The 56555-nt window shown below is 69.5% G+C and carries 49 protein-coding genes (2 of these 49 cut by a window edge); 25 read left to right on the top strand and 24 right to left on the bottom strand.

Going from position 1 to position 56555, the window contains the following annotated elements; translation table 11 throughout:
- The 3 genes in view from AC3ZJJ_RS16715 to AC3ZJJ_RS16705 are tightly spaced (at most 12 nt apart) and all read left to right on the top strand, a layout consistent with a single transcriptional unit that may run on beyond the window.
- Window positions 1-1090, top strand: partial view of an aldehyde dehydrogenase gene (locus AC3ZJJ_RS16715; protein ID WP_489892945.1) — the 3' portion only. The gene continues 392 nt to the left of window position 1, outside the view; only the last 1090 of its 1482 coding nucleotides appear in the window; its start codon lies off the left edge, out of view; its stop codon occupies window positions 1088-1090.
- Between the two features lie 12 nt (window positions 1091-1102).
- A complete protein-coding gene (locus tag AC3ZJJ_RS16710; RefSeq protein WP_489892944.1) occupies window positions 1103-1360 on the top strand; it encodes a tautomerase family protein in 258 nt (85 codons plus the stop codon).
- On the top strand, window positions 1360-2427 hold the full coding sequence (locus tag AC3ZJJ_RS16705; RefSeq protein WP_489892943.1) for an LLM class flavin-dependent oxidoreductase: 1068 nt from the start codon (window positions 1360-1362) through the stop codon (window positions 2425-2427). Before AC3ZJJ_RS16710 ends, AC3ZJJ_RS16705 begins: the two co-directional genes overlap by 1 nt.
- 140 nt (window positions 2428-2567) lie before the next feature.
- On the opposite strand, the gene AC3ZJJ_RS16700 is transcribed toward AC3ZJJ_RS16705, so the two are convergent.
- The 7 genes from AC3ZJJ_RS16700 to AC3ZJJ_RS16670 all read right to left on the bottom strand — a co-directional run bounded on the left by AC3ZJJ_RS16700 (window position 2568) and on the right by AC3ZJJ_RS16670 (window position 15467).
- A complete protein-coding gene (locus tag AC3ZJJ_RS16700; RefSeq protein WP_489892942.1) occupies window positions 2568-7793 on the bottom strand; it encodes a peroxidase family protein in 5226 nt (1741 codons plus the stop codon).
- Window positions 7794-7944: 151 nt separating this feature from the next.
- Window positions 7945-8454 (bottom strand): signal peptidase I, encoded by a 510-nt coding sequence (gene lepB, locus AC3ZJJ_RS16695; RefSeq protein ID WP_489892941.1) that lies wholly within the window; start codon window positions 8452-8454, stop codon window positions 7945-7947.
- Window positions 8439-10046 carry a multicopper oxidase family protein gene (locus tag AC3ZJJ_RS16690; protein WP_489892940.1) on the bottom strand — a complete coding sequence of 536 codons (1608 nt, stop codon included), beginning with the start codon at window positions 10044-10046 and terminating at the stop codon, window positions 8439-8441. Before AC3ZJJ_RS16690 ends, lepB begins: the two co-directional genes overlap by 16 nt.
- Window positions 10047-10188: 142 nt before the next feature.
- Window positions 10189-11523 (bottom strand): sensor histidine kinase, encoded by a 1335-nt coding sequence (locus AC3ZJJ_RS16685; RefSeq protein WP_489892939.1) that lies wholly within the window; start codon window positions 11521-11523, stop codon window positions 10189-10191.
- Window positions 11516-12190, bottom strand: a complete 675-nt coding sequence (locus tag AC3ZJJ_RS16680) for a response regulator (RefSeq protein WP_489892938.1) — start codon at window positions 12188-12190, stop codon at window positions 11516-11518. The genes AC3ZJJ_RS16685 and AC3ZJJ_RS16680 overlap by 8 nt, the downstream gene beginning before the upstream one ends.
- Before the next feature lie 149 nt (window positions 12191-12339).
- Entirely contained in the window at window positions 12340-13311 is a 972-nt protein-coding gene (locus AC3ZJJ_RS16675; protein ID WP_489892937.1) for an AfsR/SARP family transcriptional regulator, read from the bottom strand.
- 170 nt (window positions 13312-13481) lie between these two features.
- Complete coding sequence (locus AC3ZJJ_RS16670) at window positions 13482-15467, bottom strand: hypothetical protein (RefSeq protein ID WP_489892936.1); 1986 nt, start codon at window positions 15465-15467, stop codon at window positions 13482-13484.
- 187 nt (window positions 15468-15654) lie between these two features.
- On the opposite strand from AC3ZJJ_RS16670, the gene AC3ZJJ_RS16665 reads away from it, so the two are divergent.
- From AC3ZJJ_RS16665 to AC3ZJJ_RS16655, 3 genes are all read left to right on the top strand, one after another.
- The gene (locus tag AC3ZJJ_RS16665; RefSeq protein ID WP_489892935.1) at window positions 15655-15948 is read left to right on the top strand and encodes a hypothetical protein; all 294 of its coding nucleotides are present in this window, start codon (window positions 15655-15657) and stop codon (window positions 15946-15948) included.
- 78 nt (window positions 15949-16026) lie between these two features.
- Window positions 16027-16587, top strand: coding sequence for a hypothetical protein (locus tag AC3ZJJ_RS16660; protein ID WP_489892934.1), 561 nt, complete (start codon window positions 16027-16029; stop codon window positions 16585-16587).
- A 153-nt stretch (window positions 16588-16740) separates the two neighbouring features.
- Window positions 16741-17160, top strand: coding sequence for a sensor histidine kinase (locus tag AC3ZJJ_RS16655; protein ID WP_489895883.1), 420 nt, complete (start codon window positions 16741-16743; stop codon window positions 17158-17160).
- Here the strand turns inward: AC3ZJJ_RS16655 and AC3ZJJ_RS16650 are convergent.
- From AC3ZJJ_RS16650 to efeU, 5 genes are all read right to left on the bottom strand, one after another.
- Complete coding sequence (locus AC3ZJJ_RS16650; RefSeq protein WP_489892933.1) at window positions 17063-17740, bottom strand: response regulator; 678 nt, start codon at window positions 17738-17740, stop codon at window positions 17063-17065. The two genes, AC3ZJJ_RS16655 and AC3ZJJ_RS16650, sit on opposite strands and share 98 nt — an antisense overlap.
- A 143-nt stretch (window positions 17741-17883) precedes the next feature.
- On the bottom strand, window positions 17884-18858 hold the full coding sequence (locus tag AC3ZJJ_RS16645; protein WP_489892932.1) for an AfsR/SARP family transcriptional regulator: 975 nt from the start codon (window positions 18856-18858) through the stop codon (window positions 17884-17886).
- Window positions 18859-19226: 368 nt separating this feature from the next.
- Window positions 19227-20543 (bottom strand): iron uptake transporter deferrochelatase/peroxidase subunit, encoded by a 1317-nt coding sequence (gene efeB / locus AC3ZJJ_RS16640; RefSeq protein ID WP_489892931.1) that lies wholly within the window; start codon window positions 20541-20543, stop codon window positions 19227-19229.
- 2 nt (window positions 20544-20545) lie between these two features.
- Complete coding sequence (efeO, locus tag AC3ZJJ_RS16635; RefSeq protein WP_489892930.1) at window positions 20546-21700, bottom strand: iron uptake system protein EfeO; 1155 nt, start codon at window positions 21698-21700, stop codon at window positions 20546-20548.
- 98 nt (window positions 21701-21798) lie between these two features.
- Window positions 21799-22650: an iron uptake transporter permease EfeU gene (gene efeU / locus AC3ZJJ_RS16630; RefSeq protein ID WP_489892929.1), complete on the bottom strand. Its 852-nt coding sequence runs from the start codon at window positions 22648-22650 to the stop codon at window positions 21799-21801.
- 111 nt (window positions 22651-22761) lie between these two features.
- On the opposite strand from efeU, the gene AC3ZJJ_RS16625 reads away from it, so the two are divergent.
- From AC3ZJJ_RS16625 to AC3ZJJ_RS16615, 3 genes are read left to right on the top strand one after another with little or no spacing between them, the layout of a single operon-like run.
- Window positions 22762-23613 (top strand): ABC transporter ATP-binding protein, encoded by an 852-nt coding sequence (locus tag AC3ZJJ_RS16625; RefSeq protein WP_489892928.1) that lies wholly within the window; start codon window positions 22762-22764, stop codon window positions 23611-23613.
- 5 nt (window positions 23614-23618) lie between these two features.
- On the top strand, window positions 23619-24581 hold the full coding sequence (locus tag AC3ZJJ_RS16620; protein ID WP_489892927.1) for an ABC transporter substrate-binding protein: 963 nt from the start codon (window positions 23619-23621) through the stop codon (window positions 24579-24581).
- A gap of 52 nt (window positions 24582-24633) precedes the next feature.
- Window positions 24634-26742, top strand: a complete 2109-nt coding sequence (locus tag AC3ZJJ_RS16615; protein ID WP_489892926.1) for an iron ABC transporter permease — start codon at window positions 24634-24636, stop codon at window positions 26740-26742.
- Window positions 26743-26778: 36 nt separating this feature from the next.
- Here AC3ZJJ_RS16615 and AC3ZJJ_RS16610 read toward each other — a convergent pair whose 3' ends face one another.
- Window positions 26779-27576, bottom strand: coding sequence for an oxygenase MpaB family protein (locus tag AC3ZJJ_RS16610; RefSeq protein ID WP_489892925.1), 798 nt, complete (start codon window positions 27574-27576; stop codon window positions 26779-26781).
- 63 nt (window positions 27577-27639) lie between these two features.
- Here AC3ZJJ_RS16610 and AC3ZJJ_RS16605 point away from each other — a divergent pair, with 63 nt between their 5' ends.
- Window positions 27640-28128 carry a septum formation family protein gene (locus AC3ZJJ_RS16605; protein WP_489892923.1) on the top strand — a complete coding sequence of 163 codons (489 nt, stop codon included), beginning with the start codon at window positions 27640-27642 and terminating at the stop codon, window positions 28126-28128.
- A 14-nt stretch (window positions 28129-28142) separates the two neighbouring features.
- On the opposite strand, the gene rlmN is transcribed toward AC3ZJJ_RS16605, so the two are convergent.
- The 4 genes from rlmN to ectA all read right to left on the bottom strand — a co-directional run bounded on the left by rlmN (window position 28143) and on the right by ectA (window position 32016).
- Complete coding sequence (gene rlmN / locus AC3ZJJ_RS16600; protein ID WP_489892922.1) at window positions 28143-29510, bottom strand: dual-specificity RNA methyltransferase RlmN; 1368 nt, start codon at window positions 29508-29510, stop codon at window positions 28143-28145.
- Window positions 29511-29634: 124 nt separating this feature from the next.
- Window positions 29635-30033: an ectoine synthase gene (locus tag AC3ZJJ_RS16595; protein WP_489892920.1), complete on the bottom strand. Its 399-nt coding sequence runs from the start codon at window positions 30031-30033 to the stop codon at window positions 29635-29637.
- A gap of 73 nt (window positions 30034-30106) precedes the next feature.
- On the bottom strand, window positions 30107-31375 hold the full coding sequence (ectB, locus tag AC3ZJJ_RS16590) for a diaminobutyrate--2-oxoglutarate transaminase (RefSeq protein ID WP_489892919.1): 1269 nt from the start codon (window positions 31373-31375) through the stop codon (window positions 30107-30109).
- Window positions 31376-31548: 173 nt separating this feature from the next.
- Entirely contained in the window at window positions 31549-32016 is a 468-nt protein-coding gene (gene ectA, locus AC3ZJJ_RS16585; protein ID WP_489892918.1) for a diaminobutyrate acetyltransferase, read from the bottom strand.
- A gap of 479 nt (window positions 32017-32495) precedes the next feature.
- Between ectA and AC3ZJJ_RS16580 the strand changes: the two genes are divergently transcribed.
- Entirely contained in the window at window positions 32496-33239 is a 744-nt protein-coding gene (locus AC3ZJJ_RS16580; RefSeq protein ID WP_489892917.1) for a GntR family transcriptional regulator, read from the top strand.
- Between the two features lie 5 nt (window positions 33240-33244).
- Here the strand turns inward: AC3ZJJ_RS16580 and AC3ZJJ_RS16575 are convergent, their stop codons facing one another.
- Together AC3ZJJ_RS16575 and AC3ZJJ_RS16570 are read right to left on the bottom strand one after the other, a co-directional pair.
- Entirely contained in the window at window positions 33245-33973 is a 729-nt protein-coding gene (locus AC3ZJJ_RS16575) for an SCO1664 family protein (RefSeq protein ID WP_489892916.1), read from the bottom strand.
- Between the two features lie 9 nt (window positions 33974-33982).
- Entirely contained in the window at window positions 33983-34627 is a 645-nt protein-coding gene (locus AC3ZJJ_RS16570) for a histidine phosphatase family protein (RefSeq protein ID WP_489892915.1), read from the bottom strand.
- A 101-nt stretch (window positions 34628-34728) separates the two neighbouring features.
- On the opposite strand from AC3ZJJ_RS16570, the gene AC3ZJJ_RS16565 reads away from it, so the two are divergent.
- The 7 genes from AC3ZJJ_RS16565 (at window position 34729) to AC3ZJJ_RS16535 (ending at window position 43056) form a co-directional block, all read left to right on the top strand.
- On the top strand, window positions 34729-36141 hold the full coding sequence (locus AC3ZJJ_RS16565) for a sigma 54-interacting transcriptional regulator (RefSeq protein ID WP_489892914.1): 1413 nt from the start codon (window positions 34729-34731) through the stop codon (window positions 36139-36141).
- Window positions 36142-36218: 77 nt separating this feature from the next.
- A complete protein-coding gene (locus AC3ZJJ_RS16560) occupies window positions 36219-38210 on the top strand; it encodes a vWA domain-containing protein (protein ID WP_489895881.1) in 1992 nt (663 codons plus the stop codon).
- Between the two features lie 306 nt (window positions 38211-38516).
- Window positions 38517-39506 (top strand): phosphotriesterase family protein, encoded by a 990-nt coding sequence (locus tag AC3ZJJ_RS16555; protein ID WP_489892913.1) that lies wholly within the window; start codon window positions 38517-38519, stop codon window positions 39504-39506.
- A gap of 44 nt (window positions 39507-39550) precedes the next feature.
- Window positions 39551-40513 carry a phosphotriesterase family protein gene (locus tag AC3ZJJ_RS16550; RefSeq protein WP_489892912.1) on the top strand — a complete coding sequence of 321 codons (963 nt, stop codon included), beginning with the start codon at window positions 39551-39553 and terminating at the stop codon, window positions 40511-40513.
- Between the two features lie 68 nt (window positions 40514-40581).
- Window positions 40582-41691, top strand: coding sequence for an FAD-dependent oxidoreductase (locus AC3ZJJ_RS16545; RefSeq protein WP_489892911.1), 1110 nt, complete (start codon window positions 40582-40584; stop codon window positions 41689-41691).
- A gap of 13 nt (window positions 41692-41704) precedes the next feature.
- Window positions 41705-42628, top strand: a complete 924-nt coding sequence (locus tag AC3ZJJ_RS16540) for an alpha/beta hydrolase (RefSeq protein ID WP_489892910.1) — start codon at window positions 41705-41707, stop codon at window positions 42626-42628.
- Window positions 42629-42819: 191 nt separating this feature from the next.
- Window positions 42820-43056, top strand: coding sequence for a hypothetical protein (locus AC3ZJJ_RS16535; protein ID WP_489892909.1), 237 nt, complete (start codon window positions 42820-42822; stop codon window positions 43054-43056).
- Between the two features lie 383 nt (window positions 43057-43439).
- Here the strand turns inward: AC3ZJJ_RS16535 and AC3ZJJ_RS16530 are convergent, their stop codons facing one another.
- Window positions 43440-43655 (bottom strand): Rv0909 family putative TA system antitoxin, encoded by a 216-nt coding sequence (locus tag AC3ZJJ_RS16530; RefSeq protein WP_489892908.1) that lies wholly within the window; start codon window positions 43653-43655, stop codon window positions 43440-43442.
- A 332-nt stretch (window positions 43656-43987) separates the two neighbouring features.
- Here AC3ZJJ_RS16530 and AC3ZJJ_RS16525 point away from each other — a divergent pair, with 332 nt between their 5' ends.
- Window positions 43988-44194: a hypothetical protein gene (locus AC3ZJJ_RS16525; RefSeq protein ID WP_489892907.1), complete on the top strand. Its 207-nt coding sequence runs from the start codon at window positions 43988-43990 to the stop codon at window positions 44192-44194.
- Window positions 44195-44257: 63 nt separating this feature from the next.
- Here AC3ZJJ_RS16525 and AC3ZJJ_RS16520 read toward each other — a convergent pair whose 3' ends face one another.
- Together AC3ZJJ_RS16520 and AC3ZJJ_RS16515 are read right to left on the bottom strand one after the other, a co-directional pair.
- A complete protein-coding gene (locus AC3ZJJ_RS16520; RefSeq protein WP_489892906.1) occupies window positions 44258-45601 on the bottom strand; it encodes a GntP family permease in 1344 nt (447 codons plus the stop codon).
- Window positions 45602-46018: 417 nt separating this feature from the next.
- Entirely contained in the window at window positions 46019-46867 is an 849-nt protein-coding gene (locus AC3ZJJ_RS16515; RefSeq protein ID WP_489892905.1) for a hypothetical protein, read from the bottom strand.
- Between the two features lie 650 nt (window positions 46868-47517).
- On the opposite strand from AC3ZJJ_RS16515, the gene AC3ZJJ_RS16510 reads away from it, so the two are divergent.
- The gene (locus AC3ZJJ_RS16510) at window positions 47518-48720 is read left to right on the top strand and encodes an IS110 family RNA-guided transposase (protein ID WP_489892904.1); all 1203 of its coding nucleotides are present in this window, start codon (window positions 47518-47520) and stop codon (window positions 48718-48720) included.
- 54 nt (window positions 48721-48774) lie between these two features.
- On the opposite strand, the gene AC3ZJJ_RS16505 is transcribed toward AC3ZJJ_RS16510, so the two are convergent.
- Window positions 48775-49818: a Y-family DNA polymerase gene (locus tag AC3ZJJ_RS16505; protein WP_489892903.1), complete on the bottom strand. Its 1044-nt coding sequence runs from the start codon at window positions 49816-49818 to the stop codon at window positions 48775-48777.
- Between the two features lie 153 nt (window positions 49819-49971).
- On the bottom strand, window positions 49972-50649 hold the full coding sequence (locus AC3ZJJ_RS16500) for a GntR family transcriptional regulator (RefSeq protein ID WP_489892902.1): 678 nt from the start codon (window positions 50647-50649) through the stop codon (window positions 49972-49974).
- Window positions 50650-50770: 121 nt separating this feature from the next.
- Here AC3ZJJ_RS16500 and purU point away from each other — a divergent pair, with 121 nt between their 5' ends.
- The 5 genes from purU to AC3ZJJ_RS16475 all read left to right on the top strand — a co-directional run.
- Window positions 50771-51685, top strand: a complete 915-nt coding sequence (purU, locus tag AC3ZJJ_RS16495) for a formyltetrahydrofolate deformylase (protein WP_489892901.1) — start codon at window positions 50771-50773, stop codon at window positions 51683-51685.
- Window positions 51686-51739: 54 nt separating this feature from the next.
- Window positions 51740-54232: a GcvT family protein gene (locus AC3ZJJ_RS16490; RefSeq protein WP_489892900.1), complete on the top strand. Its 2493-nt coding sequence runs from the start codon at window positions 51740-51742 to the stop codon at window positions 54230-54232.
- A gap of 126 nt (window positions 54233-54358) precedes the next feature.
- Window positions 54359-54985: a cyclodeaminase/cyclohydrolase family protein gene (locus AC3ZJJ_RS16485; RefSeq protein WP_489892899.1), complete on the top strand. Its 627-nt coding sequence runs from the start codon at window positions 54359-54361 to the stop codon at window positions 54983-54985.
- Window positions 54982-55857, top strand: coding sequence for a bifunctional 5,10-methylenetetrahydrofolate dehydrogenase/5,10-methenyltetrahydrofolate cyclohydrolase (locus AC3ZJJ_RS16480; RefSeq protein ID WP_489892898.1), 876 nt, complete (start codon window positions 54982-54984; stop codon window positions 55855-55857). The genes AC3ZJJ_RS16485 and AC3ZJJ_RS16480 overlap by 4 nt, the downstream gene beginning before the upstream one ends.
- 64 nt (window positions 55858-55921) lie before the next feature.
- Window positions 55922-56555 carry the 5' end (the start) of an FdhF/YdeP family oxidoreductase gene (locus tag AC3ZJJ_RS16475; RefSeq protein WP_489892897.1) on the top strand. 1694 nt of this gene lie beyond the right edge of the window, so 634 of the gene's 2328 nt are visible here — the first part of the coding sequence; the start codon lies at window positions 55922-55924; its stop codon lies beyond the right edge, outside the window.

Genomic DNA, 56555 nt, shown 5'->3' with positions numbered 1-56555 from the left:
GGCACTGATGCTCAACTACACGCAGCGCGAGCCGCTCGGGGTCGTGGGAGCCATCACGCCCTGGAACTCGCCGCTCACCCTGACGACGTCGAAGCTCGCCCCGGCCCTCGCCGCGGGCAACACGCTGGTCATCAAGCCTTCCGAGTACACCTCGCGCACCGTGCTCCGCCTGGCCGAGCTGGCCGTCGAGGCCGGCTTCCCCGACGGCGTGATCAACGTGGTCACCGGCTACGGCAAGGAGGCCGGGGCGCCCCTAGTGGCGCACCGCGGCATCGCCAAGATCTCCTTCACCGGCTCCACGGCGACCGGCTCGGCGATCGCCGCCTCCGCGGCCTCCCGCTTCATCGGCTGCACGCTGGAGCTCGGGGGCAAGAGCCCGAACATCGTGTTCGGGGACGCGAACGTCGGCAACGCGGCCATGGGCGTCATCGCTGGCATCTTCGCCGCCTCGGGCCAGACCTGCATCGCCGGCAGCAGGGTGTTCGCGCACCGCTCGGTGTACGACGAGCTGCTCGAGAAGGTCGCGGACCGCGCGCGGAGCATCATCATCGGCGACCCCATGCTGGACTCCACCGAGATGGGGCCCCTGGCCTTCGGCGACCAGCAGGAGAAGGTCAACTCGTACGTCGAGCTCGGCGTCTCCGAGGGCGCCACCGTGCTCACGGGCGGCGGCCGCCCGGCCGTCGACCTGCCCGGCTACTTCTACGCCCCCACCGTCCTGACCGACGTGAACAACTCCATGCGGGTGACCCGCGAGGAGATCTTCGGCCCGGTCGCGGCGGTCATGCCGTTCGACACCGAGGACGAGGTGTTGGCCCTGGCCAACGACACCGAGTACGGCCTGGCCGCCGGCGTCTGGACGCAGAACCTCGCCCGCGCGCACCGCATGGCCCGGCGCCTGGACGCCGGCACCGTCTGGGTCAACACCTACCGGGCAATGTCCCCCATGTCCCCGCGCCAGGGTTTCAAGAGCAGCGGCGTGGGCATCGAGCACGGCCTGGAGTCCATGCACGAATACACGCGGCTGAAGAGCGTGTGGATCAACACGGACGAGGACCCGGTCGCGGATCCCTTCGTGATGCGCGGCTAGGAGGACACCGCCATGCCACTCATCGACGTCTCCATCGCCGCGGGCCGCAGCCCGGAACAGCTGCGCGCGCTCGTCTCGGCGCTCCACCGGGCCGCCGAGGACACCGTCGGCGCCCTCCCCGAAAACACCACCGTCATCATCCGCGAGGTCCCGCCGACCCACTGGTCCAAGGCGGACCTGACCATCGCCGAACGCACCGCGGCAGCCCGCCCTGCCGCATCCACCCCCGCAGCGTCGGCCGAGACCGCCGCAGAACGAAGGAGCCACTAATGCGTTTTTCCCTCTTCGTACACATGGAGCGCTGGGACGAGAGCGTCTCCCACCGCGAATGCTTCGAGAACCTGACGGAGCTCGCGCTCATCGCGGAGGCGGGGGGCTTCGGCACCGTCTGGATCGGTGAGCACCACTCGATGGAGTACACCATCTCTCCCAGTCCCATGCCCCAGCTCGCGTACCTCGCGGCGCGAACGTCGACCATCCGCCTGGGCGCCGGGACGATCATCGCCCCGTTCTGGAACCCCCTCCGTGTCGCCGGCGAGACGGCGCTCCTGGACGTCATCAGCAACGGCCGGGCGGAGGTGGGCCTGGCGCGGGGCGCCTACCAGTTCGAGTTCGACCGCCTGCTGGAGGGCATGCCGGCGGTCGACGGCGGCAAGCACCTGCGCGAGATGGTGCCGGCCGTGCGCGCGCTGTGGGAGGGCGACTACGCGCACGACGGCGAGGTCTGGCAATTCCCCACCTCGACGAGCGTCCCCAAGCCCGTCCAGAAGCCGACCCCGCCGATGTGGGTCGCGGCTCGGGACCCCTCGTCGCACGATTTCGCGGTCGCCAACGGGTGCAACGTGATGGTGACGCCGCTGATGAAGGGCGACGAGGAGGTCGCGGACCTCGCGGGCAAGTTCGACGCGGCCGTTGCGAACAACCCCGGCGTCCCCCGCCCGGAACTGATGGTGCTCCGCCACACGCACGTCCACCCCGTGGACGAGCCCGAGGGATGGCGCCGCCCGGCCGAGGGCATCCAGAAGTTCTACAGGACCTTCGATGCCTGGTTCGGAAACAAGACCACACCGAAGAACGGCTTCCTCGAGCCCAGCCCGGTGGAGAAGTTCGCGGAACGGCCCGAATTCGCGCCGGAGTCGCTCCACAAGACGGCGATGATCGGGACGCCCGCGGACATCATCGAGCGCCTGCGCCACTACGAGGCACTCGGCGTGGACGAGTTCAGCCTTTGGTCGGACAACACCTTGACCCATGAGGAGAAGAAGCGCTCCCTGGAGCTCTTCATCGAGCACGTCGTTCCGGCTTTCCAGGAACAGCCGGCGGCCCATGCCCGCTGAGTTCCGCCGCCGGCCGTCCGGGGCAACGCGCCCCGGACGGCCCTGGCACGCACGCCGGAGGCCCGGCCAACCGGGGTTGGCCGGGCCTCCGGCGGCCGGCGCTGGCTGCGCCGGACCGTGGTGTTCCGGAAGGTGCCCCGCTAAAGCGCCGAGCCGGTGGTGAACGTCCACGAACGGGCGACCAGCGGGTTGCCGGCGGCGTCGCGGATGCCCGCGGCGGTGCCCACGGTGACCCGGTACTGGGTCAGCGATCCGAGCGTCACCGAAGGGTTGACGGTCATCACGCGCGTGGTGGCGTTGTAGCTGACCACCGCACCGATCGTCGCGCCGCTGTTGACGTTCGTGAGCCGCACGGTGGTCCCGGAGACGCCCGTGACCGGCTCGCTGAACGTCGCCGTCGCGTTGCCGGTCCTGCGGACCCCGGTGCTGCCCGACGTCACGGTGAACGTCGGCGCCGGCCCGGTCGTGAAGGACCAGGTGGTCGCCGCCAGCGCGTTGCCGGCCGCGTCGCGGATGCCCGCGGTCATCGACACCGTGTACGTCCGGTCCGCCGCCAGGGTGGCCGACGGGTTGAGGGTCGCGACCCGGGTGGTGGCGTTGTACGTCACCGTCGCGGGCACCGTCGTTGTGCCCGAGCGGAGGACGAACGTGGTCCCCGAGACGCCGGTGACACCTTCGCTGAAGGTCGCCAGGACGTTCGTCGCCGGGCTCGCGGACTGCCCGCCGGCGGCCGGCGTCCGGGACGTCACCGTGGGGGCGACGAACTCCGTGCGCGGTGTGGCCGCGGCGCTCCGCGCCGAGACCGGGCCGGTTCCCACGGAATTCACGGCCGCGACGTCGAACGTGTAGGCCGTGCCGTTGGTCAGGCCGGTCACCAGGACCGACGTCGCCGTGGCGGCCGCCGTCTGCGTCCTGACCAGCGTGGTGCCCGCGAAGGCGCGCACCCGGTAGCCGGTCACCGGGGCCGCGTTGGCCACGGGGAGCGGGGCCAGCCAGCGGACGGTCGCCGAGGCGTTCGCCGCCGTGACGGTGCCGATGCGGGCCGCCCCCTGGAGCACCGCGGGCGGGGCCGGAGTCACCACCGTGTCGGCGAAGACGATGCGCTCGATGTTGCGAAGCGTATCGACGCCGTCGGCCCCACCGTTGTGGTTCACCGTGGTGACGGAGCCCGGCGAGCCGAGTGTCCCGTTGCCGCCCGTGGTGGTGATCGTGTAGTTGGCCCTCACGTCGGAGAAGACGGCGGAGTCCGTGGTCCCCGCGGCCTGCGCCGCGGTCGGGACGACGAGTTCGCGGACGATGGCCAGGTTGCCCGGATCCACGATGCCGGCCGCAACGTCCGCGGCGAGCGTCTTCGTGTTGCCCGCCTGGTACGGCCGCTCCATGAGCTCGGTGGTTCCGATCTCCGTTCCGGCGCTGTTGCGGACGCTGATGCGGACCTTCAGGGAGCGGTCGCCGTCGATGACGTCGTTCGCTCCGCGGCCCTCGAGCACGTCGCTTCCGAGCCCGCCGAGCAGGATGTTGCCCGCGCCCCACACCGGTCCCTCGAGGGGGCAGGCGCCGGGCGCCGAGGCCGCCTCGACCGGGGCGAGGGGCGTGGTCGGCGCCGGGAGGATGGCCCCCAGCCCCGCGATCCTGTCAATTCCCGCCTGGTCCAGGGCGTCGCAGCCGGTGAAGCCGCCGCCGCCCTGCGCGCTCGGGACCACGTCGTCGCCGCGGATGGTGTCGTTGAAGGCCGAACCGGAGCTCGCCTCGGTCTCCTGCCAGCGGTCGCGGTTCACGACGGCCGGGAGGTTGAGCCCCACCAGGTTGCGGTTGATGTTCATGTCGTCGTCCGCGCCGACGGTGTCGTACTGGTGGTTGGCCCAGTCGAACCCGCCAGCCGAGGCGTAGCGGTCCACGGCCGAGTTGGAGGACATGATGTCGTCCCCGCCCTCGGCGTCGTAGTCGTTCTCGCCGACCTGACCGACGAAGACGTCGTTGCCGGGCTTGGTCTGCGCGGGATCGTCGAAGAACGGCGCGCCGTGGTCGCCGATCAGGAGGTCCTGGCCGGTTCCGCCCTGGATCCAGTCGTCGCCGCCGCCGCCGAAGACCGCGTCCGCGCCGTCGCCGGCCTGAACGAAGTCGCTGCCCTCGCCGGCGAACGTCTCGTTGTCGTTGGCGCCGGCGTTGGTGAAGTCCTGCCCGTCGCCCGACATCACGATGTCGTCGCCGATGCCCGTGTTGACGTAGTCGTCGCCCGGGCCGCCCTTGGACACGTCGGCGCCCGCGAGGTCGGTCATGCGGTCGTCGCCGTTGCCGCCGAGCGCGATGTCGTCGCCGCCCTGGCCTTCCATGACGTCGTTGCCCTCGCCGCCCCAGAAGGTGTCGTTGTCGTTGCCGCCGGTAACCCGGTCGACTGCGGCGGTGCCGTTGTAGACCGACTGGCCGTTGATGCCCGAGGGATCGACGGTGTTCTTCTCCTTGTACTGGATGGTCCCGTCGGGCTTGCGGAGCAGCACCGCCGTTTCGTCGCACTCCGACGCCGGGTCGTCGGCGACCACGGGCCCGCCGGAGGCGAGGTACCCCTCCGGCGTGCCGGCGAGGTTGGAAAGCTGGAACTTGCAGTCGGAGGTGGCGAACACGTCGGCCTTCAGCGTGTGGGTCCCGTCCGTGTTGCGCATAATCATCTCGGCGAAGCTGTTGCCCTCGAGCTGCGCGCGCAGGTTCATGCCGGGCGTGCGGGCCAGGTAGTAGAACCGGTCGCCGTTCTGGAGGTCCGTCATCTGGTTCTCAAAGACGTAGTTGAACGTGCTGCCGAGCAGTCCGCCGAAGAGGTTGGTCTTCTCCGCCAGGCCGCCGATCCAGAGGTCCACCTTATTGAGGCCCGACTCCTGGTTGGCGTAGGCGCCGGCGCTGTTCATGAAGTCCAGCGCCTCCGGCGTCGGCGAAACCCCGGCGCCCGGGTCCACGATGGCCTTGGCGGCCGCCCGCTTGCCGGCGGCCGTGGTGGCCGACGTGATGGTCGGGTAGGTGCCGTAGGAGGCCACGAAGTTGATGAGCGACTCCGGGTGCTTGAGGTTCTGCCCGAAGTCCGCCCAGCTTGTGTACGGGGCCAGTTGGCCGTCGCCCGTGGCGTCGTGGATCTGGCGGCGCAGCTCGTTCAGCGGCGGGATGCCGGCCTCGCGGGCCCTGCTCAGGTTCAGCGTCGCGAGGTCCAGCGGCAGGCCCAGCAGGTTGTTGCGGAGCGTGTCCGTCATGAACTCGTCCAGCTCGTTGCCGGTCTGGTCGCTCATGCCCATCACGATGCTGCCCGCGGCCCGTTCCGAGGTCAGTTGGCCGGCGGCTCCGCCGTCCGTGTAGGACGGCGGATTGAGGAATCCGTCGAGCAGCGAGATGGAGTTGTCGCCACCGTCCACGTTGGTGCGGGAGATGGTCTCCGTCAGCATGGAGTGACCGAACCGGTACACGGCGTGGGCGAACTCGGCCTTGACGGCCGCGTTCAGGTCGGAGTGGTAGACGCGGAAGGGCTGGATCGCGGGCTGCACCTTGCGGCCGAACTCCTCGAAGACCAGGTGCTGGTACTCCATCTCCGTGACGAAGCGGGCGGCCTGGAACAGGCGTTCGCCGTTCCACCCCGCCGCGCCGCCCGCGGCCTTCCATTCGGCGAGCGCCGCGACGCCCTTGGCCGACGTGTCGGTGCTCAGCGTGTTCTTGATGTCGTCGACCAGGCGGTCGTGCTCCGAGTGGAACACCTGGTGGATGGCGGTGAGGCCGATGTTCTCGTTGACGCGCCCGTCTCCGGCGGCGAAGTGCGCGTCGAGCAGCTCGTCGTCGTAGGTGCCCGCCGGCTGTGCGGCGAAGTCGGCCGAGGCCGTGGTGTTCGTGTCCGGGACCGGCGCGACGGCGGGAGTCGCCGGGTTGTGGTCGGTGTCCTGCGGGCTGGGGTCCGCGTTGTGCGCGATGTCCGTCATGAACGGCGTGTGGAAGTGCACGGCGTTCGCGGGCACAGGCACCGGGGCGGCAATGTTCCCCTCCACCAGACCCGTCGGCGTCACATACTGGGGAAGCCCCCGCAGCGGGCCGGGGATGAACTTTCCGTACGGGTCGACGGCGAGTTGCGGCACGTCGGTGATGTCCCGGTCGGAGAGCGAGAGGCCCAGGAGGGCCGCGGCCTGCGACTTCACCCGGGCCCACGTGGCCATTCCTCCCGCGGTCGGTCCCGCGGGTCCTCCAAGCAGCTTGCCCGTGGCGACCGGACGTCCGGTGCTGTTGTTCACGTACTCGCGCAGGAACACCTGGTGCGAGGCGTGGGACGTGTAGGTCTGCGACTGGTCGACGTATGGCGAGTCGGTGTTGGCGGCGTCCTGGACGTCGTCGGCATTCCCCAGAATGCCGTCGGTGCCCGCCTGGTTCTGCGCCCGGGTCAGCACCATGAATGCGCGGCTGGCCGGCACCTCGTCCCCGGTGTTGGCCTTCCCGTCGGGACCGACCGTCCGCAGCGGGTCGTCGGCCTTGAGCGGCACGTAGACCGTTGCCCCGCCCTTGACGGTCTGGTCGACGCCGTGGTCGAAGAACTGGCCGAACAGCGTGAACATGGAGTTGTACGGCGGCGACAGCCCGACGTCGGTGGTCACATTAGGGATGAACAGCGTCTCGCCGGTCGGCACGCAGCCCGCCGGCACGCCCTCGACCACCGGGTCGGCAAGCGGGTCCGGATCGGTGGTGCACGGGAACTTGCCGACGTTTCCCTGCGTGCGCACGGGGAACCCCGCCGCGCTGACGGCGGCGGGGTTGGTGGACGTCTGGTCGGAGATGAGGTTGCTGATCTCGCGGGGCTGGGTGTCGAAGACGTCCCCGGCCTTCTGCGAGTAGGTGGTGACGGCCGTCTGCCCGAAGGTCGGCGCCGACTCGGCGGTGCCGAAGGTGGGCCTCGTCAGGCGGGGAAACAGCTGGTCTGCGGCGCCGTACGTCTCGCGTCCGGCGATGAGGTTGTTGCAGGACCCGTCGACCGTGCGCAGTCCGTAGGTGGTGATGGCGTCGGGGACCTGGTTCGGCCCGTTGCCGAGCAGCGCGCCACAGGGCCCCGTGGCGGAGGTGGTGTTGGCGACGTGCGCCTCGGCGATCTTGATCTGCTTGAGGATGAATGCCAGATCGCTCGGGGTCACGCTGAAGCCCTGCCCCAGGGGCGCGACGGCGGCGCTGGCCGGGATGGCCACCGCCGGAAACCCGACCATGGTGGTCAGCAACAGGGCGGAGCCCGCCGCAACCGCCCGGGCCGGCGCGCCGAACTGCCCGGCCCGCCCGCGCCGCTTCTTGGGCTGTCCCCGGAGCGCTTCGCGGTTCTCTCTGGGACCGGGGTCCCCTGGTCTTGCATCGAACATGTTCATGATGTGCCTGCCTCAGAAAGGAATGTGACGACTCAAAGTGCGACTCGAACCTTGTGAAAAACCTGTAAAACGGCAGGAGGCTACGGGCGGCTCGGAGAGCGCGAGGACCGGCGGGACGGCGGTGGCCCCGATCGGCGGGAGCTGCGCGCCGTCAGAGTCTGGGAAGGAGAACGGTTGCGCGAATGCGGGAGACGTCGACGCTGCCGTAGTCCCGCGAATCGATCGACGCCGCCCGGTTGTCCCCCAGGACGAACACGTGGCCGGCGGGAACGGTCACCGGGCCGAAGTACGTGCCGTCGATCCGGCTGCGGTCCACCCCGGGTTCGGACACCGGGACGCCGTCCACCAGCAGCACGGCGTCGCGGATGGCGACCGACTGCCCCCCGGTGGCGGCCACCCGCTTCAGGACCGGCCCGCCGTCCTCGGGTCCGTCGAAGACGACCAGCCGGCCGGCGTGGACGCCGCCCAGCGCCGGACCGAGGGTGAAGGTGAGGACGGTGCCGTCGAGCGGGACGGCCGGGGCCATGCTGTCCGAGACGACCGTCATGGGGACGAGGACCCAAAGTCTCAGGGCCAGCAGGACGGCAACCATGGCCGCCGCGGCGCCCGGGAAGGTCCGCGGGCGCCGCGGCGGCGCGCCACCGGCTAGTCGTCGTCCCATTCGGGTTCCGCGGCGTACATCGGATCGTTGTCATCGGCGTCGGTCTCCTTCAGGCCCACCCGGAACTGAACCATCATGTCGTGGTCCTCGTGCGGCAGGTTGTGGCAGTGCACCATGTAGCGCCCCTTGTGCGGGCCGAACTTCATCAGCAGGCGGACGGTCTCCCCCTCGCCCACGTACACAACGTCCTTGGGACCCTGCTCGTGGCTCAGCGCGGCGCGCCCGCTGCGGCCGAGGACCCTGAAGTCCACGAGGTGGATGTGGAGCGGGTGGAACCAGCCCCCGGACTTGTTCTCGATCTCCCAGATCTCGGTCGCGCCGAGCTCGACGTCGGCGAACACCTTCTTGTAGCCGCTCGCGATGACGTCTTGCCAGCTGACCCCGTTGAGGGACCACAGGTTGGTCGCGTCGTCGCGCTGGACCCGCATCTTGCGGACCTTGGTGGCGTCCTTCTCCCGCAGCGCCATGACCGCGTTGCCGACGTCCAGTTGGGCGGGGATCGTGTTCCAGGTCGGGTCGCTTGTGTCCACCGCGGTGTCGACCACGTCGAAGACCATGATCTTGTTGGTGTGGTCGTAGTCGACGTTGTTCTTGTTCGAGAGGTTGCGCAGTTCAACGAGCTGGCCGGTCTTGTACTTGCGGAAATCGATGAGCACCTCGTAGCGCTCGGCCCCGCCGTGCCGCCAGGAGGCGACGCTCTGCGCCGTCGGCATCAGGCCGCCGTCGGTCGCGACGACCACGATCGGCTCCCCCGTGCTGAGCGTGGGGCGCAGCGAACGCGAGATGCTGGCGTTCAGGACGCGGAACCGGTAGACGCGCTTCTGCACCTTCATGGCCGGCCAGGGCTTGCCGTTCACAAGGATCACGTCGCCCCACAGTCCGGAGTGCGAGTTGTCGTCGTAGCCGAGCGCCCCGTTGGCCGCGAACATCGCGTCCGTGATGGTCAGCCCCACGTCGAACGGGCCCTGCGGCAGGAGCTCCCGCTCGCGCGGATCGTGCATGTGGTACTGCGCCGCCAGGCCCGAGTAGGCGTTCTGGGCGGTGAAGTGGACGCCGTGGTCGTGATACCAGAGCGTCCTCGCCGGCTGGAAGTTGGGGTAGTGGTAGTCCTTCTGGAAACCGGGGTGCGTGATGTCGGAGGCGTAGCCGTCGTATTGCGGCAGCGAGGCGGAACCGTGCAGGTGGGTGGACGTCGACAGCGTGTGCCCGTCGGCGGGGTGCGTGGCGGGCAGCTTGTTCCGCACCCGCAGCACCGCCTTCGTTCCCTGGTCGACGCTGATGGTCGGTCCTGGGAAGATCCCGTTGTAGCCGAGGATCGGCGTGGTGAGACGGGGGAGGATTTGGGCCGTGGCCGCCTGCTCTGTCACGGAGTAGTAGTTGACGGGTGCGCCGTCGAGCGGATCGATGCCGGTGGAGTACGGCCGCAGGAACGGCGCCTGGACAAAGGAGGCCGCATAGGGCTTGGGCATGTCGCTGGAGGCGAGCCGGCTCGCCGACTTCGCCTCGACCTTGTCCCACGGGACGCCCACGGCACCGGCGCCGACGACGCCCAACCCGCCCAGCAGGAGTACTTGCCGCCTGGATACGTTCATCGGTTGCTCCTTGGAAGGTTCCTGCTCCTGTTCCAACAAGCGTGGCGCCACCCCCTTGGGAAAAACCTGACAAGGTTTTGACAAGGGCGCTTGGCTCCGCGGGTGCCCCCGGCCCCCGTCGGTGGGCCGCCGGGACGTGCCTCTAGGTCTCCTCGCGGACGGTGACGACGATGCTGGTTCCGCCGCCGGGGGTCGACCCAACCTCGAAGCTCCCGCCGGCGGCGGCCGCCAGGTCGCGCATGATGCGCAGGCCCAGGTGACCGCCCGGCGGGGGGCCCTGCGCATCAAAGCCCCGCCCGTCGTCGCGGACCGTCATGGACACGCGGGAACCACTGCGGGCGAGGGCGACGTCCACGCTGCCCGCGCGCGCATGCTTGACGACGTTGGCCAGTGCCTCCCGAGCCACGCGGTACAGCATCGTCGCCTGTTCCGACGTCAGCCCGTCGACCTCCCGCAGGTCCAGCCGCACGGCGATCCCGCGCGCGGCCACCGGGTCCGTCAGTCGTGCCATGGCTTCCGGCAGCCCCGGGGCGTCCAGGGCCGGCGAGTAAAGCGAACCGGTGACGTCCCGCAGGGTCTGGATGCTGCCCTGCACGATGGAATGGGACAGGGTGCCGATCCCGCCGCCGCCGCGTTCGGCCCCCCCGTGCCGGTCGTTGGCCTCCAACGCGTAGGAGAGTCCCGCGAGTTCTTGGAGGACGCCGTCATGCAGGTCCCGGGCCAGGCGCGCGCGCTCGAGTTCGCCCGCATGGACGGCGTGCTGAAGCAGCCGCCGCCTGTCCGCCTGGTGCGCCTGGACGCGTCGCGCCAACCGGATGGCCGGCAGGAGTTGGGCCAGCTGCAGCAACAGCAGCGCGAGGAGGAAGGCGGGGGCGATGGACGCGAGGACGGTCTGTTGCTCCTGGCGGACGATGCGGTCGTCGAAGTAGGCCTCGAAGATCAGCGGGTCGCCGGTGGCGGAGACCGCCGACGCGTAGACCTCGACCAGTTCACCCTCGCCGGCCTCGAACTCGTTCTCGACCTCGTGTTGGCTTTCCAGGTTTGCAGTGGCCGGCCCTCCCGCCAGCAGGGTCTCGGCCCACGTCTCCAACGCGAATTTTCGGCCGATCAACGCCTCCTGGTCCGAATAGACGATCCGACCGTCGGCCGTCCACACCTTGATCCGATGGATGGCTTCGTCGTCCACCCACGGCTCGAGCCTCTCGTTCATCGCAGCGATGGCGGCCGGATCGGCGGCGAGCAACTCCTCCGTGACCAAGGGACCGATCGCATAGTCGGCCAGCCGCTGGGTCATTCCGATCGCGTTGTTCAGGGCGTGATCCTCGGCCACGCCGCGGATCCACAACACCACCGGCGTCGCCACGAGGACAAGCACCAGCAGCCCCGTCACAAGAAAGCGTGCGACGGCGGAGCCCACCACCGAGCGCTCTTCGGCCAGTCCTTCGTCGGAGAGGATCTTCGACCCTCGCCTAGGCATCCTGGGCGACCGGCAGGAGTCCCAGCCTCGTTGCGACGGCAACGGCTTCGAGCTGCGAGTGGGCCCCGAGCTTTGCCAGGATCGCCTTGATGTGGCCCCGGCAGGTGTGGGTCGACATGCCCAGCCGGTTGGCGTTTGTGCGCACATCGCATCCCCTCGCCATCAGCCCCAGGACGTCCCGCTCGCGTTGGGTCAAAACCAGGGCGGTCCGTGCCCGCCGGGTGGCCCTGCTCTGCGCTTGGGCCAGCAGCGCCGGATGCACCACCATCGACCCGGCACGGGCGAGCCGCAGGGTCTCCAGCATGGACACGAGCGAACCGTCCTTGGGGAGGAACCCGCAGACCCCGAGCGCCGCGGCGCGTTCGAGCGCCTCGGGCGTCGGGTCTCCGGTCAGCATCACGATGCGCGTCGCCGGTTGCACGGCCAGGATGCGCTCCGCGGCGTCCAGGCCGTCCCCGTCCGGGAGGTGGAAATCCATGACAACGATGTCCGGGTTCACGTCCAGGCTCATGCGCACGCCCTCTTCGACCGTGGTCGCCACGCCGACGCCCCGGAGCCCCGGTTCCCGATTCAGCGCACCGGTGAGGAGCTCGGCGAAAGTCACGTGGTCGTCGACCACCAGAATGTTCGTTGTGCTCGCCTGCGTGCGAGTCAGATCCAGAATCATGAGACGTCCCCCGGCATCCTGCCATTCCACATCCGCTCCGCGGTCCCAACGCCGCGAAACGGGTGGACTCAGTATCCATACGGGGGCGGCTCCCGCATAGGGCTACACGTCTAATTGACAGCAATTTCTTGTTGATCCGACGAAACCCCCTAGGCCGCCGCCATCGCGCGCCGGAGGTAGCGCCGGACAATCCCGCTGGCCTCCTCGCAGCCGTCCCACGCCGGATTGCGGTCCGGTCCCGACGCCGTGTCCGCTGCCCCGTTGCCGATCCGCTCCTGGATCGTCAGGAGCGCCGCGAGGACCTCGCCGAACTCGCCGGAGCCGTCCGCGGTCGCTCCCAGCAGGCGTTGCTGTGCTTCCCGCAAGCTCGGCCCCGGGGCGCATCCCAGCTCCGTGTCCAAGACCCGGCGGCAGTCCTCGTACGCGCGAAGACCCTCCACCGGATGCCCCGCGCGCTCGAGCGACAGGACCAGGACCGTCCAGGCGGCCTCGTTCAGCGGTTCGGACGCGAGCACCGCCTTCGCCCATCGCCCGGCGTCGTCCGTGTCGCCGAGCGTCAGGGCCGTCTCCGCCGCGCGCAGGCGGGCGCCCGCGACCCGCGCTTCGTGGAACGAACGCTCGCTCTCGGCCCAGCCCTGAAGAAACTCGTTGCCGAGCAAGGGTGCCGTGGCGAGCTGCAGCGCCTCGCGCAGGAGCGCGTGGGCACGGGCGGGCTCGGCCTGTTCCGCCGCCCGCAGGAAGGCGTCGAAGCGGTCCAGGTCCAGGTCCACCCCGGCACGGTCCAGGAAGTACCCGCCCGTCGTCGTCTTCAGGGGACCCGCCGCTCCCATGCCCGGCTGCAGGCTGCGGCGCAGGACGCTGACGTAGCTCTCCAGGGTGGACACCGCCGCGGCCGGGGGCCTCTCCCCCCACAGCAGCTCGACCAGCCGCGCCTTCGAGACGGGACGCCCGAGCTGGAGCAGGAGGATCTCCAGAATTTGCCGGCACTTGGGGCCGCCCAACTCCTTCATCCCCAACATCTCGCCGCCGCGGCGCACCTCGAGCGCACCGATGATCCGAACCGCCAAAGCGTCCTGCCGCCCGGCGCGTTCCCGTCCCTGCACCCCATGAAGATCTTTCATTGTTCCCCTCCTCCGAATGCCTCCATCGTGGCGGCGGGCGGCGGGAGGAATAAGCCCCGCGTTGGGGGTGCGCCGCCCCCAAAAGGGGGGTGCGCCCGGCACCCCCCAAAGTGGGCGTGACACACAAGACCGGGCCGGAGGAGTCCGGCCCGGTCTTGTGTGTTGTTTTGCTAGTTGCCCACCGCGGAGCTGGCGTCTCCGCCCCGGGTCGACTGCGCCCGCACCGAGGTGACCTGCCTGGCGGGCCCGGGCTTCAGCTTGAGCGACCAGGCGCCGAGCGCGTCCACCTGCGCCGTTCCCAGCTTGCTGACCGCCCGCCCCGGCGTCGTGTCGTAGACGACCACCGAGGTCGCCGGCGTCAGCGTTCCCGTGAAGCCGGACATGACCGACGTGCCCGAGAACCTGAACTCCTTGTTCAGCCGGTGCCTGCCCCCCGCGTCGATGCCGAACTGGTCCGTGGCGACGCTGAGCGAGACTCTGGCGGGTGCGCTGGCGGCGCCGTCCGCCCCGGTGACGACCAGTTCAAGCACAACCGGCCCGTTGACCACCACCGGCACAGGTGCCGCGTCCGTGGTCCTTGTGTAGAAGGGAACCGTGACGGTCGGCTTCGCCACTGTGGTGCTGGAGATCGTGACCGGTGTGCCGCCGACTTGCCGCCACTGGTACCCCACGGCCCGTGTCGAGCCGCTGCCGTCCAGGACGGTAGAGGCCCCGCGGGCGACTGTTGCCGTGGCCGGCGTCGCGACGGCTGCAAGAGCGGCAGGCGCCTCGGGCGTCGGGGGCACGGGGTCGGTGACCGGCCCGGGGTCGGTGACCGGCCCGGGATCCGGCGCGGGAGCCACCGGGGGAAGACCGGCCGCGGTCGCCGCCCCGCCGGTGACGGTGACCTCGACGCTGACCGATCCGCCGCCCGGTTCCGTGACGGTGACAAGGGACGGCGGCGCCTTGGTCGCCCAGACCGACTGGCTCGGTCCTCCGGTGGTCGTCGGAGTCCCGAGGGAACCGTAGCCCCGCACCGCCAGGGCGGCGCCCGATGCCGAGCGGGCCGACACCGCGAGGCTGGTGCCGTCGTAGTTGGCGTCGAGCACGGTGATGCCGGCGTTCCTGCCGACCTTGACCGTGCTGTTGCTGGCGGGCTTGTCCGAAATGTTGGTGATCTTGAGGTCCGTTGGCGCGGCGCCGTCGAACTTGATCCGGGCGTAGTAGCGGCCCGAGTCCGGGTCCGTGACCATCGGCGTTGTGGCGAACTTGCCGTCCTGTCCGTCGACCTGGAGCAGCCCGCCCCCACTACTGGCGAAGACGTCGATCATATCGCCGTTGAGGACCGCCTTGTCGGCGTTGACCCCACGGTTGGTGGAAATTTTTCCGTTGAGGGAAAACTGGTCGGTGGTCACGTCCAGCCCGCCGCCGGTGACCGAGAAGCGGTTGTATCCGAAGGGACTGCCCACGACCGGGTGGTCCCGCCCGGGGTCGCCCAGGTAGCCCTCGGGCGCCGCGGGCGCGGTGGCAGGATCCCACTTGAGGAACGGTCCCACGTTGCTCTTCAGAGCCGTGGTGAAGTTTCCGGCCGCGGGAGAGATGTCCTCCACCAGCTTGCCGCTGCCCGTGGCGTCCGTGTCGATCGTGATGGTCCCGTAGGGATGCCGGAAGGTCAGCGTGGTGTTTGCGGGGGCACCCCTCACCGTGACGCGCTGCCGCCCGAAGACCACCTGGTCTCCCGCGGTCACCGTGTTGGCGAAGGCGGCCTCGAGCCCCAGGACCAGGACGGCGCGCCCCCCGCCGGGCAGGTCCAGCTCCGAGCCGGCGAGCATGTAGAACGCCTCTTCCGGAAAGTTGTCCGGGAAGGAAATGGGCGCCGCTTCGTCGGGAACGTCGCCGGGGAGGAAACCGCAAAGCGGATTCTCCGCGTCGAGGCAGAGCTCCACCCGGGTTCCGTCCTTGTCCTGGTACCAGCTTGGGAAACCGTTCGCCGTGTTGACCGGGCCGACGGCGACGAGGCCGCCCGGATTGGTCTGCGTGACAACCGTGGCGGCCTGGGCCGTGCCGATGCCGGCCGTCGCAAGCACAAGGGCCGTCGCCGCCGCCACGCCGCGCCGCCCGGTTCGCGTGCGCGGCCGGTGCGCACTCCGCGTCCTCTGAGAATTCGTGGTCCCCATCTCAACTCCTTCAAAAAAGATCGACTGGAGTCCCCACTCTGGGACGGGCACCATCGGGAAACCTTGATGCGGCCGTCAGGGCCGGACGATCGTGCGGCGGGACCGGCCACCGGCGTTCGGATCCGGACCCTGTGCGGCGCCGCCGGGGCGGGGACGGGCCGGCCGCATAACGTCCGCATAACCCGCCGTGGACGCGAATTTCACCGACGCCTCGGGCCAGCCGGTCCGGATGGGGGAGCTCATCTCCCACGACGGTAGGCCGTTCCGGGACACCAACGACCCCAACGGTCCGGCCAGGCCGTCCTACCTGACAGACAACGGCCGGTTGGAGACCAGCCGGCTGAATTTTGGGGCCGCGGAACGCTACGACATGCTGCTCAGGCCACCGCGGGCGGGCAAGTACACGCTCACGGTCGACCTCCTGCACTGGATCACGAAGGAGGTCCTCTTCCGGCGTGCCATCCCCATCACCGCGACGTGAACTGCGCACGGGCCGGCCGCGGATCCGCGGCCGGCCCGTGTCAGGGTTTCCCCATGGTGCGGGCCGGAGGATTGGTCCATGAACACGCTCGTCGACAGGATTCCCGCACCGGCCCACCGCGGGCCGGCCCTACGACCGGCCCAGCGCGCCGCGCGGTTGCGCTGGGCGATACCGCTGATCGTGCTGCTGCTGGTTGCCGGCGTTGTGCTCGGCACCGCCGCCACAAGGAACGGGGCACCCCCGGCGACCATGCTGGGCGCCTCGGGCGCCGTGGACGGTGGCCTGGCGCGGATCAACGGCATCATCCCGCTGGAATCGGACGACTGGGCGCCGGACGGCGGCGCGGCGGCGCTGGCAGCACCGGTCCCCGCCGGGGCGCACCGCGTCCGCATCCTCCTCGAACTGACCGCCCTGGATCCGGACGGTCTGGGGTTCAGCGCCGCCGACTACCGGGTCGGCTACGTGGGCGCGCAGGCCCCCGCGGCGCTGTGGGCCTCTCCCGCCCACGCCGACCCCGAGCAGGGCGAGGTCTTCGAGGCGACCCTCGTGTTCGACATCCCCGACCGGGCCATCGAGTTGTTCCTCTCCGGCCCGGGCGCCACGCGGCTGTCCCTCGGCACCGGCCACCACTCCGGCTGACGCCCGCCCGTCCCCACGCCTGGAAGGTGCCACGGTGGAAACACTCTCGGAACGCTCCGCCAACTCGCCGGAACCCTGCACTACCCGGACATTCACGGGTTGGGGCTACCCGAGGTCCTCGCCCGCCTGACGGATCCCCTGACCGCGGGCAACGTGTCCGCCTCCCTCAGGATTCAGGATCCGTTGCCGCTGGACGCGGCGCACTCGCTGTTCCTCTACCGTGTGGCGAGGGAAGCACTGTCGAACGTCTCGCTGCACGCAGGGGCGCGCTCCGTGGACGTTTCGGTGGTGCGGACCGGACACCGGGTGGTGATGACGGTGCGCGACGACGGCGCCGGATTCCCCCAGGGCACGACCCCGCGCGACGGGCGTCTGGGGTTGCGGATCATGCGCGACGCCGCTGCATTGGTCGGCGGGAGGCTCGCGGTCTTTTCCCGCGGCGGCCGCGGCACCAGCGTCGTCGCGTCCGTCCGTCTTACGTGTCATGGACGGGCCGCAAGAGCCCTGACTTCGTGGCAATGGCAACGGCCTCGAGCTGCGAGCGGGCGCCCAGCTTGGACAGTATGGCCTTGACGTGCCCCCGGCAGGTGTGGGCCGATATGCCCAGGCTCTTGGCGTTGGTGCGCACGTCCCCGCCGCGGGTCATCAGTCCCAGCACTTCCCGTTCGCGCTGCGTCAGCGCCACGCCGCCCCGCTCCTTCCGGTCGGCCCTGGTGCGGGCCTGCGCCAGCAGGGCCGGATCGACCACCATCGCGCCGCTGCGTGCCCGGCGAAGGGTCTCCAGCATCGTCGAGAGGGATCCGTCCTTGGGGAGGAAGCCGCAGACGCCGAGCCCCGCGGCGCGCTCCAGTGCCTCCGGGCTGGGGTTCCCCGTCAACATCACGATGCGCGTTTCAGGGCGAACGGCCAGAATGCGTTCGGCGGCGTCCAACCCGTTGCCGTCCGGGAGGTGGTAGTCCATCACCACGATGTCCGGCCGCAGTTCAAGGCTCTGGCGGACGCCGTCTTCAACCGTGGCGGCTATGCCCAGGCTGTCCAGATCGCTCTCCCTGGCGAGCGCGCGGGTCAGAAGCTCCGCAAAGGTCGTATGGTCGTCGACGACCAGAATGCTTGCCGGCAGCACCGGCTCGGCTGCCGGGTCCCCGATCGTCACACGTGCCCCCCATCCGCCGTTCCGCAACCGGTGTGAGGTCCCATCGCCCCGCACCGCGTGCGTTCAGTATCCACAGGGGGCGCCGGCCCGCAAAGGGTTACACCGATTTTTGACAAACGTCGTGGATGGGCCTGGACGCACTCCTAGGCGACCGCGAGCGCCCTCCGCAGATAGCGCCGGACCACCGTGCCGGCGGCCTCGCAGCTGTCCCGCGCGGGGGCGCAGGGACCCGCCGCCAACGTGGCCGCCGTGCCGGGTCCGCCGATGCGCTGCTGGAGGGTCAGGAGCGCGGCGAGGACTTCGCCGAACTCGCTGGCGCCGTCCGCGGTGGATCGCAGCATGCGCGCCTGGGCGTCCCGCAACAGCGGCCCCGGCGCGCAGCCCAGCTCCTGGTCCAGCAGACGCCGGCAGTTTTCGTAGGTGCGCAGGCCCTCGATCGGATGTCCGGACTGCTCGAGCGACAGGACCAGGACCGTCCACGCGGACTCGTCCAGCGCCTCCGTGGCCAGCGCGGAATGCGCCCAACCGATTGCCTCGTCGGTCTTGCCTAGCCGCAGCGCCGTCTCGGCGGCCAGCACGCGAGCGCCGCGAACACGCGAGGCGTGGAATGCGCGTTCGTTCTCCGCCCATCCCTGCAGGAATTCGTCGCCGAGCAGCGGCGCCGTGGCCAGTTCCAGCGCTTCGCACAGCAACGCGTAGGTGCGGCACGGCTCCAAGTGCTCGGCGGCCCGCACCAGGGCTTCGAAGCGGTCCAGGTCCAGGTCCACCCAATCCCTGTCCACCAGGTAGCCACCGGTGGTCGTCTTCAGGGGACCGGACTTCCCCATGCCCGGCTGGAGCCGCCGGCGAAGGACGCTGACGTAGCTCTCCAAGGTGGCCAAGGCGGCGTGTGGCGGCTTGCCGTCCCACAGGAGATCGATGAGCAGCGACTTTGAGACGGGACGCCCCAGGTGCAGCAGAAGTATCTCCAGGACTTGCCGGCACTTCGGGCCGCCCAGCGCGCGCGAATCCAGCCGCTCCCCGCCGCGGCGAACGTCGAGCGTGCCGATGATCCTAACCGTCAGTTTCGAGTCCGGCGCGATCGCGTCCCCGTCGCGCGCCCCCAAGGCCTTGTTCATGATTCCCCCTCGTCCAAGTCCCTCCATGTTCCGCGCCGCGCGGCGGGCGGATAAGCCCCGATTGGGGGATGCACCCCCCTAATTGGGGGGGTGCGCCAACGCTTGGGAATGGTCTGGGCCAAGGGTGGGGGCTCGGAGGATCGCGGCCCCGGGGACCCGCAGGCACGGGAACCGGACCGGCCTCCGATTTGGCGCGGAGGCCGGCCCGGTCCGTGTTCGGCCCCCTCACTTGGGATGGGAGGACCGGATCGGTCCGTGGGCTCGGACCGTCTCCGGACCTCACGAGCGGCGGGCCAGCTCACCTTTTTTCCGGAGACAGGAAGATCCTCTCCGCCCAAGGTTGGAAATACCTTGGTGTCCCGGAACCCCTAGGCCTCAAGCAGTTGCTGGCCGATGTACCCCCCGGCTTGCACTCCCGGGGGGACGGCGAAAAGGCCGGATCCGGTGTGCCGGATGTACTCGGAGAGCAGGTCCACCTTCGCCATGGCCGTCTGCATCGGCACGTAGTGCGTGCGCGGGTCCACAACAAACGCGATGAAGAACAGGCCGGCGTCGAGCCGGCCCAGCCCGTCGGAGCCGTCCGTGTAGTTGAACCCTCGGCGCAGCATCTTGACCCCGTCGTTGGCAGAGGGGTGAGCTATGGCCACGTGGGAGTCGGCGGCGACCAGCGGCCCGGCGCTGCCCTCCACGCCGAAGTCCGGCTCGCTGAATTCCGTGCCGCCGGAGAGCGGCGCTCCCTCGCGCTTGGTGCGGCCGAGGATGTTCTCCTGCTCCCCCAGCGGCGTCCTGTCCCAGGTTTCGATGTGCATGCGGATGCGCCGGGCCACCATGTAGGTCCCGCCGTTCATCCACGCCGCCCCGGCCGTCTGTCCGGAGACCCAGACGTGTTGGTCGAGGGCCTCCCGCTCCTCGTTCTTTAGGTTGGCCGTGCCGTCCTTGAAGCCGAAGAGGTTGCGTGGCGTGGTCTGGCTCCGGGAGGTCGACGACGTCCGGCCGAAGCCGATCTGCGACCACCGCACCCGCGCCCGCCCGAATCCGATCCGTGCCAGGTTCCGCACCGCGTGCACCGCGACTTGCGGATCGTCGGCGCACGCCTGGACCACCAGGTCTCCCCCGCAGCGCGCTTCCTCCAACGCGTCCCCGGGGAAGTGCGGAAGATCGGCCAGCGCGTCCGGAAGCCGTTCCGCCAGCCCGAACCGGTCCTCGCCGTCGCGCTCGAAGAGCGTCCGCCCGAAGCCCAGCGTCACGGTCAGGTGGCTGGCGGACAGGCCGATCGCCTCGCCCGTGTCCTCCGGCGGAGCGGCGTAGTGCCCGCCAGTGGCGCCGCCCTGGCCGATTTCCCGGCCGGCCGCCATGTCCTCGATCGCGGCCGTCCAATCGCGGAGCAGGGAGACCATCTCCGCACGGTCGGTCGCCGTCACGTCGAACGCGGCGATGTGCATCCGGTCCTGGGCCTCGGTCGCGATGCCCGCCTGGTGTTCGCCGTGGACGGGAACGACGTCGGACGCCGCCCGGTTCGCGCGTTCGCCGGCCACCGCTGCGTGGCCGAGCGCGCCGGCGGCGATGCCGATCCCGCCCGCGCCGGCGGCCGCGAGCAGTCCCCGACGACTCAAGCGGGGGCGCCCCTCCGTGCCGCCGTCGGCGCGGGCCTCCGGGGTGGTCCCCGTGTCCCGTTCCGCGTTCATGGCTACTTCACCACCGCCGCGGTCAGCTTGGAAAGCGGCTCGCTGAGCGAGTCGACGGCGGCGCTGAGTTCGCGGACCTGCGCCCGCTCCAGCTCGTCGTAGTAGACGAACCCGTCCCCGTCCTTGTACAGGTCGAGCAGCGACTGCAACTCGGCGAAGTTCGTCTCGAGCGAGGCGTCGAGCTCGTCCTCGACCCCGGCCAGCAGCGGGCGCAGGACCTCGTAGGCGATTTCGGCGCCCTCCAGGTTGGCCTGGAAGTCCCACAGGTCCGTGTGGGACCAGGCCTCCTCCTCGCCGGTGACCTTGCCCGTGGCCACCTCGTCCAGGAGTTCCTTGGCGCCGTTGGCCAGCTTGTCCGCGGTGTAGGTCAGTTCCCGGGTGCGTTCGTAGAGCTCGTCCGTGTCGGCGACCATCTGGTCGGCGAGGACCGTCCGCTCGGCGTCGGTCATCGCCGTGTAGCCCGCGGCCTGCGGCCAGAGGTCCTTTTCGGCGCGGTGCCAGCCGGTCCATTCCTGTCCCGGCTCGAGGTCGGCCTCGCGCGCGTCGAGCATCGGGTCGAGGTCGCCGAAGGACTCGGCGACGGGCTCGATGCGCTCCCAGTGCATGCGCTCCTGCGCGTACAGCTCCCGCGCCCGATCGGCGTCGCCCGCGGCGAACGCCGCCGCGAATGCCGCGGTCCCGTCGACCAGTTGTTCCGTCTGGTCCTTGACGTACGCCGCGTACTGCCCGGTGGCGGTCTCCTGCAGCGCGGCGCGGTCCGCCGAGACCGTCTCCCCGGCGGGTGCCGCCGTGACCGTGAAGCCGCTGCGGATGCCGTCGCCGACCATGCCGGGCTTGCAGGCGGTGAAGTAGCTGCCCTCGGGGGCGATGACCACGAGGTCTCGGGTCAGGCCCGGGCCGATGTTCTCCACTTCCCCGACGATGCGCAGGCCGTCCTCGGCGAGGAGATAAAACTCGGTGACCTGTTCGCCGTCGTTCCTGACGTTGAACTTGAGCGTGCCGCCCGGGGTGGTGTCCGTGGCGACGGTGCAGGCGTCCGCTGTGCTGACGACGTCGATGGCGCCGTCGCCGGCGGCCTGCGTGTTGTCGGTGCAGCCCGTCAGCGCCAGCGTGGCGGCGGCCAGGACGGCCGCGGGGGCGAGGATTCTGGTCTTCATGGTGGTTCCTTCGTGGAGCGGTCCGGCCGTGTGGGGGTCCGGTGTGGGGTAATCGGCGTGGTGCCCGGCTCGGCTCCGCCGGCGGGTCAGCCGGCGGGTCAGGCGGCGGCGCCGCGCGAGGGGACGGGGAGGCTCTTGGCGTCGGTGTGCCCGCGCCTGATCCGCCGGAGGTAGAGGAACATCACGGGGACGACGTAGAGGACCCACGCGGCCGCCTCGAGCCACGTGGTGGCGGGAGAGAAGTTGAAGACGCCCTTGAGCAGTGTCGCGATCCATCCGCCCGGGGCGACCACGTGGGAGACGTCGAACGCGAGGTTGTGCAGGCCCGGCAGCGCGCCGGCCTCCTGCAGGTCGTGGATGCCGTAGGCCAGCACGCCCCCGGCCACGACGATCAGGGCCGCTCCGGTCCACGCAAAGAACTTGGAGAGGTTGATTCTCACGGCACCCTTGTGCAGGAGCACGCCGAGCGCCACGGCCGCGAGGATGCCCAAGAGGGCGCCGAGCAACGGCTCCCAGGTCTCGCCGGTGGCGCGTGTTGCAGCCCAGATGAACAGTGCGGTCTCCAGCCCCTCCCGCCCGACGGCCAGCGCGGCGACCAGCACCAGGCCCCAGGCGGGCCCGTCCGCCACGCCGTCGACCTTGCCCCGGAGATCGGCGGCTAGGGAACGGGATGCCTTCGCCATCCAGAACACCATCCAGGTCACGAACCCGACCGCGACGATCGACAGCCCGCCGCCGATCATTTCCTGCGCCTCGAAGGTCAAGCCGCGCGGGCCGAAGGTCAGCAGCGCACCGAAGCCGAGGGAAACAAGGACCGCTGCCGCGATGCCGCCGTAGATGCGCGGCAGCAGTGCCGTCCGCCCGGTCTTGGTGAGGTATGCGAGCAACAGGACCACGATGAGCACTGCTTCGAGGCCCTCTCGCAGGCCGATCAGAAAATTGGCGGTCATCGGTCCATCCGTTGTGTGGTTCCTGGGCCCGTCCGGCACTTTTCGCACGTGCCCCCGAATAGGTTAGACGCAAATCGCTGAATTAGGTAAGGCTAGGCTAATGTTTGGCTCGTGATTGAGCAAAGACCGAAGGCAGGCATCGAGGCGGGCCACGTTGTGCTGCGCTACGGCCGCAAACAGGTGGTGCACGGCGCCGACGTCCGGCTGGAGCCCGGGCGGATCGTCGCACTGGTGGGCCCGAACGGCAGCGGCAAGTCCACACTGCTTCGCGCCCTGGCCTGCCTCCACGACGTGTCCGAAGGCTCGGTGACGGTCCGCGAGGACGGCGCACCGGAGCAGGATGCCCTCCTGATGAGGCGCGCCGACTTCGCCAAGCACGTGACGCTGCTGTCGCAGAGCCGCGCGGTGCCCCACGGACTCAGCGTGCGAGACGTCGTCGAGTTCGGACGCCACCCCTACCGTGGGCGCTGGCGCGCCGCCGACCCGGACGGGACCCGGGCCGTGGACCACGCCATGTTCCTGACCGGGGTCGGCGACCTCGCCCGCCGGGGCGTCCACGAGCTTTCCGGTGGGCAGCTGCAGCGGGTTTGGCTGGCCAGCTGCCTGGCCCAGGACACCTCGGTCCTGCTGCTCGACGAGCCCACCAACCACCTGGACCTGCGGTACAAGGTCGAGGTCCTGGACCTTGTGCACGAGCTCGCCCGCGAACACGGCATCGCCGTCGGTCTGGTCCTGCACGATCTCGACGAGGCGGCCGCCGTGGCCGACCACGTTGTTGTCCTCTCCGCCGGCCGCGTGGCGGCCTCCGGCCCTCCCGCGGAGGCCCTGACGGCGGAACTGCTCAGCGACGTCTACTCGATCCCCATCGTTACCCACACCGACCCGTTCACCGGCCTGCTGCGCACCCGCGCGGTCGGCAGGCACAGCGAACGCGCGCACGCCCAACCCGAAAGGACACCTTGAAAATCATGAAGACCCGTTCCCTCGCCGCCGTCGCGGTCATGGCCCTCCTGCTCACCGGCTGCGGCACCACGGAGGAGCCCGCGGCACAGACCACGGCGGCCGCCGAAAAGATCACCGTGACGGATTCGCGGGGCAAGGAGATCGAACTCGACGGCCCGGCGACCCGCGTGGTCGGCACGGAATGGAATGTCGTCGAAAACCTGGTGACCCTCGGCGTGATGCCGGTCGGCGTGGCCGACGTGAAGGGTTACGTGGCCTGGGTCACCGCCGGCGAACTGGACCAGGGCGTCACCGACATCGGCACGCGCGGCGAGCCCAGCCTGGACACCGTGGCCACCTTGGACGCCGACCTGATCGTCGCGACGAGCGACCTCCCCGAGGCCGCCATCGCACAGCTCGAGGACCTTGCCCCCGTGGTGGTCGTCGAGTCCGCGGACGCCTCCGGCCAGATTGCCAAGGCCGAGGAAAACCTCACGCTCATCGCGGAGGCCACCGGCACGGAGGCCAAGGCCGACGAGGTCCTGGCCACGTTCGACGACGCCGTGGCCAAGGGCAAGACCGCCCTGTGGGACGCGGGGCTGGAGGGATCCCGCGTGGCCTTCGCCGACGGATGGGTCGCCGACGGCCAGGTCTCCATCCGCCCGTTCGTTGAGGGCGCGCTCCTGACGGACATCAACACCGAGCTCGGTCTCGTCTCCGCGTGGGACATGGAGGGCGACCCGGCCTACGGACTCGCCTCGACCGACGTCGAAGGACTCACCACGGTCGATGCCGAGCACTTCGTCTACATCACCAACGAGGCCGACGGCGACTTCACCGACTCCCTAGCCGACAACGCAGTGTGGAAGTCACTGCCGTTCGTCGAGTCCGGCAACGTGCACCGCCTGGCCGACGGCATCTGGATGTTCGGCGGCCCGGCCTCGATGACCCAGTACGTGGACGCCCTCGTCCAGGCCCTGGCCAAGTAGTCCGGATACCGGACGGCAAACGGCAGCTGACGGGCAGCGAGGGTAGGAACACATGAGCAATACGGCGACGAGGGATGGCGCGGCCGCGACGGCGACCCTTCCGACGCTCCCCGCCCGCGGGCGTCTGGGCGTTGCGGGGGTCGTGGCCGGCACCGTCGGCATCCTGTTCGTCCTGGCGCTGGTGCACGTCACCCAAGGCACGGCCGCCGTCGGCGTGGCAGACCTGCTGGGCGTGCTGTTCGGCAACGGCACCGAACAGCAGGCGGCCGTGCTGCTGGAGTCGCGCGTGCCGCGGCTGGCCGCGGGCGCCCTGGTCGGCGTCACCCTCGGGGTGGCCGGCGCGGCGCTCCAGTCCGCGACGCGCAACGTCCTGGCGTCGCCGGACACGCTGGCGGTCGACGCCGGCGCGCACCTCGCCATCGTGGCGGTCGCGGCGTTCGGCATCGGCCTTCCCTCGCTACTGTCCGGAGGCCTGGCGTTCGTCGGCGGACTCGCGGCGGCCGGGCTGGTGCTGGCCCTCTCCGGAGGGGGCGCGAGGGGGGTCACCGGCCCCATCCGCCTGGTGTTGGCGGGCACGGCGCTGGCCCTGGGCCTGGCGTCCGTCACCAGCGCGCTGTTACTGCTCTTCAGCCAGGAGACCACGGGGCTGTTCGCGTGGGGCAGCGGAAGCATCGCGCAGACCAACCCGCGGGAACTGGCGGAGTTCGCCCCCATCATCCTGCTGGCCATCGCCGGACTGGTCCTAGCCTCGCGGCGGCTGGACCTGCTGGGCCTGGGCGACGACGCGTCCCGGCTGGCCGGCGCCGATCCCCGCGTGGCACGCCTGATCGCCTTTGTGCTGGCCGTGCTGCTGGCCGCGTGCGCGGTGACCATCGCCGGGCCGATCGGCTTTGTGGGGCTGTGCGCGCCGGCCATCGTGCGCCTGCTGGCCCCGCGCGTCCGGGGACTCGCCCGGCACCGGGCGCTGCTCCCCGTGTCCGGCCTGGTCGGGGCGGTCGTTGTGGTGGGCTCCGACGTCGTCGTCCGTGTGGCCCTCGGGGCACGCGCCGGCGTCGAGGTGCCCACGGGAGCCGTCACCACCGTCGTCGGCGCGGTGTTCCTGGTGCTGCTGGCCATGCGCATGACCGATGCCGGGCTCAGCTCCGCCGGCGACGCGCTGGCGCGGCTGCGCTCGCGGGGGGCGTTCTTTTTTGCCCTGATCGGCCTGCTGTTGCTGCTGGCCGGACTCGTCGTCGCGGGCGCCCTGCTCGGCGACGCCAAACTGCTGCTCGGCGACCTGCTGAACTGGATCACCGGCCGCTCCGGGGGCACCGTGACGGCCGTCCTGAACACCCGCATGCCGCGCGTCGCCGCGGCCGTCCTGGCCGGCGCGGCGCTGGCCCTGGCCGGCGCGCTGGTCCAGGCCGTGTCCCGGAACTCGCTGGCGGAACCGGGGCTTCTGGGCGTCTCCGGCGGCGGCGGACTGGCGGCGGTCCTGGTCATCACGATGGTCCCGATGGCCGGGTCGTGGCTCGTGACGGCGGCGGCCCTCGCGGGCGCGGCGCTCACCGCGGCACTGGTCTTCGGGCTGGCGCTGCGCGGAGGGCTACAGCAGAACAGGCTGGTGCTGATCGGCATCGGCGTGTCGGCGGGACTGGCGGCGGCGGTCGCCGTCCTGCTGGTGACCACCGACCCCTACAACCAGACGAAGGCCCTGACGTGGCTCTCGGGCTCCACCTACGGGCGCACGTTCGCGTCCGTCGCCCCGCTGATCGTGGCCGTCGTGCTGGCCCTCCCCGTCCTGGCCGGGATGCGGCGCGACCTGGACCTGCTGGCCGTGGACGACGATTCGCCGCGCGTGCTCGGGATCCCGCTGTCCGGCTCCCGGCTCCTGCTGCTGGCCACCGCGGTGGTGCTGACGGCGGGCGCCGTCTCGTCGGTCGGCGTGATCGCCTTCGTGGGGCTGGTGGCCCCGCACGCGGCACGCACCCTGGTGGGCGCCCGGCACTCGCGCGTCCTGCCCGTCGCCGCGCTGCTCGGGGCGTGCACCGTGGTGCTGGCGGACACCATCGGCCGGACCGTGATCGCGCCCGCCCAGATCCCGGCGGGCATCATGACGGCGCTGGTCGGCACCCCGTACTTCATCTGGCTGCTCTGGCGGTCCCGGGTGCGGCTCGCCTAGCGTGGCGTCCCGCCCCGTTGCGCGGGCGCCCGCGCGTCAGGGAGTTCGCAGGTAGTACCGCATCGGCGCGTGCCGGACGGCCTGCGGCAGGCGGGGGTAGATGACGGCGGTCGCGGCCATGACCGTCCGGAAGGCGCGGTCCCGCCGCGCCGACCAGGGAAGGCCGAACGCGGCGCGCAGCTCAGGCGTCAGCAGCCCGGCGGTCAACAGCCGGGCAAGGGGCATCAGCGCGCGGGCCCAGGCCGGCGCGCTGTGGGCCGCCAGCAGTTCGCGCGCCACCGAGGCGACGGCGTCGTCCACCCGCAGGGTCTGGAGCATCCCGGCCATGTAGGCGGCGAACTCCGCCCGTGTGGCCGGCCACGCGCCCTCGGGCATCTGCAGCGCCGTGCCGAGAACCGCGTAGTCCCGGTATTGCGCCTCGGCCGCGTCGGGAGTCAGCGGTGGGAGGACCGCGTCGCGGACGGCGGCCGCCGAGTCGTAGAGCGTTGCGGCGACCCATAGCTGCAGGCTGGGGTCGCGGGCGTCGTAGGCGGGGTGGCTGCCGTCGGCGGCCGCGGCGGACCGCACGGGCTTGTGCGCCCCGTCCACCCAGGCCCGCGCCGCCGCCGCCTGCTCCGGCGTGCCGTTGGTGAGCGAGTAGATGTAGCGAAGGGTGCCGTGGAAGCGTTTCATGGGGTCGCGCGCGAAGTCGCTGTGGCGGGCGACGCCATGCCCGACCGCGGGGTGGGCGAGCTGCAGCAGGATCGCCCTGCCGGCCCCGGCCAGCAGCACCGATTCCGGCGCGATGTCGGCGATTCCGTGCACGTCCCGGCCGCGTTTTCGATCGATTCCCATGTCCGCGATCGTAGCCTGCACTAGGCTCTTGCCATCATTCGCTTTCACCGGTCGGGGGACCCCATGAACCATCGCTTGTTTTGCCCTGCCTTGGCGGCGGCGGCCGTCGTCGTGCTGTCCGGCTGTTCCATGCTGGGCTTCGAGCGGGACGCTCCGCGGGACGCGGACGGGGTGGCCACGGCGGCGGCCCGAGCCGACCCCACCGCCGTCAAGGTTGGGGACTGCGTGCAGGATCCGGGCGGTGAGGACTTCTACGACGTGGAGATCGTTCCCTGCGGAGACCCGCACCAGCTGGAGGTTTTCCACGGCCACAAGCTCACCCAGGGAAGCATCCCCACCACCGACGACGAGTGGATTAGTCTGGAGGCGGAAATGTGCGATCCCGCCTTCGCCGAGTTCGTCGGTGTGGCCTGGGATGTCTCCACGCTGGAGACCACAACCTTCACCCCGTCGCCCGAGAGCTGGGCCGCGGGTGAGCGCAGAATCCTGTGCCTCGTCGGCCTGCCCGGTCTCCGCGAGAGCTCCGGCACGCTCGCCGGGTCGAAGCTCTAGGCGGGGCCGCGGACCTACTCGGCCGCGGCGAGCTGGCCGCAGGCGCCGTCTATCTCCTTGCCGCGGGTGTCGCGGAGCGTGGTGGGGATGCCGGCGTCGACCAGTCGGTTGATGAACTCCACGGTGACGTCTCGCTCCGAGGAGGTCCAGATGGAGCCCGGCGTCGGGTTCAGCGGAATCGGGTTCACGTGGACCCATCCGCGGCCGCGCTTGTTCAGCTTCTTCGCCAGCAGGTCGGCGCGCCAGGCGTGGTCGTTCATGTCCTTGATCAGCGCATACTCGATGGAAACGCGACGCCCGGTCTGCCGGTAGTAGTTGTACGCGGCGTCGATGGCCTCGTCCACGTTCCAGCGCGAATTCACCGGGATCAGCTCGTCTCGGAGCTCGTCGTCGGGCGCGTGCAGGCTGAGCGCGAACGTGACGGGGATGTTCTCTTCCGCCAGCTTGTTGATGGCCGGTACCAGGCCCACGGTGGAGATGGTGATGTTGCGGGCGCTCATGCCCAGGCCCTCGGGCGCCTCGGCGATCATGCGGTGCACCGCCGTCATCACCCGCTTGTAGTTGGCCAGCGGCTCGCCCATGCCCATAAACACGATGTTGGTGACGCGCTCGGCGTCGTGCCCCCCGTCGCGGCGGGTGCCGCCCAGGCCGCCCTCGGCGATCACGCGGTTGGCCTGCACAATCTGGTCCAGGATTTCGGCGGCGGACATGTTGCGGGTCAGCCCGGCCTGGCCGGTGGCGCAGAACGGGCAGTTCATGCCGCAACCGCATTGCGAGCTGACGCACAGGGTGACCCTGCCGGGGTAGCGCATCAGCACGGACTCGACCAGCGAGCCGTCGAACAGACGCCAGAGAAACTTGACGGTGTCGCCGTTGTCGGTGGTCAGGCGCTTGATCTCGGTCAGCAGCTTCGGGAACATGGCCTCCGCCAGCTCCTCGCGGCGCTCCTTCGGGAGGTCGCTCATCAGGGCGGGATCGGTGGTGTAGTGCTGGAAATAGTGGACGGAGAGCTGCTTGGCGCGGAAGGCCGGCAGGCCCATGTCCTTCAGCTTGTCCTGGCGCTCCTGTAGCGAAAGGTCCGCGAGGTGCTCCGGCGGCTGCGTGACCCGCGTGCGCGTGCCGAACTGCAACTGCGGCCGCCCGTCCGGGCCCATGGCCTGCTTCCAGCCCTCCGCGGTCGGCTTCACTTGGATGCGGCCGTCGTTGCGCTTGGCGGTCAGCGCGTTCGGCGTCCTCTCGGGGCGGGTCGCGTGGGCGCGCGACGTGCCGGTCCGGTGGTGGCCGTCGGCGGGGTGCAGGTCGGCCGGCTCGTGCACGGCGGGGGAACCCGGGCCGGCGGGGGTGTGGGGCCGGTCCTCGTTACGGTGCTGGTCTGAAGTCATTACGCCCATTCTCCCACGTCTGTCCAGCCCGGAAACGGGAGGTGCGCCGGCCGGCGGCGCATGCGCGTGCGGGACGCGCATGCCCGTGCGGGGGCATGCGCGTCCCGCACGGGGCTGCCGGAAGCTAGTGCGCCGGGGCTGCCTCGATCAACGGGTAGACGCCGTTCTCATCGTGAACCTCGCGGCCGGTCACCGGGGGATTGAACACGCAGGCCATCCGCAGCTCGGTGGCGGCACGGACGGTGTGCTTCTCGTGGCCGTCCAGCAGGTACATGGTGCCGTCCCGGAGCTCGTGGACCTCGCCCGTGGTCTCGTCCGTCAGCGTCCCCTCGCCCTGGACGCAGTAGACGCCCTCGATGTGGTTGGCGTAGTGGAACGTGGACGTGGTTCCGGCGTAGATCACGGTGTCGTGGAACGAGAACCCTACGCCATCGCCGGCCAGCACCATGCGGCGGCTGCGCCAGGTCTCGGACTTCACGTCCCGGTCGGTGTCGTTCAGGTCGTTCAGCTGGGTGACAAGCATGGTGCTCCTTTTGTTCGGTGTTGTCGGCGCTGGGGGTGCCGGCGCCAGCGGTTGCGCGGGAGGCGCGCGGCGCCTAGACCGCGGCCAGCGCTGGCGCCGGGCTCACGGCGCGGATTGCCTCGGCCAGGATGTCCAGCCCGCGTGCCAGGTCGGCGTCCGTGATGGTCAGCGCAGGCATCAGCTTTAGGACCTCGTCGTCGGGCCCGGAGGTCTCAACCAGCAGCCCGCGGCGGTACGCCTCGGCGGCGACCAGCCCCGCCGTCGTCTTGTCCGGGAACACCACGCCGGCCAGCAGGCCGCGGCCGCGGACGGACGCGCCCTCCACGGAGGCGGCCAGGGAGTCCAGCCCGCGGTGCAACGCGGCGATGGTCCCGGCGACCCGGTTCTGGAAGTCGTCGTCGGCCCAATAGTTCTCCAGCGCCGCGGTGGCGGTGACGAACGCCGGGTTGTGTCCGCGGAAGGTGCCGTTGTGCTCCCCCGGTTCCCAAACGTCGAGCTCCGGGCGGAACAGGGTCAGGGCCATCGGGAGGCCGAAGCCGGAGATGGACTTCGACACGCACACGATGTCCGGCACGATCCCCGCCTCCTCGAAGCTGAAGAAGGTCCCGGTGCGGCCGCAGCCGGCCTGCACGTCGTCGACGATCAGCAGGATTCCATGCTTCTTGCACAGGTCGGAAAGGCCGCGCAGCCAGCCGGAACGGGCCGCGTTCAGGCCGCCCTCGCCCTGGACCGTCTCGACGATGACGGCGGCCGGCTTGTCCACGCCCGATCCGCTGTCCTCAAGCACGCGCTCCAGCCAGAGGAAGTCGGCGGTCTCGCCGTCGAAGTAGTCGTCGTACGGGATCTTGGAGCTGTTGGTCAGCGGGATGCCCGCGCCCTTGCGCTTCATCGAGTTCCCGGTCACCGAGAGCGATCCCAGGGTCATGCCGTGGAACGCGTTGGTGAAGGAGAGGATGTGCTGCCGGCCGGTGACCTTTCGGGCCAGCTTGAGCGCGGCCTCGACCGTGTTGGTGCCGGTCGGGCCGGGGAACATCACCTTGTAGTCCAGGTCGCGCGGCTTCAGGATGAGCCGCTGGAACGTCTCGAGGAACGTCCGCTTGGCCGGCGTCTTCATGTCCAGCGAGTGCACGACGGCGCCGCTCGCCAGGTATTCGACCAGCGGTCCCAGCAGCTTGGGGTTGTTGTGCCCGTAGTTCAGGGCGCCCGCGCCGGAGAAGAAGTCGAGGTAGTCGGTTCCGTCCTCGCCGGTCATGGTGCTGCCGGAGGCGTGGGTGAACACCGTGGGCCAGCTGCGGCAGTAGCCGCGGACCTCGGACTCGAGCGTTTCGAAGATGTCGGTCATGGGGGGGTATCCCTTCGGTCGTGGGGAACGGGGGCGCGCCGTGGCCGCTTCGGCCGTGGGGCGCCTCGCCGTCGTGCTGTGTGGTGTTGGGTGCGTCGCGCAGGGTTGGGGGTGCGCCGCGCGGAGTGCATGCCCCTGCGGGAACCGCATGCCCGTGCAGTGGCATGCGAAAGCTAGCCGAGAGCGGCGGTTCCCGCGAGCTGGAGCGCGCGCAGGTCCGCGTCGAGGCCAAGCGGACCGATGCGGTACAGGTACTCGGTGTCGTGGCCGTCCGGGTAGAGGTCCGGGGTGAAGAGCGGCTCGCGCTCGCACCCGGCGCCGTTGCGCTCCGCGAAGCGCGTGAAGAGCCGGTTGGAGGCCTCGTTGTCCGCGGTGATCGTCGTTTCCACGCGGTCGGCGCCCGCGCGGCGGGCGAGTTCGTCCAGCATGGCGGCGGCGAGCCCGCGTCCGCGGTGGTCCGCATCCACGGCCACCTGCCAGACCATCAGCGTGCCGGGCTCGTCGGGGCGCAGGTAGCCCGTGACGAAGCCGCAGGCCTCGCCGGCGGTGCTGGCGACGATCGAGGTGTCCGCGAAGTCGCGGCACCACAGGAGGTAGGAGTACGACGAGTTCAGGTCCAGGACCTGCGAGTCGCGTGCCATGCGCCACAGGGCGCGGCCGTCGGATAGTGCTGGGTGGCGGAATTCTGTCTCGTGCCTCGGACGTGTCTGGGGTTCTTCGAGTTGGTCAGCCATCCATTCCAACGTAACGATCCGGGCGGCAACATCAAGCCGGGTTCCCCCGGTTTGACACGGTTCGGCCACCCAAAGCGGCCGCGCGGTGGGCGCCGGCTATGCGCGCGCATCCCAAGGATGGAGCGGCCAGCGCCGGACTCGCCTCCACCGGGCAGCGCCGCCCGCAGAGCGTTACCGTTTTGTTATGTGACGATCGGGGGCGAGCGAACGACGACGGCCCTCCCCTCGACAACGCGGCGCCCGCGCCGGGCGGGGTTCGGCCCGGGCGCGCCGCCCGACCCGGCGGCACCGCCCACCCGACGGCACCGTCAGGCGCCCGCCGTTCTGTGGTTGACTTCCTGCAGGCTACAAGCCGGAGACCGACGACGCGGAGTGACGGAAGACCTATGGCATATGGCGAGCTCGACTCCTCGTCCGGCGTACCCCTGTATCGACAAATCAAGGAGATCCTGCGCACGGAGGTCGCCGAGGGGGTCGCCGACCCGCGGAAGCCGATGACCGAGGCGCAGCTCCTGGACCGGTTCCGGGTCAGCCGTGCCCCCATCCGTCAGGCCCTTCAGGAGCTGGCCAACGAGGGCTACGTCTACCGGAAACAGGGCAAGGGAACGTTCCCGGTCACCGGCCCCCGGATCCAGCGGCCGGCCAACGTGCCGGCGGGCGCCCTGTACCAGTACCTTTCCGAGAGCGGGCTGCACCCCAGCGGTAAGGTCACCGGCGTGGAGCGGGTGGAGCCGCCGGCGCGGATCCGCGACCTGCTCGGGCTCGATCCGAAGGAGCGCCTGCTGCACTTCAGCCGCCTGATCTCGGTTGGGGAGCAGCCGCTGGTCGACGCCGACGTGTACATCAGGGCGCCCGAGGAGTTCAGTCCCACCGCGGCGGAGCTGGACGACGAGGGGTCCGCGTTCAGGCTCCTGGAACGGGCGTTCGGGATCGCGCAGGCCCGCGCCGAGCACGAGGCTTGGGCGACGGCCGCGACCGCCGCGCAGGCCGCCACCTTCGGCGTCGAGCCCGGGAGCCCGCTGCTGGTCATCGAGACCCTCTTCTTCACGACCGGCGACCGGCCCGCCGGGTGGCGCACCGCGGTGCACCAGGCCGAGAACTTCAAGTACCGGTTCAGCACCGGCGGCTAGTCGCGTCAGACCAGGGGCCAGGGGTAGCGCATCCCCGTGTGGTCCACCGGCAGCGCCGGCGCGGCCAGGAGGGTCCGCACCCGCTGGCGCAGCGCCCGGACCTCGCCCCCGGTCAACAGGTCCGCGACGTCGGCGGGCACCTGGTCGGCGAGCGGCCCGACGTCGGCGAGCAGTCCGTCGTCGACCCGCTCTCCCGCGAAGTCCCAGATCACCGTCCGCAGCTTGAACGCCGCCGCGAAGCACAGCCCGTGGTCGATGCCCCACAGCCGCCCGTCGGCGCCGCGCAGCACGTGGCCGGCCTTGCGGTCCGTATTGTTCGCCACCACGTCGAACAGCGCCATCCGCCGCAGCTCGTCGTGCGCCTGGGGCGTCTCCGCCACCAGGGTGAAGTAGTGCTCGTTGGGGTCGTGCTCCACGAAGCCCTGGAGGGAGCCGACGCCGAAGGGGGCGTCCTCGCGGACCACTGTGGTCGGCACCATGCCCCACCCGAGCGCCTCGCTGAGCAGGTACGCCGCCCGCTCGCGGCGGTAGAGCCCGGGGTCGAAGTCGAGGAGGGGCCGCTCGCCGAGCTCTGGCTTGTAGATGGCCCACTGCCGGTCCCCGCCGAGGGCCACCTCCACCAGGAAGGTCTCGTTGCTGCTGTTGGCCAGCCGGCCCAGCACCTCGATCCCGCCGTGCTCCAGCAGTGCCGGGTCCCGCTCGCCAATTATCGGATCACGCTCGTCCCCGGTCATAACGCGCCCCTACGTTGCCCGCAGGTCGGCCAGGGACTCGTGGGTCGAGTTCACGGTCAGCACCACTGGCTCCCCGTCCCGGGGGTAGGAGATCGCCGAAACGGAACACGGCGACACGCTGAGGCGCTGGAAGTGGTTGAGCGGCGCGCCCATGGCGTCGGACACGGCGACCCGGATGGGATCCGCGTGCGAGAAGCACACCACCGTCCCGCCGGAGTGCGCGGCGCGGAGGCGGGCCAGCGTGGCGACCATCCGGTCGCGGATCTCCGCAAAGCTCTCGCCGTTCGGGAACCTGAACCCCCCGGGCTCGCGCTGGACCGCGGCCCATTCCGGCAGGCGGGCCAGGTCGGCGAGCGCCGCGCCGGTCCAGTCGCCGAAGTCGCCCTCCAGCAGGCCATGGTCGACGACGACGGGCACCCCGGTCCGCGACGACGTCGCCGCGGCGGTTTCCCGCGTGCGCTCCAGGGGCGAGGCGTAGATCGCGGTGGGCCCGGCGGCCTCCAGCCGTCCGGCCACCCGTTCCGCCTGCGCGCGCCCCTGCTCGGAGAGGTGCAGCCCCGCGGCGCGCCCCGGCAACACCTGACCGGTGGTCGGCGTCGTTCCGTGCCGGACCAGGAGGATCAGTGTGGCCGGTGCCTGCGTGTCGGTGCCCATCACGGCCAGCCTATGCCCGGTCAGCCGACCGCGTCACGGGGCCCGGGCCCGCGGCACGGAGGGGATCGACGGCGCCGCCCTTCGCCGCTAGCGTTGGCACGGTGAGCATCCCACCCGCCATCAGCACCCTCGCCGAGCTCCGCGCGTCCGGCCACGTCCTGAAGTCCCTGCGCGAGGAGATCCGGGACAATCTCCTGGCCGCCCTCGCCACTGGAATGGATCCTTGGCCCGGTATCCACGGCTTCGGCCGGACGGTCCTCCCGCAGCTCGAGCGCGCGCTGATCGCCGGGCACGACGTCGTCCTGCTCGGCGAACGCGGCCAGGGCAAGACGCGTCTGCTGCGCACCCTGGAGGGACTGTTGGACGAGTGGTCGCCCGTCATCGCCGGATCCGAGCTCAACGAGCACCCGTACGACCCCATCACCGCCGGGTCCCGGGCCCGCGCGGCGGCCGAGGACGGAGGCCTCCCGATCGCGTGGCGGCACCGTTCGGAGCGCTACGTGGAGAAGTTGTCCACGCCGGACACGTCGGTGGCGGACCTCATCGGCGACGTGGACCCGATGCGGGTGGCCGAGGGCCGCCGCCTCGGCGACCCCGAGACCATCCACTACGGCCTGGTGCCGCGCTCCAACCGCGGGATCGTGGCGCTGAACGAGCTCCCGGACCTGGCGGAGCGCATCCAGGTGGCCCTGCTGAACGTGATGGAGGAGCGGGACATCCAGATCCGTGGCTACGTGCTGCGGCTCCCGCTGGACGTGCTCGTGGTGGCCTCGGCCAACCCGGAGGACTACACCAACCGCGGGCGCATCATCACGCCGCTGAAGGACCGGTTCGGCGCCGAGATCCGCACCCACTATCCGATCGAGCTCGAGGACGAAGTCGCCGTGATCCGCCAGGAGGCCAACCTCACGGCGGAGGTCCCGGACATCCTGCTGGAGATTTTGGCGCGATTCGCGCGGTCGCTGCGCGAGTCGGGCGCGGTCAACCAGTCCTCGGGCGTGTCCGCGCGGTTCGCGATCGCGGGCGCCGAGACCATCGCCGCGGCCGCGAGGCACCGCTCCGCCGTCCGCGGCGAGGACGCCTCAGTTGCCCGCCTCGTGGACCTCGGTGCGGCGGTGGACGTCCTGGTCGGCAAGATCGAGTTCGAGTCCGGGGAGGAGGGCCGCGAGGGCGAGATTCTCGACCATCTGCTCCGCTCGGCGACCGCCCAGGCGGTGCGCTCGCACTTGGGCGGGCTGGACCTCACGCCGCTCGTGGAGGCCTTCGATGGCCACCTCACGTTGACCACCGGCGAACGGGTGACGGCCGCCGAGGTGCTGGCCGGGCTCCCGAAGCTCCGGGACCCGGCCGTCTACGACGAGATCGCCGCGCGTCTGGCCGGCGACGGCGAACGCGGCGGGGCCGGGTCTGAGGAGGGCCGCCGCGCCGGGGCGATCGAGTTGGCGCTCGAGGGGCTCTACCTCGCCCGCCGGCTCTCCAAGGAATCCGACGACGGCGAAACGGTGTACGGCTGACGTCCGGCGGGGCAGAGTGGTACCAACGTGGTAGGCCCCGGAGCGAACTGCGGAAGGAGACCCCCGTGCGGCACGGCATGTCATCCAGGTATGGCCGGTACGATGGCGGCCCGGACCCCCTGGCGCCCCCGGTGGATCTCGCCGAGGCGCTCGAATCGGTGGCCGAGGACGTGATGGCCGGCTACTCCCCCGAGCGGGCGCTTCGCGAGTTCCTGCGCCGCGGCGGCCGGTCGCGTGCCGGGCTCGACGACCTGACGGGCCGCGTCCAGCAACGGCGCCGGGACCTGCTGGGCCGCCACCGGCTGGACGGCACCCTGCAGGAGGTCCGGAAACTCCTCGACGAGGCGGTCCTCGAGGAGCGCAAGCAACTCGCCCGCGACACCCGCATGGATGACACCGACCGCGCCTTCCGCGAGATGCAGCTCCAGGGCCTGCCCTCGTCCACCGCCGCGGCGGTCACGGAGCTCTCCACCTACGACTGGCAGTCCGATTCGGCGCGCCGGGCCTACGGGCGCATCCGCGACCTGCTGGGCCGGGAGCTGCTGGACCAGCGGTTCGCGGGCCTGAAGAACGCCTTGGAGGGCGCCACCGAGGAGGACCGGGCGGCGATCACCGAGATGCTCGGCGACCTCAACGACCTGCTGGAGAAGCATGCGCGGGGCGAGGACACCCCCGCCGACTTCGACGAGTTCATGGCCAAGCACGGGGACCAGTTCCCCGAGGATCCGCGGAACATCGACGAGCTGATCGACGCGCTCGCGAAGCGGTCCGCGGCCGCCCAGCGGATGCTCCGGTCGATGACGCCGGAACAGCGCGAGGAACTGATGGCCCTGTCCGCGCAGGCATTCGGCTCCCCCGCACTCATGGGCCAGCTGGGCCGGCTGGACTCGGCCCTGCAGGCGTTGCGACCCGGCGAGGACTGGGGCGGGTCCGAACAGTTCGACGGCGACCAGGGCCTGGGTTTGGGGGACGGCACGGGAGTCCTCCAGGATCTGGCCGACCTCGACGAGCTGGCGGAGCAGCTTTCGCAGTCCTATGCCGGATCCGCGCTGTCGGACCTGGACGTGGACAAGCTCGCCCGCCAGCTGGGCCCGGACGCCGCCGCCGACGCGCGGACGCTGGCGGACCTCGAAAAGGCGCTGCGGGACAGCGGCCTGCTGCGCCGCGGCACCGACGGCGACCTGCGGCTGTCGCCGCGCGCAATGCGTCGTCTGGGCCGCTCCCTCCTCAAGGACGCGGCCGGTCGGCTGTCGGGCAGGCAGGGCCGCCGCGACACCCGGCACGCGGGGGCGGCGGGCGAGCCGACGGGCGCGGGCAGGGCCTGGCAGTTCGGGGACGTCGAGCCGTGGGACGTCACCCGGACCATCACCAACGCTATCGCCCGCACGGCCGCGGAGGGCCTTGATCCGGGCCGCCGGCTGCGGATCGACGTGCGGGACGTCGAGGTCCAGGAGACCGAGGCCCGCACCCAGGCCGCCGTGGCGCTGCTGGTGGACACCTCGTATTCGATGGCGGCCGAGGGCCGCTGGGTGCCGATGAAGCGCACCGCCTTGGCCCTGCACCACCTCGTCTCCACCCGGTTCCGCGGCGACCGCCTGCAACTGGTGAACTTCGGCCGCTACGCCGAGCGCGTGGAAATCGGCGAACTGACCTCCCTGCCGCCGCGGCGCGAGCAGGGCACAAACCTGCACCACGCACTGCTGCTGGCCACCCGCTTCTTCCGGCAGCACCCCACCATGCAGCCGGTGTTGCTGGTGGTCACTGACGGCGAACCCACGGCTCATCTTCTGCCGCACGGCGAGTCCTGGTTCTCCTACCCGCCGGATCCCGAGACGCTGCGGTCCACCGTGGCCGAACTGGACCGCGTGGGCCGGCTCGGGGCCGAGACCACATTTTTCCGGCTCGGCGGCGACCCCGGCCTGGAGCGCTTTCTCTCCGCCATGGCCCGCCGCGTCGGCGGCCGTGTGGTGGCGCCCGACCCCGAGGACCTGGGCGCCGCCGTCGTCGGCGAGTTCCTGCGCTCGCGGTTCCCGGCACCGTTCGTCGACCCGCGCTGGGACGAGGACTAGTCCCCCTCGGCGCACATAGTCGCCCGCCCCGCCGTCGCCCACTGATCAACAAAGCCAATAGTGTGACGTCCTTGACTTTCACACGACACCATGTAAACCTAGTGGACAGGTAATCGAGGTCACATGTTCCCGTGCGGCAGCACACGGTTCTCCGGCGCAATGGAGGGCTCCCAGCCGCGCGGCGACCCTCCGGGTACCAAAGCCTGCACCGAGTTCGGCGAGGAAATGATCCAGAGGTCGCGGTGCATGATCCTTCCCAGCGCGGGGCGCCCCACCGGGGCGCGACGCTAACGAAAGGTTGTGCCAATGACGGATACAACAACTTCCAACGGCCGGACCGTCAACACGGTCCTCGGCCCCGTGCCCGCCCAGGACTTGGGTGTGGTCGCCGTCCACGAGGCGCTCCTCTCCGTGGTCCCCGGCGCCCAGTACGCCCCGGACATCTCGATGGACCGGGCGGACATCTTCGAGGCGCTCGCGGCCAAACTGCGCGACTTCCGCGCCAATGGCGGCGGGACGATCGTCGACAGCACGGGCATGTTCCACGGCCGGGACCTCAAGCTCTACGAGTCCCTCTCCCGCTCGACCGGCGTGCACATCGTGGCCTCCACGGGCATGGGCCCGGAGGAGACGCTCGGCGGCTACTTCCTCACCCCGCAGACCAACCCGCCCACGCCGTGGCCGGCCGAAAAGTTCGCCGACCTCTTCTCCCGTGAGGTCACGGAAGGCATGGTCGTCCCGCGGTTGGAGCGCCGCGGCGCGGCAGGCCTGGTGACCACGACTGCGGACCGCGCCGGCATGACCCCCACCGAGGAGAGCCTGTTCCGTGGCGCCGCGAGGACCGCGCTGGGCACCGGCGTCGCCCTGTCCATCCGCTACGGAGCCGACGCGCTGCGCGACCTCGACGTCGTCCTGGACGAGGGGCTCCCGGCCCAACGCGTGCTCGTCGGCGGGCTCGACCGACGCGACGCCGCAGCGTCCGGTGCCGCCCTCGAGGTGGCACGGCGCGGCGCGTACGTGGGCCTGGACCACGCGGGCATGAACGACGACGACGACCACATCAACGACGGCGAGCGCGCCGAACTGGTCCTGGAGTTGGTCGAGGCCGGCTTCGCGGACCGGATCCTGCTCTCCGGCAACGCCATCGGCGTCGCCAAGGGGCAGCCGGATTACGACCTGCCCTTCGGGCACGTCGTCTCCACGTTCGTTCCCTTCCTGAAGTCCCGCGGCCTCAGCGACGAGGGCGCCGAGCGCATCCTCGTGGGCAACCCGCGCGACCTGCTCGCCGTGCGCTAGGCGCCGAACCGGCAAGAACCCCCCAAACTTTCTATCTTCAAAAGGTGAGCTTGTTGTCAAAGGTAAACACAGTGCTGGGAACCATCCCGGCCGAGGAACTGGGCCTGGTGGCCATCCACGAGCACATCGGCTACGGCATGCCCGGCAGCGAACTGGACTCCACGTGGTGGAAGACGCCCGAGCAGCGCTACGCGGAGACCGTGCCGAAGCTGCGCACGTTCCACGAGTACGGCGGCGGCACATTCGTCGACGCCACCGGCATCTGCAACGGCCGCGACATCGACTACTACAAGTCCCTGTCCGCGAAGACCGGCGTGAACATCGTCGCCTGCACCGGGTTCGTCGGCGGGGACACGGCGCTGCCGCACTTCGCCCGCGCGACCGTGGACTACCTGGCCAAGGTGTTCGTCCACGAGATCACCGTGGGCATCGGCGGCACCGGCTCCAAGGCCGGCGTCATCAAGGTCGGCGTCTCCCGCGGCGGCAGGATGACCGACCTGGACAAGCGCATCTACCGCGCGGCGGCGCGCGCCGCCGTCGTGACGGGCGTGCCGATCCTGACCCACCTGGCCATCGACGTCCAGCCGGCCATGTCCATCTTCACCGAGGAGGGCCTGCCCCTGGACCGCGTGCTGTTCGGCCACGCCGACGACGGCTTCAACGCGGACAACACGCCGGACCTGTGGATCGCGGAGCAGGGCGGCCGGGTTGGCTTCGATACGTTCGGCTACGAGACCGAGCTGGAGGACCCGCCCTTCTGGGCCCGTCCGCGCCAGGAGCGCCTGGACCACTTCATGCGCTTCCTCAAGGCCGGGAACATCGACAACGTGCTGGCCGGCGTGGACGCCAACTGCTCCCCGCTGGGCTGGCCCGGCGTCAAGGGCCACACCGTGAACTACATGTTCGAGGACCTCATCCCGGACCTGCGCAACGAGGGCCTGGACGACGCGGCGATCAACAAGATCTTCGTCGAGAACCCCGCCGGCTTCCTGTCGATCAACGCCTGATTTTCCGGGCCTCCACCACACACCACCACTTTCCCAGGCACGGCCTGGCCCACGAAAGAGACGAACCCATGAAGACAGCAGACATCAAGAACCTCAGGATCGCCATCGTCGGCGGCGGCTACGGAGGGGCCTCCGTGGCCAAGGCCCTGCAGGGCATCGGCGCGGAGAACGTCCACGTCTACGAGCAGGCCCCCGCCCTCGCCCAGGTCGGCGCCGGCATCGGCCTGCGTCCTCCGTCGGTCGAGCTGTTCCGCCAGTGGGGAATCTTCGACGCGATCGCCGCCGTCAGCTCCCCCAGCGACCACCTCGAGATCCTCAGCGCGGACGGCCGGCACGTCCTCGCCAACGAGGAGTGGCCCTTCCTGAACGCCTACGAGCAGGTCAACCACAACCGCATGATCCACCGCGGGGACTTCATCGACGCCCTGCTGAGCGTGCTCCCCGAGGGCATGGTCCACCTGGGCCACAAGCTCGAGACCATCGAGGACAACGGCGAGACCGCGACGCTGACCTTCGCGAACGGCGAGGTTGTCACCGCCGACCTCGTCATCGGCGCCGACGGCATCCGCTCGACCGTGCGCAACCAGCTGTTCTCGCAGAAGGAGCCGGTCTTCTCCGGCGAGCACGCCTACCGCGCGGTCATCTCGATCGACGACGCACACGGGCTCGTCACGGACGACAACCCGCGCTTCTACATGGGCGAGAACGGCACCATCGCCTACAACCTGCCGCTGCGCCACCGCGGGCAGCTCTCCTACGACATCACGGCCCCGTCCGACGACGCCTCGTGGGCTCCGGAAATTTCCACCGAGTACCTGATGCGCATCCTGGAGGGCTTCGACGAGCGGATCGTCCGGGTCGCCCGGGAACTGGACCTGAGCCAGGTGACGAGCCGCTCGGTGTTCGACATCGATCCACTCGAGGGATGGCACACCGACTCCGTCGCGCTGCTCGGCGACGCCGCGCACGCGATGCTCCACCACCAGGGCCAGGGCGCGAACTCGGCGATCCTGGACGCCGGCGGCTTCGCCGACGCGCTCGTGCAGGGCGAGTCCGTGAAGGACGCGCTGGCGATCTACGAGGCCACCCGCAAGCCCGTGACCGACGAGCTGCAGCGCGTGTCGCGCCAGGGCTGGCACGCCGACGCCGTGGACTCCGCATTCCCGGCGAACCAGTAGGGCGGCGCAGACCATGCCCATCCACCCCGAGATCGCCAAGATCCTCGCCATGATTCCCGCCCCGGACGGCTCGCCGCTGAACCCGGAGGCGATGCGGGCCGCCGAGGAGTCCATGGTCACCCCTGTGGCGGACCGCCTCCCGATCCACTCCGTCGAGGACGCCGTCGCGCGGACGTCCGAGGGCGACGTTCCCGTCCGGATCTACACGCCGACCGAGGCGGACTCCCACGGCCTGCTGGTGTACTTCCACGGCGGCGCGTTCTTCCTGGGCAGCCTTGAGACCCACGACCACATCGCGCGCGCCCTGGCCTTGGAGAGCGGCCATAAGGTCGTCTCCGTCGGTTACCGGCGTGCCCCCGAGGCCGCCTTCCCGGCCGGCCTCGACGACTGCTACGGCGTGGTCCGCTGGGCCGCGGAGCAGGGCAAGGCCGTGGGGTGGGACGGCAAGAACCTCGCCATCGCGGGCGACAGCTCGGGCGGCACCTTCGTGGCCGCCGTCGCGGCGAGGGCGCACGACGACGGGTTCGGCGCGATCTCGCACCAGGTCATGTTCTACCCGTCGCTGGACCTGGACTTCGACGCCGACCGGTACGCCTCGATGCGCGAGAACGCCACCGGCTACGGGCTGGAGACCGCGGGCCTGGCGCCGTTCAACGCGTTCTACCTGGACAGCGGCGCTGATCCCGCGGATCCGCTGGTTTCCCCGATCAAGCGCGGGGAACTGGCCGGCCTGCCTCCGGCCCTGGTGATCACGGCCGAGTTCGATCCGCTGCGGGACGAGGCGGAGCTCTACGGGCGGCGACTTCTGGCGGCGGGCGTGGAGGCCACGGTCAGCCGCTACGCCGGAGCGAACCACGGCTTCGTCCAGAACTTCTCATGGATCCCGGAGTTCTACGGGGTCTTCCGCGAGGCCGGCGACTTCCTCAACAGGGACTAGCCGGCGGCCGGGGTTCCCGCGCAGTGCATCCGGGCGGCGGCACGAGACTTCGGACTCGTGCCGCCGGGCGGATCCGGCCTGCATGGCCCGGGCTGGGGCGACGCGGGCAATGACGTCTCGGATTTCGCGGGTAGGCTGATCCGATCCCCCGTCCCGCTTGAAAGGCCTCCGTGCGCCCTGAAACCCTATTCATGAACCCACTGGCCGGACCGGACCCCTTGACGGGCCCGGCCTCCCCCGAAACGCTCGCGCCTCCGGCCGTGTTCGAGGCTCCCCCGGCGATCGAGACCCTGGGCGAGCCGCTGCCGGAACCGGAAATCCCGTTCCGTCCGCAAGCGTCCAGGGAGCAGCGACCCGGCCAACAGCGCACCAGCAGCCGGGCCCGCAACGCCGGACGGGGCAACGGCCGCGGCCGGCGAGCCAACTAGCTCCACCGGTTTGCTCCGGCCCGGCATTGCCCCTCGGCAACGCTCTCGCCGGCAACGGCCGCCTCGCACACCTCGGCGTCGAACGTCATGCGCGTGGCGTCCTGATTCGGCCGGCGCGGTCGGGTCGGTGCCGGCCAAGGGAACCAGGCCGAGCCCCTCCGGCGGCACGCACGCGCACAGGGTGTAGGGCGCGGTCGCCTCGTGGCGATTCCGCCAGCCAAGTTGGTTCCCAGCCGATGGCACATCCCGCCCTCCGCCCCGAACCCGTGATTCGCGGTTTCGGGCCGACCGGATGTCGGGGGCCTAATTCGTGACGGTCAGGTTGTGCTTGCAGGTCTTTGCCGGGCCTCGCCACACCAACGCACCGGACGGCCGCATCGCGGTTAGGAGCGGCCTCCCAGGCGCTTGAGTGCCTCGTCGCGCGCACGTTGGATCTTGTCCTGATGCTTGCCCTTCGTCGCCTTCTTGGCCAGATCAGCGGCCCCATCAACGACCCTGCCACCCACCTGCCGGGCCTGCGGGCTTTGAAGCGCGCGTCTCACCTTCGGGTTCCGTGCCGCGTCCCTGACGATCTTGCCCAATCCACCCAGACCTGCCACGAGTTCCATCCCTCCAGTTGCCTGTTATGCCGTCCCGACCGGCGACGGCATCTGTACTTCCACAAGCTAGCGCATGCCGGGGCGCGCAGTGGCGTTCCCCGCCAAGCTTCGCCGCCCATCCGGCGGAAACGCGTCCAGCAGTTCCGCGAGTGAGATCGACAAATGGGCGCCACCTGAACGGGGTGGCGTCCATCCACGGATTCTCATGCCCTTCTCACGCAGTCGTCCTAGGCTCGGACGATCAACACATTGACGACTCGGCCGCCTCCCCCGCCTTGGACCCTGCGCTTCAAAAGGCGGCCGGCCACTGAAGTCCACCGAAAGGCAACCCGATGACGACGCGGACGACCAAAGGTCTCGCCACCCTCCTGGCGCTGGGCGCCCTGCTCCTGACGGGCTGTGACAACCCGAACCAGGACGAGACGCCGAACGACGAAGTCCAGCAGGAACAGAACGAGAACCCCGGAGGGAACGAGGAAAACGACGACGGTGACGACGGCGGCGGGAATGACGATGACGCCGACGAGGCGGACGACTAGTCAGACGGCGACGTCCCGGATGCCGCGGCTGGACGACCGGACGCGCCGCCGGCGGCGCCCGCCCTATGCGATGAGCGCTACCGCCATGACCATCGGCAACGAGACCACCGAGGCGATGGAGGTGACCATCGTCAGGGTCTTGAAGGTCCCCTGCGTCGAGAGTCCGAGCAGCGACTTGAACATCCAGAAGAAGTTGCTGTTGACCTGGAGGGCAAACATCGCGCCCGAGGCGATGGCGAGGCCGATCACGATCGGCGAGACATTGATCGACCCAAGGACCGGTCCGATGATCCCGGCGGCCGCGATGGCCGCCACCGACACCGACCCGATCGCCAGATGCAGCACAGCGGCGACGAGCCAGGCGAGCAGGATGCTGAGGATGACCGGCGCCGCCGCGTCGGCGGTGAACAGACCGGCCAGGATCGAATCCAGCCCGGTCTCCCCGATGACGGCGCCCAGGGAACCGCCGATGCCCGTGATGAGCAGGATTTCGCCGGTGGTGTGGAATCCTTCGCTCATCGCCGTCTCCGTGCCCTTCGATCCCAGGGTGCGGCGGCACAGCAAATAGGCGCCGAGCAAGCCGACGAAGAGCGCGAAATTCGCATCGCCGAGAAACGCGATGAAATCGTTGGAGAACCCGAACAGCTCGGCGAAGGCACCGAACGCGATCATCACCAGCGGCACGAGAATCGGCAGCAGGCAGACGAACAGCGGAGGCGCCACCGTGTCATCCTCCACCAGCTCCGTGGTCTCCAGCTCGACCATCGCCCGGTCGACCTCTTCGTCCTTGTCCGGGTTCCAATAGCGCCCGCGGAGGAGCAAGCGGAAAAGCAGCGTCGTCGCGATTGCGGTCAGCGGTCCGAGCAGGAGGCCGTAGATCAGCCAAATGCCCAGAGGGATGCCCAGCAGGCCCGCGATGGAGACCGCGGCCAGTCCCGGGATCACGAAGACGTAGCCGGCGAAGATCCCGGTTCCGAGGGCGCCTGCCATGTGCGGCAAGCCGGTCGGGCCGATCATGGGCCCGGTCGAGCGGGCCACCGGAGAGGCCAGCACGACCTGCACGTCCACGTAGATCGAGGGGAAGACCGTAGACATTGCGGCGGTCAACGCATACGGGAGCCGGCGCGCGCCGACACCGTTGACGAGCATCGTCACCATCTTGCGGAAGGCGCCCATCGCGTGGAGCATCGCCCCGATGAGAACCCCGAAGCCGATGAGCAGCCCGACCTCTCCCATGATCTCGCCGAAACCGGTGGCGATCGCCACGATCGTCGCCGTGAAACCGACGCCGGTGGCGAGACCGAGGTAGAGCGACCCGACGATCAGGGAGATCACCGGGTCGACCTTGAACCTGATGATGAGCAGGACGATAACAATGATCGCTATCGCGGTATGAAGGGCGATCATGGCCTACTCCTGCCCGTCCGGGGAGTCGCGGGAATATCCGGCACCATTGCCAGCTCGGCCCCCACCCGGCGTTCACCGGTGCGAACTCGTTGACACGCCTTGAAGCAAGTTGATCGTGGGCGGTCGACAGTGTCAAGACTCGGAGGCAACACCCGCACCCATGGCTGGGCGGGGACAGCCGTTGTGAGCGGCTCCTGTAAGGATTCGTGGTTGTTTCATTGCGCCGATTACGGCGCACACGTCCCCGCTCCGACCTTTGAGCGCGTGGAATGCCTGCATCCCGAACAGCGAAGTTCACTTCCTTGTCGGTCGCGGGATTCCATGTGGAAAAGTGCCGCGCTTCTGGTTCTTCCACGACATACCACTTGGGGCCGTAATCTTCCTCGCAATACTCGTGCCGGAAGGTCCTCAGTGAACCTACGCCATCTCCACCGGGGACAGCTGCCCGTCGGCGCCGTCGCGGACATAACTGACACGGGTTGCATCGGGCCACCGGTCCACGAGCTCCTCGATCGATCCGGGATAGCCGTCGACGGGGGCATCGATCGCCATGTGCTCCAATTTGCCGTTGTAGACCTGGAGCAACACCTCTAGGGGCTGCCCGGTGGACGCCTCGAACCTGGCCCTGACGGGATACACATGGTTGTGAGGCACCACGCGCGGGGACCGGTCGGGGACCGCAAACTGCAGGGTGGTGGAGAATTCGTCGTCCCACACGCGCGCTTGGGCCACTGCAAGTTGCCCGAGTAGCGCCTCGGAACCGGGAACCTGGGCCGCATTCAGGATGCCCGCCACCAGTGCCCGCGCGGCCGGATCCACCGGGCGCAGCATCCCGGGATCGTCTGCGAACTCGCGCCAGCCGTCCCTTCCGGCTGCGGCCCGGTCGGCCAAGTGCGTCAGGAACGTCGCGGCACCCGCGCCGGCGGCCAACCACCAGCGGGGGTGTCGGAAGCCGACCGCGCACAGCCTGCGGACGATGCGGCCATCCAACGCGTCCGAGAGGTCCGCGGCAGCGAACGCCACGCCCCCGACCGCGACCCCGGCCATGACCCGCGCCGGCACAACAATCGTGCCGTCCCTATCGACGGCGACCCCAACATAGAAGCCGGTGGCCACGGCGCTCACCACACGGAAGCCCCGGCGCCCCGCGCGGGAAAGCCTCTCCGGGTCCACCAGCGTCAGCGCGGCGACAATCGCGGTCGAGGCGGCACCGAACGCCGGCGACGCGGGATCGGCCAGCCGAGCCAAGCGGTCTTTTATGGTCATGGTTGCTCCCAAGTTCGGGTGGACGGGTTCCACAACCAGCATTCCACCCCCAGACCGGCAGCTCGTCGCCGAGGCCACGAGCTACGCCCGCGAGGGAAACCGTGAGGCGAAGGAGCCGGCGGGCTTCTTGGGGCGGGATGTGTTGCCATCCAGTCGCGCTGCCCTCTTACACCTCCAACCCCCCTCCAATTAGGGGGTTCTATGAGACATTGCCGACCAGTACGGTTTTGCCAGATCCAATGCCTCCCTAGGCCAATGGGGTCGCTGTCCCTCCACCCCCCACGTGGGACAGTATGCGCGACTTTCGGGCCGCGCGTGGTCGCGCCCCTGCCGATGAGACCGGCGGGGGCGCTTCCATTCCCGACCCCAACGCGACAGGCGCGCGGTCGGCCGAATGTCTCTGCGTGCCCCCGTTACCTTTTTCGTAGCCCGCTGGTCGGCGATGATCAGGGGTGGGTAGCCAGCCGGCTCCGGCATGATGTCTGCCCCCAGTCGTTCATGATCCGGGGGGTGTAGTCACCGGAGCCGGTACCGGCGGTCACGGATCGCTAATAGAAGCACGCCCGAGTTCGGGGTCTTCGTAACGTGGATGCGAACGTCACCGCCTAGTGGCCGCCCAAGGACTGGCCCACGACTCAAAGGTGACTCCCATGAACGACCAGCATGTCCTGTTCATCGGCTTGGATGTCGGCAAGAGCGAACACCATGCCACCGCACTGACGGCCGATGGGACGATCGTCCACGACAAGATCCTCTCCCAGTCGGAACCGCGGATTCGGGAGGTCTTCGAGCGGCTCCGGCGTGAGCACGGATGCTGCCTCGTGGTCGTGGACCAGCCGAAAACCATCGGAGCGCTGCCCGTGGCGATCGCTCAGTCGATCGGCATCGACGTGGCGTATCTGCCGGGCCTGACAATGCGCCGCGTCGCAGACCTGCATCCGGGACAAGCGAAGACGGACGCAAGGGACGCGTACATCATCGCCGACACCGCCCGCACGATGCCCCACACGCTCCGGAACATCACCGTCAGCGAGGAGAGCATCGCCGAACTCTCGATGCTCTGCGGTTTCGACGACGACCTCACTGCCCAGGCGACCCAGGTCAGCAACCGGCTCCGTGGACTCCTGACGCAGGTCCATCCGTCGCTGGAGCGCGTCCTCGGCCCGCGGTTGTCCCATCCAGCCGTGACCGACCTGCTCATGCGGTATCCCAGCCCGGCGGCGTTGAAGAGCGCCGGCAGGGGCCATGTGCGGGACCGCCTGAGGAAACAGGCGCCACGGTTAGCCGAGCGCCTGACCGAAGAGGTCTTCGCCTCTCTGGCCGAGCAAACGGTCGTCGTGGCCGGAACCCACGCGGCAGCGAAAGTCGTCGGCCGGCTGGCCGAACAACTCCAGCAACTGCACCGCCAGCGCGCCGAGATAGGCGAGGACATCCTTCAGGCGGTCGATGCCCACCCTCTTACCGTGGTCCTGACGTCGATGCCCGGCATCGGCGTCAGGACCACGGCGAGGATCCTCACCGAAGTCATCGGCAAGGACTTCAAATCATCCGCGCATCTCGCCTCGTACGCCGGGATCGCGCCGGTAACCCGGCGATCCGGAACCTCGATCCGAGGCGAACAAGCCTCGCGCCGCGGCAACAAGATCCTCAAACGCGCCCTGTTCCTCTCAGCATTCGCAGCGCTCCACGACCCGGAGTCCCGCGCCTACTACGACCGCAAGCGAGCCCAAGGCAAGCGACACAACCAAGCACTCATCGCCCTCGCCCGACGCCGCTCGGACGTCCTCTTCGCCATGCTCAGAGACGGAACCATCTACGAGGGTCGGAACCAGCCGCTCCCCGACGCGGCTTGACGAACACCATAGAAGCACCCCCCGTCGTGGGTGTCTCTGGCCGCGGCGGATGGATCAGAAAAGCCTGTCCTGCAGCCGATCCGCCGGGACGAGGCCCGTGAGGGTGACGCGCACCCCGACAAGCTCGGGCGCGTGGCCGGGTCGCAGGAGCTCGCGGGCCACCGCCAGCCAGACGTCCCGGTCGGCCGTGGCGTTGGGCGCGCCTCGCTTCAGCACAACACTCGTGGCGCTCCGGACGGGCTTGAGCGTCAAAGTGATCCCGGCCGCCGCCAGACCAGCCCGCTGCGCACGGCGGCATGCGCGCTCCACGCAGTTTTCCACGAGCTCCGCCGGCGTCAAGTCGGGCCGGTTGTAACCCTGGATCGACCCCTCGGCGGTGAGCGACGAGCGCCGTTCCACCGGCCGAACAACGGCGTCGTCGGTGGAGTTCCGGATCCCCCACAGCTGGCGGGCCATCGTCGTACCGCAGGACTTCAGCAGGGTCGCAGGCGGAATGGAATCGATGTCAGCGAGCTTCTCGACGCCGAGTAGGCCAAGCCGGCGCTGGGTTGCAGGTCCGATGCCCCACACATCGGAGATCGGCAGTCCAGACCGCAGCACGGCTTCCTGCTCGATCCCGATGACATGGATCCCGTCCGGTTTCGCCGCCCGGGAGGCGAGCTTCGCCATCAGCTTGGTCCTGCCCACCCCCACGCTGACAGGAATGCCGAGTTCTTCGGCGGCTCGGCTGCGCAGATCGGCAGCGGCCTCCACGGCCCCTTCCCAGCCGACCGGCCCAACGTCAAGGAACGCCTCTTCGATCGATCCAGGTTCCACGGCTCGTGCGCTGGCGTGGAAGAGATCCAGAAGGGCGTCCCCCACCTCCTCGATCTCGGCGCGCGGTACCTCGACCAGGACCAGGTCGGGGCACCGCGCCAAGGCATCCTGGACCAGCGAACCGGATCGGACGCCGCACGCTCGGGCGGGGTAGTTGGCGCTGGCAATAAAGACATGCGCCACGGCCGCGACGGGCGCCGCGGCTAGCTCAGGCCGTCCCCGCAACGCCACGGAGGCGTAGAAGGCGTCGGCATCCGCATGGAGCAATGTCCTAACGGTCATGCTCTCAATAGTACTCAAGTTCGATCCTGGCGTGGGATCCAACTACCGCCCGGCAGCAGGCCGTCGTACCCCCGGAACATTACGGCGGGACTATGACGCGCCCTCCGGGCGGCCTCGCAGCAGACGAAGGCCGTTAGCGCGTGGAGGTCTGGTCTACGCGGCGAAAAGGGCTTCCCGCACAGCCCGCTCGAACCCGCTGACGTGCCTCCGCGCGAGTTCCGCGGCCCGCGCCTCGTCTCCGTCGATCACGGCACGGAGCAGGTCCACATGTTCACGCACGTGATGGGACAGGTCGGGAAGGCGATCCAGGACCATGCACCAGATGCGTGTCGCGAGATTGTCGTAGCGAATCAGGACGTCCTCAAGGTGAGGATTGGCGGCGGCCGCGTAGACGCCCTGATGCACCCGCGCATCGAGGCGCAGGGTGTCAACGACGGAGGCCGCACTCGTGTCGAAAGTTTCGACGTCGCGCAAAACGTTCCGCAAGTGCTCCCTCATGGACTCGGTTGCCACCCGTGCCGCCCGAGAAGCCGCAAGAGGCTCGAGCTGGGTGCGGATTTCGGAAATGAAGGCGAGATCAGTGACGTCCACCCGCGCCGCGAAGGTACCCCTCCGCGGATAGGAGATCACCAGGCGATCCAGTTCCAGCCGCTTCAGGGCCTCGCGAACTGGAGTCCGGCCCACGCCGAGTTCCTTGGCGAGGGCCTCGTCATTAAGGAGATCGCCAGGCTTGATGTCGAGCACCAGCAGCCTGTCCCGGATGCGCTCGTACGCCACGTCGGCCAACGACTTCTTTACCGCGCCAGCATCTCCCAGAGCTTCAAAAGCCATCTTGCGGGCCCCTTTTCATCCAAGGCAGAAGACCATTGACCTCCACCGGTAGCCAGTATACGCTAATTTCCACTGGTGATATATCAGTACTAGTTTTTGGAATATATCCTAAGGAGGGGTCATGACCCTAGCGGCGACAGACTCATCGACCAGCACGCTTCCTCAGCCGGAGGCCCGTGTAAAAGACCAGACGCAGAAGTTCGTGCTCACACTGTCGTGCGGCGAACGCGCGGGCATCGTGCAGGCCGTCACCACGTTTCTGTTCGAGCGCGGCTTCAACATCGACGAACACCAGCAGTTCGACGACGGACTCCGCCAGACACTCCACTTGCGCACCGCCTTCTCCGGCTCCCCCGCCTACACCCCGGAGAAGCTTCAGCAAGAGTTCCGCTCCATTGCCGATCGTTTCGACATGAAGTTCGGCTTCCACGACGAAACTAAGCAACGCATCCTCGTGATGGTGTCCAAGTTCGGCCACTGCCTGAACGACCTGCTGTTCCGCTGGCGCGGAGGAAGCCTCGGCGGCGACATCGCCCTCATAGTGTCCAACCACGAAACGCACCGGGCCATGGCCGAGGCGGCCGGCCTCCCCTTCATCTATCTCCCGGTCACCCCCGAGACAAAGTCTGATGCTGAACGGCGCCTGCTGGACCTCGTGGACGAGCACAACATCGACCTCGTTGTGCTCGCCCGGTATATGCAGGTGCTGTCCGACGACCTCTGCCGCTCCCTGGAGGGCAGGGCGATCAACATCCACCACTCCTTCCTCCCGGGATTCAAGGGGGCGCGCCCCTACCACCAGGCCTACGACCGCGGAGTCAAGCTGGTTGGCGCAACGGCCCACTACGTGACCGCCGAGCTGGATGAGGGCCCGATCATCGAACAGGAAGTCATCAGGGTCGACCACAGCTACGGACCGAACACCCTTTCAACAGTCGGACGGGACGCCGAAGCGCTGGCCCTCTCGCGCGCCGTGCGGTGGCACTGCGAACACCGCGTGCTGCTCGACCAGACCAGCACAGTCGTGTTCCGCTAGGCCCGGCCACCAGACCAGCAGAGGCAACACCCGAGAATCAGCAGGAGAAACCACATGGCATCGACGCCACGCATTGTCATCATCGGAGCTGGAATCGTCGGCACAAACCTGGCCGATGAACTGGTCGCCCGGGGCTGGAACAACATCACCGTCTTGGACCAGGGCCCGCTGAACATGCCCGGGGGCTCCACGTCCCACGCCCCGGGCCTGGTCTTCCAGACAAACCCTTCCAAGACCATGGCCACCTTCGCCAAATACACCGTTGAGAAATTGTTGTCTCTGACCGAGGACGGCGTCAGTTGCTTCGACCAGGTCGGCGGCCTGGAAGTCGCCACCACCGAGACCCGTCTGGCGGATCTGAAGCGAAAGCTCGGATACGCCGCCGCGTGGGGAATCGAAGGCAAGATCCTCTCCCAAAGCGAGTGCAAGGAGCTTTACCCGCTCCTGAACGCGGAGGACATCCTGGGTGGGCTCCACGTCCCGAGCGACGGTTTGGCACGCGCCGCCCGCGCCGTCCAACTGCTGATCAAGCGCACGGAATCCGCGGGCGTCAAATACCTGGGTAACACCACGGTCACCGGCATCGAACAGTCCGGCCGCCGCGTGACCGGCGTCGAGACCTCCGACGGCGTCATCCCCGCCGACATCGTGGTCTCCTGCGCGGGCTTCTGGGGCGCCAAGATCGGCGAGATGATTGGCATGTCCGTCCCCCTCCTCCCCCTTGCCCACCAGTACGTGAAGACCACTCCGGTGCCCGCGCGAAAGGGCCGCAACGAGCTCCCCAACGGGGCCTCCCTGCCGATCCTGCGGCACCAGGACCAGGACCTCTACTACCGCGAACACGGCGACCGTTACGGCATCGGCTCCTACGCGCACCGCCCCATGCCCGTGGATCTCGCGGACCTTGACTCCTACGCCGCCGACAGCATCAGCGAGCACAACATGCCCTCGCGCCTCGAATTCACCCTGGAGGACTTCATCCCGGCATGGGAGGCCACCAAGCAGTTGCTTCCGGCCCTGCGGGAAAGCGAGATCGAGGATGGCTTCAACGGCATCTTCTCCTTCACTCCGGACGGCGGGGCCCTGGTGGGCGAGTCCAAGGAGCTCGACGGGTTCTTCGTGGCCGAGGCCGTATGGGTGACCCACTCGGCCGGAATCGCCCGGGCTGTTGCCGAACTCTTGACCACCGGCAAGTCCGAAACAGACCTGGGCGAGTGCGACATCCACCGGTTCGAAGAAGTCCAGTTGACCCCCGAGTATGTCAGCGAAACCTCCCAGCAGAACTTCGTGGAAATCTACGACGTCCTGCACCCACTACAGCCCAAGCTCTCACCGCGCAACCTGCGCGTCAGCCCTTTCCACGCCCGCCATAAGGCACTGGGCGCATTCTTCCTGGAAGGCGGGGGATGGGAACGTCCCTACTGGTTCGAAGCCAACGCGGAGTTGCTGAAGGAAATGCCGGCCGAATGGCAACCCCCGGCCCGGGACGCCTGGTCCGCGATGTTCAGCTCGCCGATTGCGGCCGCCGAAGCCTGGAAGACCCGCACCGCCGTGGCCATGTATGACATGACTCCGCTCAAGCGCCTCGAGGTGTCCGGTCCGGGAGCACTGAAGCTGCTGCAGGAGCTCACCACGGCGGAGATGGACAAGAAGCCCGGGGCAGTCACCTACACGCTTGTGCTGGACCACGCCGGCGGCATCCGGAGCGACATCACCGTCGCCCGGCTGAGCGAAGACACCTTCCAACTCGGCGCCAACGGGAACGCCGACACCGCCTACTTCGAGCGGGCCGCACGCCACCAGACGGAAAGCGGAACCGCCAGCGACTGGGTCCAGGTGCGCGACACGACCGGCGGCACCTGCTGCATCGGCTTGTGGGGACCCCTCGCCCGGGACCTGATCAGCACCGTCAGCACCGACGACTTCTCCAACGACGGTCTCCGCTATTTCCGATCCAAGAAAGTTGTCATCGGCGGCGTCAACGTGACCGCGATGCGCTTGTCGTACGTCGGCGAGCTGGGCTGGGAGCTGTACACCAGCGCGGACAACGGCCAGCGCCTCTGGGATGCCCTGTGGAAGGCCGGTCAGCCCCACGGCGTCATCGCCGCGGGCCGGGCCGCCTTCGGCTCCCTGCGTCTTGAAAAGGGCTACCGCTCGTGGGGCACCGACATGACCACCGAGCAGGACCCCCTGGAAGCCGGCCTCGGATTCGCCGTGAAGATGGCCAAGGAAAGCTTCGTGGGGAAGCACGCCCTGGCGGGACGCACCGAGGAGAACTCCGCCCGCCACCTGCGCTGCCTGACGGTCGACGACGGTCGGAGCATCGTGCTGGGCAAGGAACCGGTCTTCTATAAGGACCAGGTGGCCGGCTACGTCACCAGCGCCGCCTACGGCTACACCGTCGCCAAGCCGATCGCCTACGCGTACCTCGCGGCCGACGTGTCCATCGGCGACTCGGTCGAGATCGAGTACTTCGGACGGCGCATCCAGGCAACGGTCACCGCGGATCCACTGTACGACCCGACGATGACCAGGCTTCGCGGCTAGGCACCCGCCAGCCGCTCAAGGGCACGCGGCCCGGGCTCTCCAGTGCACAACCAGAGTCCGGGCCGCCGCTCTTCCATCACGCCTCGATCCCTCCCGGTCGACTCAAACTTCAGCCCAGGAAGACTCATGACGAGCTCAGAAACAATCAGCGGTTACCTCGCCAGGCTGGCCTCGCGAGAACCCACACCAGGCGGCGGCGCGGCCGCCGCGCTCCACGCCGCCCAGGGCGCAGCCCTCGTCGGGATGGTGGCAAGATACAGCACCGGCCCGAAGTACGAGCGGCACGCCGACCTCGTCCAGAAGACCATCGGCGTCGCCGACGGACTGGTCGCCGAGGCCCTCCTCCTGGTGGAAGCCGACCAACATGCGTTCCAAGGCGTCATCGACGCCTACAAACTTCCGTCCGGGACCGAAGACCTCCGGGTCGCACGGACGGCATCCATCCAGGACGCGCTCATCCTGGCCGCCCAGCCCCCGGCACGGCTCATCAAGCTCGCCGGAGTCATCCTGGATCTCGCGACGGATCTCTTCGAGGTTGCGAACGCCAATGTGATCAGCGACATCGCCGCCGCCGCCGACGCCGCCCGCGCGGCCGCAAGCACCGCCCGGGTGAACATCGACATCAACGTGGCGGCCGTCAAGGACGCCGCCGCCCGTTCGCGGTTGGCCGATGAAACCGACGGACTCGAGGACAAGGTCATCCTCGCCGCAGACTCCCTCGTGGGGCGCGTGCGTGGAAGGATTCTCGCTTGAGCGCCGCGCTCCTCTCCGGGAAGGCGCTGGCCGAGAGCATCCGGGAGCGGGCGCAGGGTGGTGCCCGGGAACTCGAGGCGATCGGCATCAGCCCCACACTCGCGGTGGTTGTGGCCACCGACGACGGCTCCACTCACTGGTACGTCCGATCCATCGCGCGGGCCGCGGAAAGCGCGGGCATTGGTTGCCGCATCGTGGACCTGGGACCCGATGCCACCGGACAGGTCCTGGCCTCGGTCCTGAAGGACCTCAGCGAAGACCCATCCGTCAACGGCATCATCCTCCAGACCCCCCTGCCCCCCGGCGTCGGTACAGACGGGCTGGTGGGGCACATTGCCCCGGAGAAGGACGTCGATGGCGCGAACCCATTGAGCCTTGGCCGCCTGGCCGTTGGCCAGCCCTCGTTCGCACCCGCCACGGCCCGCGCCGTCATCGAGATCCTGGACCACTTCGACATCCCGCTGGCGGGCCGGAACGTGGTCGTCATTGGCCGTTCCGCCGTAGTGGGAAGGCCGCTGTCCCTGCTGCTGCTGGAGCGCGACGCCGCGGTCACCGTCTGCCACTCCCGGTCGGGTCCGTTGGTGAGACACACCAAGGCCGCCGACGTCGTCGTCGTGGCGGCCGGGCGGACCGGCCTGCTTAACGGCGGCCATGTCTCGGCCGAGGCCGTGGTGATCGACGTCGGCACCAACGTCCTTCCCGACGGATCCCTCGTGGGGGATGTCGACGAGGCCAGCGTGCGGAGCGTCGCCGCGGCGCTGAGTCCGGTCCCCGGCGGCGTCGGCTCCGTCACCACATCCCTGCTTCTCCTGCACACAACCGAAGCCGCGCTGGAACAGTCGCGGGCACTCCTCGCGGGGACCGCAGGATGACCGCCCACGGAACAGACGTAGCCACGTGCCCGCGATTCCCGCACAGACCTGAAGGAACAATCACATGGCCTCGAAAGCCCCGTTGGACAACATCGACGAGTCGAAGCTGACCGTCACCAAACCCAAGACCAAGGCCGTCGGAATCCCGGCGGTGGTGAACTCGCTGAAGATCTCCCTCGAGCAGATGGGTCCGCTGCGCAGCGTGCAAACGCTGCTGGCAGTGAACCAAGTCGACGGATTCGACTGCATGGGCTGCGCGTGGCCCGAACATGAAAAGCGCAACACAGCCGAGTTCTGCGAAAATGGCGCGAAGGCGGTGGCCGAGGAGGGAACCCGCCGCCGAGTGACCGACGAGTTCTTCGCCAGACACTCCATCGAGGATCTGAAAACGCGGGACGACTACTGGCTGGGGCAGCAGGGCCGGCTCACCCACCCGATGTTTCTGGCGGAGGGGGCCACGCACTACGCGCCCATCGAGTGGGACGAGGCCTATGAGCTGCTCGCCCGGGAGCTGCAAGGCATGGAGCATCCCGACCAGGCGGTCTTCTACACGTCCGGGCGGACCTCGAATGAAGCCGCTTTCCTCTACCAGCTCCTCGTGCGGGGACTGGGCACGAACAATCTCCCCGATTGCTCCAACATGTGCCACGAGTCCACGGGTTCGGCCCTCGTTGAAACCATCGGCATCGGCAAGGGTT

The organism is Arthrobacter sp. AOP29-A2-19 (assembly GCF_058138025.1).
This window is presented reverse-complemented; position numbering and strand designations above follow the sequence as displayed.

Coding starts and splice junctions, on each gene's coding strand:
- AC3ZJJ_RS16710 (WP_489892944.1), top strand. CDS start 1,103: ATGCCACTCATCGACGTCTCCATCGCCGCGGGCCGCAGCCCGGAACAG.
- AC3ZJJ_RS16705 (WP_489892943.1), top strand. CDS start 1,360: ATGCGTTTTTCCCTCTTCGTACACATGGAGCGCTGGGACGAGAGCGTC.
- AC3ZJJ_RS16700 (WP_489892942.1), bottom strand. CDS start 7,793: ATGAACATGTTCGATGCAAGACCAGGGGACCCCGGTCCCAGAGAGAAC.
- lepB (WP_489892941.1), bottom strand. CDS start 8,454: ATGGGACGACGACTAGCCGGTGGCGCGCCGCCGCGGCGCCCGCGGACC.
- AC3ZJJ_RS16690 (WP_489892940.1), bottom strand. CDS start 10,046: ATGAACGTATCCAGGCGGCAAGTACTCCTGCTGGGCGGGTTGGGCGTC.
- AC3ZJJ_RS16685 (WP_489892939.1), bottom strand. CDS start 11,523: ATGCCTAGGCGAGGGTCGAAGATCCTCTCCGACGAAGGACTGGCCGAA.
- AC3ZJJ_RS16680 (WP_489892938.1), bottom strand. CDS start 12,190: ATGATTCTGGATCTGACTCGCACGCAGGCGAGCACAACGAACATTCTG.
- AC3ZJJ_RS16675 (WP_489892937.1), bottom strand. CDS start 13,311: ATGAAAGATCTTCATGGGGTGCAGGGACGGGAACGCGCCGGGCGGCAG.
- AC3ZJJ_RS16670 (WP_489892936.1), bottom strand. CDS start 15,467: ATGGGGACCACGAATTCTCAGAGGACGCGGAGTGCGCACCGGCCGCGC.
- AC3ZJJ_RS16660 (WP_489892934.1), top strand. CDS start 16,027: ATGAACACGCTCGTCGACAGGATTCCCGCACCGGCCCACCGCGGGCCG.
- AC3ZJJ_RS16645 (WP_489892932.1), bottom strand. CDS start 18,858: ATGAACAAGGCCTTGGGGGCGCGCGACGGGGACGCGATCGCGCCGGAC.
- efeB (WP_489892931.1), bottom strand. CDS start 20,543: ATGAACGCGGAACGGGACACGGGGACCACCCCGGAGGCCCGCGCCGAC.
- efeO (WP_489892930.1), bottom strand. CDS start 21,700: ATGAAGACCAGAATCCTCGCCCCCGCGGCCGTCCTGGCCGCCGCCACG.
- efeU (WP_489892929.1), bottom strand. CDS start 22,650: ATGACCGCCAATTTTCTGATCGGCCTGCGAGAGGGCCTCGAAGCAGTG.
- AC3ZJJ_RS16620 (WP_489892927.1), top strand. CDS start 23,619: ATGAAGACCCGTTCCCTCGCCGCCGTCGCGGTCATGGCCCTCCTGCTC.
- AC3ZJJ_RS16615 (WP_489892926.1), top strand. CDS start 24,634: ATGAGCAATACGGCGACGAGGGATGGCGCGGCCGCGACGGCGACCCTT.
- AC3ZJJ_RS16610 (WP_489892925.1), bottom strand. CDS start 27,576: ATGGGAATCGATCGAAAACGCGGCCGGGACGTGCACGGAATCGCCGAC.
- AC3ZJJ_RS16605 (WP_489892923.1), top strand. CDS start 27,640: ATGAACCATCGCTTGTTTTGCCCTGCCTTGGCGGCGGCGGCCGTCGTC.
- rlmN (WP_489892922.1), bottom strand. CDS start 29,510: ATGACTTCAGACCAGCACCGTAACGAGGACCGGCCCCACACCCCCGCC.
- AC3ZJJ_RS16595 (WP_489892920.1), bottom strand. CDS start 30,033: ATGCTTGTCACCCAGCTGAACGACCTGAACGACACCGACCGGGACGTG.
- ectB (WP_489892919.1), bottom strand. CDS start 31,375: ATGACCGACATCTTCGAAACGCTCGAGTCCGAGGTCCGCGGCTACTGC.
- ectA (WP_489892918.1), bottom strand. CDS start 32,016: ATGGCACGCGACTCGCAGGTCCTGGACCTGAACTCGTCGTACTCCTAC.
- AC3ZJJ_RS16580 (WP_489892917.1), top strand. CDS start 32,496: ATGGCATATGGCGAGCTCGACTCCTCGTCCGGCGTACCCCTGTATCGA.
- AC3ZJJ_RS16575 (WP_489892916.1), bottom strand. CDS start 33,973: ATGACCGGGGACGAGCGTGATCCGATAATTGGCGAGCGGGACCCGGCA.
- AC3ZJJ_RS16570 (WP_489892915.1), bottom strand. CDS start 34,627: ATGGGCACCGACACGCAGGCACCGGCCACACTGATCCTCCTGGTCCGG.
- AC3ZJJ_RS16560 (WP_489895881.1), top strand. CDS start 36,219: ATGTCATCCAGGTATGGCCGGTACGATGGCGGCCCGGACCCCCTGGCG.
- AC3ZJJ_RS16555 (WP_489892913.1), top strand. CDS start 38,517: ATGACGGATACAACAACTTCCAACGGCCGGACCGTCAACACGGTCCTC.
- AC3ZJJ_RS16545 (WP_489892911.1), top strand. CDS start 40,582: ATGAAGACAGCAGACATCAAGAACCTCAGGATCGCCATCGTCGGCGGC.
- AC3ZJJ_RS16540 (WP_489892910.1), top strand. CDS start 41,705: ATGCCCATCCACCCCGAGATCGCCAAGATCCTCGCCATGATTCCCGCC.
- AC3ZJJ_RS16535 (WP_489892909.1), top strand. CDS start 42,820: ATGAACCCACTGGCCGGACCGGACCCCTTGACGGGCCCGGCCTCCCCC.
- AC3ZJJ_RS16525 (WP_489892907.1), top strand. CDS start 43,988: ATGACGACGCGGACGACCAAAGGTCTCGCCACCCTCCTGGCGCTGGGC.
- AC3ZJJ_RS16520 (WP_489892906.1), bottom strand. CDS start 45,601: ATGATCGCCCTTCATACCGCGATAGCGATCATTGTTATCGTCCTGCTC.
- AC3ZJJ_RS16515 (WP_489892905.1), bottom strand. CDS start 46,867: ATGACCATAAAAGACCGCTTGGCTCGGCTGGCCGATCCCGCGTCGCCG.
- AC3ZJJ_RS16510 (WP_489892904.1), top strand. CDS start 47,518: ATGAACGACCAGCATGTCCTGTTCATCGGCTTGGATGTCGGCAAGAGC.
- AC3ZJJ_RS16505 (WP_489892903.1), bottom strand. CDS start 49,818: ATGACCGTTAGGACATTGCTCCATGCGGATGCCGACGCCTTCTACGCC.
- AC3ZJJ_RS16500 (WP_489892902.1), bottom strand. CDS start 50,649: ATGGCTTTTGAAGCTCTGGGAGATGCTGGCGCGGTAAAGAAGTCGTTG.
- purU (WP_489892901.1), top strand. CDS start 50,771: ATGACCCTAGCGGCGACAGACTCATCGACCAGCACGCTTCCTCAGCCG.
- AC3ZJJ_RS16490 (WP_489892900.1), top strand. CDS start 51,740: ATGGCATCGACGCCACGCATTGTCATCATCGGAGCTGGAATCGTCGGC.
- AC3ZJJ_RS16485 (WP_489892899.1), top strand. CDS start 54,359: ATGACGAGCTCAGAAACAATCAGCGGTTACCTCGCCAGGCTGGCCTCG.